General features: G+C 66.3%; 59 protein-coding genes and 3 tRNA genes (2 of these 62 cut by a window edge). 37 read left to right on the top strand and 25 right to left on the bottom strand.

Going from position 1 to position 55,500, the window contains the following annotated elements; translation table 11 throughout:
* The 3 genes in view from ACQVDU_RS07675 to ACQVDU_RS07665 are tightly spaced (at most 39 nt apart) and all read right to left on the bottom strand, a layout consistent with a single transcriptional unit that may run on beyond the window.
* A protein-coding gene (locus ACQVDU_RS07675) for an ECF transporter S component (RefSeq protein WP_443476748.1) crosses the window boundary here: on the bottom strand, window positions 1-256 show its beginning. It extends 290 nt beyond the left edge of the window; the window shows 256 of its 546 coding nt (coding positions 1-256); it begins with the start codon at window positions 254-256; the stop codon falls past the left edge of the window.
* A gap of 39 nt (window positions 257-295) precedes the next feature.
* Window positions 296-1,291, bottom strand: a complete 996-nt coding sequence (locus ACQVDU_RS07670) for a pirin family protein (RefSeq protein ID WP_443476747.1) — start codon at window positions 1,289-1,291, stop codon at window positions 296-298.
* Window positions 1,288-1,611 carry a GNAT family N-acetyltransferase gene (locus tag ACQVDU_RS07665; RefSeq protein WP_300595047.1) on the bottom strand — a complete coding sequence of 108 codons (324 nt, stop codon included), beginning with the start codon at window positions 1,609-1,611 and terminating at the stop codon, window positions 1,288-1,290. The genes ACQVDU_RS07670 and ACQVDU_RS07665 overlap by 4 nt, the downstream gene beginning before the upstream one ends.
* Before the next feature lie 106 nt (window positions 1,612-1,717).
* On the opposite strand from ACQVDU_RS07665, the gene ACQVDU_RS07660 reads away from it, so the two are divergent.
* The 3 genes from ACQVDU_RS07660 to ACQVDU_RS07650 are packed head-to-tail and all read left to right on the top strand — an operon-like array spanning window position 1,718 to window position 6,688.
* Window positions 1,718-4,321 carry a DEAD/DEAH box helicase gene (locus ACQVDU_RS07660; protein ID WP_443476746.1) on the top strand — a complete coding sequence of 868 codons (2,604 nt, stop codon included), beginning with the start codon at window positions 1,718-1,720 and terminating at the stop codon, window positions 4,319-4,321.
* Between the two features lie 53 nt (window positions 4,322-4,374).
* Window positions 4,375-6,330 (top strand): DNA helicase RecQ, encoded by a 1,956-nt coding sequence (gene recQ / locus ACQVDU_RS07655; RefSeq protein ID WP_443476745.1) that lies wholly within the window; start codon window positions 4,375-4,377, stop codon window positions 6,328-6,330.
* On the top strand, window positions 6,323-6,688 hold the full coding sequence (locus ACQVDU_RS07650; protein WP_300595041.1) for a hypothetical protein: 366 nt from the start codon (window positions 6,323-6,325) through the stop codon (window positions 6,686-6,688). Before recQ ends, ACQVDU_RS07650 begins: the two co-directional genes overlap by 8 nt.
* A gap of 282 nt (window positions 6,689-6,970) precedes the next feature.
* Here ACQVDU_RS07650 and ACQVDU_RS07645 read toward each other — a convergent pair whose 3' ends face one another.
* From ACQVDU_RS07645 to ACQVDU_RS07630, 4 genes are all read right to left on the bottom strand, one after another.
* On the bottom strand, window positions 6,971-7,540 hold the full coding sequence (locus tag ACQVDU_RS07645) for a hypothetical protein (protein ID WP_443476744.1): 570 nt from the start codon (window positions 7,538-7,540) through the stop codon (window positions 6,971-6,973).
* A gap of 125 nt (window positions 7,541-7,665) precedes the next feature.
* Window positions 7,666-8,145, bottom strand: a complete 480-nt coding sequence (locus ACQVDU_RS07640; protein ID WP_300595037.1) for a hypothetical protein — start codon at window positions 8,143-8,145, stop codon at window positions 7,666-7,668.
* A gap of 9 nt (window positions 8,146-8,154) precedes the next feature.
* Window positions 8,155-8,751: a hypothetical protein gene (locus ACQVDU_RS07635; RefSeq protein WP_300595035.1), complete on the bottom strand. Its 597-nt coding sequence runs from the start codon at window positions 8,749-8,751 to the stop codon at window positions 8,155-8,157.
* A 3-nt stretch (window positions 8,752-8,754) separates the two neighbouring features.
* Window positions 8,755-9,540, bottom strand: coding sequence for a hypothetical protein (locus ACQVDU_RS07630; protein WP_300595033.1), 786 nt, complete (start codon window positions 9,538-9,540; stop codon window positions 8,755-8,757).
* A gap of 418 nt (window positions 9,541-9,958) precedes the next feature.
* On the opposite strand from ACQVDU_RS07630, the gene ACQVDU_RS07625 reads away from it, so the two are divergent.
* The 3 genes from ACQVDU_RS07625 (at window position 9,959) to ACQVDU_RS07615 (ending at window position 13,378) form a co-directional block, all read left to right on the top strand.
* The gene (locus tag ACQVDU_RS07625; RefSeq protein WP_300595031.1) at window positions 9,959-10,510 is read left to right on the top strand and encodes a gluconokinase; all 552 of its coding nucleotides are present in this window, start codon (window positions 9,959-9,961) and stop codon (window positions 10,508-10,510) included.
* A gap of 168 nt (window positions 10,511-10,678) precedes the next feature.
* Window positions 10,679-12,730 carry an acyl-CoA dehydrogenase family protein gene (locus tag ACQVDU_RS07620; RefSeq protein ID WP_443476743.1) on the top strand — a complete coding sequence of 684 codons (2,052 nt, stop codon included), beginning with the start codon at window positions 10,679-10,681 and terminating at the stop codon, window positions 12,728-12,730.
* Between the two features lie 54 nt (window positions 12,731-12,784).
* Window positions 12,785-13,378, top strand: coding sequence for a DNA-3-methyladenine glycosylase I (locus ACQVDU_RS07615; protein WP_443476742.1), 594 nt, complete (start codon window positions 12,785-12,787; stop codon window positions 13,376-13,378).
* A 30-nt stretch (window positions 13,379-13,408) separates the two neighbouring features.
* Here the strand turns inward: ACQVDU_RS07615 and ACQVDU_RS07610 are convergent, their stop codons facing one another.
* The 6 genes from ACQVDU_RS07610 to ACQVDU_RS07585 form a co-directional block, all read right to left on the bottom strand.
* On the bottom strand, window positions 13,409-13,885 hold the full coding sequence (locus ACQVDU_RS07610) for a recombinase family protein (RefSeq protein ID WP_292712975.1): 477 nt from the start codon (window positions 13,883-13,885) through the stop codon (window positions 13,409-13,411).
* Window positions 13,886-13,935: 50 nt separating this feature from the next.
* Window positions 13,936-15,690 (bottom strand): cation:proton antiporter, encoded by a 1,755-nt coding sequence (locus tag ACQVDU_RS07605; RefSeq protein WP_443476741.1) that lies wholly within the window; start codon window positions 15,688-15,690, stop codon window positions 13,936-13,938.
* Window positions 15,687-16,697 (bottom strand): malate dehydrogenase, encoded by a 1,011-nt coding sequence (locus tag ACQVDU_RS07600; protein WP_443476740.1) that lies wholly within the window; start codon window positions 16,695-16,697, stop codon window positions 15,687-15,689. The genes ACQVDU_RS07605 and ACQVDU_RS07600 overlap by 4 nt, the downstream gene beginning before the upstream one ends.
* Window positions 16,698-16,749: 52 nt before the next feature.
* A complete protein-coding gene (locus ACQVDU_RS07595) occupies window positions 16,750-18,435 on the bottom strand; it encodes a GMC family oxidoreductase (RefSeq protein ID WP_443476739.1) in 1,686 nt (561 codons plus the stop codon).
* On the bottom strand, window positions 18,432-20,177 hold the full coding sequence (locus tag ACQVDU_RS07590) for an aldehyde dehydrogenase family protein (protein WP_443476738.1): 1,746 nt from the start codon (window positions 20,175-20,177) through the stop codon (window positions 18,432-18,434). Before ACQVDU_RS07590 ends, ACQVDU_RS07595 begins: the two co-directional genes overlap by 4 nt.
* A 90-nt stretch (window positions 20,178-20,267) precedes the next feature.
* The gene (locus tag ACQVDU_RS07585; protein WP_443476737.1) at window positions 20,268-20,534 is read right to left on the bottom strand and encodes a glutaredoxin family protein; all 267 of its coding nucleotides are present in this window, start codon (window positions 20,532-20,534) and stop codon (window positions 20,268-20,270) included.
* Between the two features lie 110 nt (window positions 20,535-20,644).
* On the opposite strand from ACQVDU_RS07585, the gene ACQVDU_RS07580 reads away from it, so the two are divergent.
* Window positions 20,645-21,796, top strand: a complete 1,152-nt coding sequence (locus ACQVDU_RS07580) for a glycosyltransferase (RefSeq protein WP_443476736.1) — start codon at window positions 20,645-20,647, stop codon at window positions 21,794-21,796.
* Between the two features lie 29 nt (window positions 21,797-21,825).
* On the opposite strand, the gene ACQVDU_RS07575 is transcribed toward ACQVDU_RS07580, so the two are convergent.
* Window positions 21,826-22,890, bottom strand: coding sequence for a polysaccharide deacetylase family protein (locus ACQVDU_RS07575; RefSeq protein WP_443476735.1), 1,065 nt, complete (start codon window positions 22,888-22,890; stop codon window positions 21,826-21,828).
* Between the two features lie 183 nt (window positions 22,891-23,073).
* Here ACQVDU_RS07575 and ACQVDU_RS07570 point away from each other — a divergent pair, with 183 nt between their 5' ends.
* Window positions 23,074-23,472, top strand: coding sequence for a (deoxy)nucleoside triphosphate pyrophosphohydrolase (locus tag ACQVDU_RS07570; protein WP_300595017.1), 399 nt, complete (start codon window positions 23,074-23,076; stop codon window positions 23,470-23,472).
* Between the two features lie 9 nt (window positions 23,473-23,481).
* Window positions 23,482-23,994 carry a glycine cleavage system protein R gene (locus tag ACQVDU_RS07565; protein ID WP_300595015.1) on the top strand — a complete coding sequence of 171 codons (513 nt, stop codon included), beginning with the start codon at window positions 23,482-23,484 and terminating at the stop codon, window positions 23,992-23,994.
* A 20-nt stretch (window positions 23,995-24,014) separates the two neighbouring features.
* On the opposite strand, the gene ACQVDU_RS07560 is transcribed toward ACQVDU_RS07565, so the two are convergent.
* From ACQVDU_RS07560 to nrdI, 3 genes are all read right to left on the bottom strand, one after another.
* Window positions 24,015-24,323: a hypothetical protein gene (locus ACQVDU_RS07560; RefSeq protein WP_300595013.1), complete on the bottom strand. Its 309-nt coding sequence runs from the start codon at window positions 24,321-24,323 to the stop codon at window positions 24,015-24,017.
* A 48-nt stretch (window positions 24,324-24,371) separates the two neighbouring features.
* Complete coding sequence (locus tag ACQVDU_RS07555) at window positions 24,372-25,223, bottom strand: oxygenase MpaB family protein (protein WP_443476759.1); 852 nt, start codon at window positions 25,221-25,223, stop codon at window positions 24,372-24,374.
* 102 nt (window positions 25,224-25,325) lie between these two features.
* Window positions 25,326-25,766 (bottom strand): class Ib ribonucleoside-diphosphate reductase assembly flavoprotein NrdI, encoded by a 441-nt coding sequence (gene nrdI / locus ACQVDU_RS07550; protein ID WP_443476734.1) that lies wholly within the window; start codon window positions 25,764-25,766, stop codon window positions 25,326-25,328.
* Between the two features lie 130 nt (window positions 25,767-25,896).
* Between nrdI and ACQVDU_RS07545 the strand changes: the two genes are divergently transcribed.
* Window positions 25,897-26,679, top strand: a complete 783-nt coding sequence (locus tag ACQVDU_RS07545; protein ID WP_443476733.1) for an alpha/beta fold hydrolase — start codon at window positions 25,897-25,899, stop codon at window positions 26,677-26,679.
* 7 nt (window positions 26,680-26,686) lie between these two features.
* On the opposite strand, the gene ACQVDU_RS07540 is transcribed toward ACQVDU_RS07545, so the two are convergent.
* The gene (locus ACQVDU_RS07540; protein WP_443476732.1) at window positions 26,687-27,226 is read right to left on the bottom strand and encodes a YaeQ family protein; all 540 of its coding nucleotides are present in this window, start codon (window positions 27,224-27,226) and stop codon (window positions 26,687-26,689) included.
* A 114-nt stretch (window positions 27,227-27,340) separates the two neighbouring features.
* Between ACQVDU_RS07540 and ACQVDU_RS07535 the strand changes: the two genes are divergently transcribed.
* Window positions 27,341-27,868, top strand: coding sequence for a helix-turn-helix domain-containing protein (locus ACQVDU_RS07535; RefSeq protein WP_443476731.1), 528 nt, complete (start codon window positions 27,341-27,343; stop codon window positions 27,866-27,868).
* Window positions 27,865-28,416 carry a PIN domain-containing protein gene (locus ACQVDU_RS07530; RefSeq protein ID WP_443476730.1) on the top strand — a complete coding sequence of 184 codons (552 nt, stop codon included), beginning with the start codon at window positions 27,865-27,867 and terminating at the stop codon, window positions 28,414-28,416. Before ACQVDU_RS07535 ends, ACQVDU_RS07530 begins: the two co-directional genes overlap by 4 nt.
* 251 nt (window positions 28,417-28,667) lie before the next feature.
* On the opposite strand, the gene ACQVDU_RS07525 is transcribed toward ACQVDU_RS07530, so the two are convergent.
* The 3 genes from ACQVDU_RS07525 to ACQVDU_RS07515 form a co-directional block, all read right to left on the bottom strand.
* Window positions 28,668-29,582, bottom strand: coding sequence for a DUF3800 domain-containing protein (locus tag ACQVDU_RS07525; protein ID WP_443476729.1), 915 nt, complete (start codon window positions 29,580-29,582; stop codon window positions 28,668-28,670).
* A gap of 271 nt (window positions 29,583-29,853) precedes the next feature.
* Window positions 29,854-30,729 carry a DNA adenine methylase gene (locus ACQVDU_RS07520; RefSeq protein ID WP_443476728.1) on the bottom strand — a complete coding sequence of 292 codons (876 nt, stop codon included), beginning with the start codon at window positions 30,727-30,729 and terminating at the stop codon, window positions 29,854-29,856.
* On the bottom strand, window positions 30,726-32,189 hold the full coding sequence (locus ACQVDU_RS07515) for a ParB/Srx family N-terminal domain-containing protein (protein ID WP_443476727.1): 1,464 nt from the start codon (window positions 32,187-32,189) through the stop codon (window positions 30,726-30,728). Before ACQVDU_RS07515 ends, ACQVDU_RS07520 begins: the two co-directional genes overlap by 4 nt.
* A 208-nt stretch (window positions 32,190-32,397) precedes the next feature.
* On the opposite strand from ACQVDU_RS07515, the gene ACQVDU_RS07510 reads away from it, so the two are divergent.
* The 14 genes from ACQVDU_RS07510 (at window position 32,398) to ACQVDU_RS07445 (ending at window position 43,728) form a co-directional block, all read left to right on the top strand.
* Window positions 32,398-33,084, top strand: coding sequence for a GntR family transcriptional regulator (locus tag ACQVDU_RS07510; RefSeq protein WP_443476726.1), 687 nt, complete (start codon window positions 32,398-32,400; stop codon window positions 33,082-33,084).
* Between the two features lie 97 nt (window positions 33,085-33,181).
* The gene (locus ACQVDU_RS07505) at window positions 33,182-33,580 is read left to right on the top strand and encodes a plasmid replication, integration and excision activator (protein ID WP_228361259.1); all 399 of its coding nucleotides are present in this window, start codon (window positions 33,182-33,184) and stop codon (window positions 33,578-33,580) included.
* Entirely contained in the window at window positions 33,580-34,989 is a 1,410-nt protein-coding gene (locus ACQVDU_RS07500; protein ID WP_443476725.1) for an FtsK/SpoIIIE domain-containing protein, read from the top strand. The genes ACQVDU_RS07505 and ACQVDU_RS07500 overlap by 1 nt, the downstream gene beginning before the upstream one ends.
* A complete protein-coding gene (locus ACQVDU_RS07495; protein ID WP_443476724.1) occupies window positions 34,986-35,402 on the top strand; it encodes a hypothetical protein in 417 nt (138 codons plus the stop codon). Before ACQVDU_RS07500 ends, ACQVDU_RS07495 begins: the two co-directional genes overlap by 4 nt.
* Complete coding sequence (locus tag ACQVDU_RS07490; protein ID WP_443476723.1) at window positions 35,389-36,792, top strand: replication initiator; 1,404 nt, start codon at window positions 35,389-35,391, stop codon at window positions 36,790-36,792. The genes ACQVDU_RS07495 and ACQVDU_RS07490 overlap by 14 nt, the downstream gene beginning before the upstream one ends.
* Window positions 36,789-37,031, top strand: a complete 243-nt coding sequence (locus ACQVDU_RS07485; RefSeq protein WP_443476722.1) for a helix-turn-helix transcriptional regulator — start codon at window positions 36,789-36,791, stop codon at window positions 37,029-37,031. The genes ACQVDU_RS07490 and ACQVDU_RS07485 overlap by 4 nt, the downstream gene beginning before the upstream one ends.
* Window positions 37,021-38,145, top strand: coding sequence for a tyrosine-type recombinase/integrase (locus tag ACQVDU_RS07480; RefSeq protein ID WP_443476721.1), 1,125 nt, complete (start codon window positions 37,021-37,023; stop codon window positions 38,143-38,145). Before ACQVDU_RS07485 ends, ACQVDU_RS07480 begins: the two co-directional genes overlap by 11 nt.
* Before the next feature lie 37 nt (window positions 38,146-38,182).
* Complete coding sequence (locus tag ACQVDU_RS07475) at window positions 38,183-38,935, top strand: hypothetical protein (protein WP_443476720.1); 753 nt, start codon at window positions 38,183-38,185, stop codon at window positions 38,933-38,935.
* Window positions 38,932-39,294 carry a hypothetical protein gene (locus tag ACQVDU_RS07470; RefSeq protein ID WP_443476719.1) on the top strand — a complete coding sequence of 121 codons (363 nt, stop codon included), beginning with the start codon at window positions 38,932-38,934 and terminating at the stop codon, window positions 39,292-39,294. The genes ACQVDU_RS07475 and ACQVDU_RS07470 overlap by 4 nt, the downstream gene beginning before the upstream one ends.
* On the top strand, window positions 39,291-39,572 hold the full coding sequence (locus ACQVDU_RS07465; protein WP_443476718.1) for a hypothetical protein: 282 nt from the start codon (window positions 39,291-39,293) through the stop codon (window positions 39,570-39,572). Before ACQVDU_RS07470 ends, ACQVDU_RS07465 begins: the two co-directional genes overlap by 4 nt.
* A 115-nt stretch (window positions 39,573-39,687) precedes the next feature.
* Window positions 39,688-40,077: an ArsR/SmtB family transcription factor gene (locus ACQVDU_RS07460; RefSeq protein ID WP_443476717.1), complete on the top strand. Its 390-nt coding sequence runs from the start codon at window positions 39,688-39,690 to the stop codon at window positions 40,075-40,077.
* The gene (locus ACQVDU_RS07455; RefSeq protein ID WP_443476716.1) at window positions 40,074-41,972 is read left to right on the top strand and encodes a heavy metal translocating P-type ATPase; all 1,899 of its coding nucleotides are present in this window, start codon (window positions 40,074-40,076) and stop codon (window positions 41,970-41,972) included. Before ACQVDU_RS07460 ends, ACQVDU_RS07455 begins: the two co-directional genes overlap by 4 nt.
* Entirely contained in the window at window positions 41,969-42,469 is a 501-nt protein-coding gene (locus ACQVDU_RS07450) for a hypothetical protein (protein WP_443476715.1), read from the top strand. Before ACQVDU_RS07455 ends, ACQVDU_RS07450 begins: the two co-directional genes overlap by 4 nt.
* Entirely contained in the window at window positions 42,469-43,728 is a 1,260-nt protein-coding gene (locus ACQVDU_RS07445; RefSeq protein ID WP_443476714.1) for an MFS transporter, read from the top strand. The genes ACQVDU_RS07450 and ACQVDU_RS07445 overlap by 1 nt, the downstream gene beginning before the upstream one ends.
* 566 nt (window positions 43,729-44,294) lie before the next feature.
* On the opposite strand, the gene ACQVDU_RS07440 is transcribed toward ACQVDU_RS07445, so the two are convergent.
* From ACQVDU_RS07440 to ACQVDU_RS07430, 3 genes are all read right to left on the bottom strand, one after another.
* Window positions 44,295-44,367: transfer RNA gene (locus tag ACQVDU_RS07440), tRNA-Phe, on the bottom strand.
* 69 nt (window positions 44,368-44,436) lie between these two features.
* A tRNA-Asp gene (locus ACQVDU_RS07435) sits at window positions 44,437-44,510 on the bottom strand.
* A 20-nt stretch (window positions 44,511-44,530) separates the two neighbouring features.
* Window positions 44,531-44,603 (bottom strand) — tRNA-Glu (locus ACQVDU_RS07430).
* Between the two features lie 175 nt (window positions 44,604-44,778).
* Between ACQVDU_RS07430 and ACQVDU_RS07425 the strand changes: the two genes are divergently transcribed.
* Window positions 44,779-46,530: a CocE/NonD family hydrolase gene (locus tag ACQVDU_RS07425; protein WP_443476713.1), complete on the top strand. Its 1,752-nt coding sequence runs from the start codon at window positions 44,779-44,781 to the stop codon at window positions 46,528-46,530.
* A gap of 93 nt (window positions 46,531-46,623) precedes the next feature.
* Window positions 46,624-47,958, top strand: a complete 1,335-nt coding sequence (locus ACQVDU_RS07420; protein ID WP_443476712.1) for a peptidoglycan DD-metalloendopeptidase family protein — start codon at window positions 46,624-46,626, stop codon at window positions 47,956-47,958.
* A gap of 76 nt (window positions 47,959-48,034) precedes the next feature.
* Here ACQVDU_RS07420 and ppa read toward each other — a convergent pair whose 3' ends face one another.
* The gene (gene ppa / locus ACQVDU_RS07415) at window positions 48,035-48,589 is read right to left on the bottom strand and encodes an inorganic diphosphatase (protein WP_363497162.1); all 555 of its coding nucleotides are present in this window, start codon (window positions 48,587-48,589) and stop codon (window positions 48,035-48,037) included.
* Between the two features lie 169 nt (window positions 48,590-48,758).
* Between ppa and tilS the strand changes: the two genes are divergently transcribed.
* The 9 genes from tilS to ACQVDU_RS07370 form a co-directional block, all read left to right on the top strand.
* A complete protein-coding gene (gene tilS / locus ACQVDU_RS07410; protein ID WP_443476711.1) occupies window positions 48,759-49,754 on the top strand; it encodes a tRNA lysidine(34) synthetase TilS in 996 nt (331 codons plus the stop codon).
* A gap of 22 nt (window positions 49,755-49,776) precedes the next feature.
* A complete protein-coding gene (hpt, locus tag ACQVDU_RS07405) occupies window positions 49,777-50,328 on the top strand; it encodes a hypoxanthine phosphoribosyltransferase (RefSeq protein WP_443476710.1) in 552 nt (183 codons plus the stop codon).
* A gap of 133 nt (window positions 50,329-50,461) precedes the next feature.
* On the top strand, window positions 50,462-52,468 hold the full coding sequence (gene ftsH, locus ACQVDU_RS07400; RefSeq protein WP_363497109.1) for an ATP-dependent zinc metalloprotease FtsH: 2,007 nt from the start codon (window positions 50,462-50,464) through the stop codon (window positions 52,466-52,468).
* A 9-nt stretch (window positions 52,469-52,477) separates the two neighbouring features.
* The gene (folE, locus tag ACQVDU_RS07395; RefSeq protein WP_363497112.1) at window positions 52,478-53,062 is read left to right on the top strand and encodes a GTP cyclohydrolase I; all 585 of its coding nucleotides are present in this window, start codon (window positions 52,478-52,480) and stop codon (window positions 53,060-53,062) included.
* Between the two features lies 1 nt (window position 53,063).
* Window positions 53,064-53,969 (top strand): dihydropteroate synthase, encoded by a 906-nt coding sequence (folP, locus tag ACQVDU_RS07390; RefSeq protein WP_443476709.1) that lies wholly within the window; start codon window positions 53,064-53,066, stop codon window positions 53,967-53,969.
* Window positions 53,953-54,333 (top strand): dihydroneopterin aldolase, encoded by a 381-nt coding sequence (folB, locus tag ACQVDU_RS07385; RefSeq protein WP_443476708.1) that lies wholly within the window; start codon window positions 53,953-53,955, stop codon window positions 54,331-54,333. The genes folP and folB overlap by 17 nt, the downstream gene beginning before the upstream one ends.
* Window positions 54,330-54,863, top strand: coding sequence for a 2-amino-4-hydroxy-6-hydroxymethyldihydropteridine diphosphokinase (gene folK, locus ACQVDU_RS07380; RefSeq protein WP_292713032.1), 534 nt, complete (start codon window positions 54,330-54,332; stop codon window positions 54,861-54,863). Before folB ends, folK begins: the two co-directional genes overlap by 4 nt.
* Entirely contained in the window at window positions 54,860-55,351 is a 492-nt protein-coding gene (locus ACQVDU_RS07375) for a DUF3180 domain-containing protein (RefSeq protein ID WP_292713034.1), read from the top strand. Before folK ends, ACQVDU_RS07375 begins: the two co-directional genes overlap by 4 nt.
* Window positions 55,299-55,500, top strand: the start of a protein-coding gene (locus ACQVDU_RS07370) for a PH domain-containing protein (protein WP_443476707.1). It continues 410 nt past the right edge of the window; 202 of the gene's 612 nt are visible here — the first part of the coding sequence; it begins with the start codon at window positions 55,299-55,301; the stop codon falls past the right edge of the window. Before ACQVDU_RS07375 ends, ACQVDU_RS07370 begins: the two co-directional genes overlap by 53 nt.

Here is a 55,500-nt window from a genome sequence, read left to right as displayed (position 1 = left end):
ACTGGGGAGCCATGGCGCTGGCTACCAGCGCTGCGAACACGTGGCTGAGCAGCGCCACCCACGGGAGGCGAATGACCTCCTGCGCGATGATGCCCGGCAGCACATGGGCTCCGAGGACGAAGCCGTACAGAATCGGTGCAGCTCCGAGGACGAGCGGCGTGACCCATCCCGCGATGCCCGCGAGCAGCCCCGTCGCGACGCCGATGGCGGCGGTCGTCAGGAGCACACGCGTCGTCAGGACGGAGGTTCGGGCCACCGTATCAGCGTACTGCCGCGTTCGGGACCAAAGTCGGTCTCAGAGGCGTCTGCGTCGCCGCGTCAGTCGCACTCCCGGAAGCGGCGGGGCGGGGATGCGCTCCGAGCCGTGGTCGATGACGTGACCGAACCGGGCTGTGGAGTTCTCCCAGTCTTCACGGGCGGCGACGATCTCATCGTGCGAGCGTCCGACGAAGTTCCACCACATCACGATCTCGTCGGGGAATGGCTCGCCGCCGAGCAGGAAGATGCGCGCACCCGCGCTCGACCGCACGGTGATCGCGTCGCGGTGTGTACCGAGGTACAGCAGGCTGTTGGCGTCCAGGTCGGCGGTGTCGTGCGCTTCCGTTCCCGGCGCCCCGCTAACGCTCGCGTCGCCGTCGATCAGAAGCAGCGCGTGCTCCCACGCCGTATCGAGCGGGACGAGCACATCAGCTCCGGGCGTCAGGTCCAGCTCGGCGCCAACGATCGGGGTGTGCGCTGTTGCGGGGGAGGATGCCTCGCCGAGCGTCCCGAGCACAACGGTAGCCTGCGCGCTTCCCGCGGCAGCGGGCAGGTCGAGCACCGGAAGATCCGCGTGCTGTTCGAAGGATGCCGCCCCGAACCGGGTCGCCTCAGGGAGGGCTACCCACAACTGCAGGGCGTCGAGCTCGACATCCGTCTCGCCCACCGAGTACTCGGAGTGAGAGATGCCGGCGCCCGCGGTCATGAGGTTGAGCACGCCGCGGCGCACGATCACGTCGCTGCCGACGGAATCGCGGTGACGCACCTCGCCGCTGATCGGCCAGGTCACGGTCTGCAAGCCGATGTGCGGATGCGGTTCGACGCGCATCATGGTGCGCTGCGGCCCGAACCGGTCGAGGAAGCACCACGCTCCGACGAGCGGGAGGTCGCGCTGCGGGAGCGCGCGAGAGACCTGCATGGCCCGTATCCCGCCGAGCGGGACATCCCTCATTTCGAGGTTCAGCAGGCGGGGTCCGTCGCAGTCGGCTGCGCCTTCTTCGGCCACCGCTGCGTCCGAGTCGAGTCGGGTCATCCCTGCGGCGCCGACCCGTGGGGCCACGCGATGTCGAGGCCGTTCACCTCATGCTTCTGCAGGTAGCGCACGACGAACGAGCACTCCGGCACGACAGTCTCGCCGCGGGACGCGACATCCGTCATTGCCTGTCCGATGAGTTCGGTGCCGAGGCCTCGGCCCGAGAAGGCCCGATCGATCTCGGTGTGGGGGAAGACCAGGCGACCCTGATCGTCGGCGACGAATTCGGTGAAGCCGGCGAGGGCTCCGTCGAGGCTGATCTCGTATCGTCCCTTGTCGTCGTTGCGCACGACCTCGGGGGTCACGTCAGTATCGGTCATCACCTGTCCTTTCGTTGCTTCCTCCCAACGTAGGCGGGGGCTGTCGTGTTCCGCGAGGGTCAGTGCGAGTGGGGGCCGATTCGCTCGCGTCAGGCAGACTCGGGGGGTGACTTCCCCGCCCACGCTCACGGACGCCGTGACAGGCGCCGCACCGGATGCCGTCTATGACGCTTTCGTGTCGTGGGCGCAGGGCCGCGGCATCCGTCTCTACCCCGCGCAGGACGAAGCTGCCATCGAACTCGTGTCGGGTTCGCACGTGGTGCTCTCGACGCCGACCGGAACGGGCAAGTCGCTCGTCGCGATCGCTGCTCACACCGCGTCGCTTGCCCGCGGCGGGCGCTCGTACTACACCGCGCCGATCAAGGCGCTCGTGGCCGAAAAGTTCTTCGCGCTGGTCGAGATCTTCGGCGCCGAGAACGTCGGAATGGTCACCGGTGACTCGTCGGTCAACGCCGACGCACCGATCGTGTGCTGCACTGCCGAGATCCTCGCGAACATCGCCCTGAGGCAGGGCGCGGATGCCGACATCGACGCCGTCGTGATGGACGAGTTCCACTACTACGGCGATCCCGACCGCGGCTGGGCGTGGCAGGTGCCGCTGCTGCTGCTTCCGCGTGTGCAGTTTCTGCTCATGTCGGCGACCCTGGGCGATGTCACCCCGATCGTGGCTGACCTCGAGCGCCGCACCGGACGCGAGGTGGCGCAGATCACGGGCGTCGAGCGTCCCGTGCCGCTGCACTTCTCGTATGAGCGGCGCCCTGTTCATGACGTCGTCGAGCGACTGCTGGAGGAGTCTGAAACCCCGATCTACATCGTCCACTTCTCGCAGGCCGCAGCCCTCGAGCGCGCTCAGGCGCTCATCAACACCAAGATCGCCTCGCGCGCGCAGCGCGATCAGATCGCCGCCGAGATCGGCGGGTTCCGGTTCACGACCGGGTTCGGCAAGACGCTCTCGCGGCTCGTGCGCGCTGGGATCGGCATCCATCACGCCGGCATGCTGCCGCGTTACCGGCGCCTGGTCGAAACCCTCGCGCAGCGCGGACTGCTCAAGGTCATCTGCGGCACCGACACCCTCGGCGTTGGCATCAACGTGCCGATCCGCACGGTGCTGATCACGGCGCTGACGAAGTTCGACGGCACGCGGATGCGGCAGCTCACCGCCCGCGAGTTCCACCAGGTTGCGGGCCGCGCGGGCCGGGCCGGGTTCGATCCCTACGGCAATGTCGTCGTCATGGCTCCCGAGTGGGAGATCGAGAACGCCATGGCGCTCGCCAAGGCGGGGGATGATGCGGCCAAGCGCAAGAAGATCGTGCGCAAGAAGGCCCCGACCGGACAGGTGAACTGGGGTGAGGGGTCGTTCGAGCGACTCGTCGACGCCGAACCCGAGCCACTCACCCCGCACCTGCAGCTGACCGCGGCGATGCTCATCAACGTCATCGGTCGCGGCGGAGACGTCTTCGGGAACGTCCGCTCCCTTGTGTTCGACAACCACGAGCCGCGTGCACGGCAGTACGAGCTGGCGCGTCGCGCGCTGGCGATCTTCCGCACGCTCGTGACGGCAGGGATCGTGGATGCCGCGGCTGACGGCATCCGTCTCACCGTCGATCTGCAGCCGAACTTCGCCCTCAACCAGCCGCTCTCGCCCTTTGCGCTCGCCGCCATCTCCCTGCTCGACCCGGCCGCCCCGGCACCCGCTCCCTCGCCCGCGAACCCCGCAGAATCGCACGAACTCCGCAGTCCTGAGCCAGAATCCTCCGAACCTGGCGCGAATCTGCGAACGTCGGGTGCCACGACCACGGCTGGCACTGGCCACTACGCGCTGGATGTCGTGAGCGTGATCGAGGCGACGCTGGATGACCCCCGCGCGATCCTTTCGCAGCAGGAGTTCCGCGCGCGGGGTGAAGCGGTGGCGGCGATGAAGCGCGACGGGCTCGAGTACGACGAACGGATGGCGCTGCTCGAAGACATCACCTACCCGAAGCCGCTCGCAGACCTCCTCGCTCAGTCCTTCGCGGTGTTCGCGTCGAGTCAGCCGTGGGTGCTCGATTTCGAGCTGTCGCCCAAGTCGGTCGTTCGCGACATGTATGAGCGGGCGATGTCGTTCGGTGAGTTCGTCTCGTTCTACCAGCTCGCCCGCAGCGAGGGTCTCGTGCTGCGCTATCTCTCGGATGCCTACCGTGCCGTCCGCCAGACCGTGCCGGCCGAGGCGCAGACCGACGAGGTGCTCGACCTCATCGAGTGGCTCGGCGAACTGGTCAGGCAGGTCGACTCGTCGCTGGTCGACGAGTGGGCATCCCTCACGAACCCGGTCGCCGACCCCGAGGCCCCGGTCGTGCCGCCGGCACCGCCGTCGGTCCTGACAAACCGCCGCGCCTTCACGGTGCTCGTGCGCAACGAACTGTTCCGCCGTATCCAGCTGGCGGCGCTGCAAGACGACGACGGGCTGGCCGAGCTCGATCCGGGCGTCGACTGGTCGGCGGCGATGGATCGGTACTACGACGAGCACGACGAGATCCTCACCGGCGGTCCCGCGCGCTCGCCGCAGCTGTGTGTCATCGACACGACGGATGCCGACACCTGGCGCGTCGAGCAGATCATCGACGACCCGGCCGGAGACCATGACTGGCGCATCCGTGCCGAGGTGGACCTTGCGGCATCCGTCGAGGAGGGAACCGCGGTCGTTCGCGTCACTGAGGTCGTGCGGTTGTGAGCGGCGACGGTGCTGGCCGTGGCAGCGTCAGCGGCGCCGGATACGGTGGAGCGGTGAACACGCCCGAAGACCCCTACGCCGATCTGGTGTGGGATCCGGACGATCTCGCGCCACCTCCCGACGGCGAGGAGCCGCCCGAGGACTGGGCGCCGGCCGCCGCCGGCATCCAGGCCGCACCTGCGGCTCCCGCCCGCTCGTTCGCAGGTGCAGATCCGCTCGCCGTGCTGGGCGAGGTGTACGGATACGACTCGTTTCGCGCCGACCAGGCCGACATCGTCGCCCACGTCGTGGGAGGGGGCGACGCCGTCGTCCTCATGCCGACCGGCGGCGGCAAGAGCATCACGTACCAGGTTCCCGCGCTCGTGCGGGAAGGTACGGGCCTCGTGATCTCGCCGCTCATCGCCCTCATGCACGACCAGGTAGAGGCGCTGCGGGCCAACGGTGTGCGCGCCGCGGCGCTGAACTCGACACAGACCGCATCAGAGCGCGCCGAGACCGAGCGCGCATACCTGAGCGGTGAGCTCGATCTGCTTTATGTCGCACCGGAACGCCTGTCGGGCGCCGCGACCACAGCGCTCCTGCAGCGGGGGCGGCTCAGCGTCATCGCGATCGACGAAGCCCACTGTGTGTCGCAGTGGGGTCACGACTTCCGCCCCGACTACCTCGCGCTCGGCGATCTCGCCGAGCGCTTCCCCGGGGTCCCGCGCATGGCGCTGACCGCGACCGCCACCCGCGAGACCCACCGGGAGATCAGCGACCGGCTGCGCCTGCCCGATGCCCGCCATTTCGTCGCGAGCTTCGACCGACCCAACATCCAGTACCGGATCGAACCCAAGACCGACGTGCGGCGCCAGCTCACCGCGTTCGTCCGCGCCCAGCCTGCCGGCGCGTCGGGGATCGTGTACGCGCTGAGTCGCAAGAGTGTCGAGCAGACAGCCGCCTACCTCCACGGGCAGGGCATCGACGCGCTGCCGTACCACGCGGGTCTGGATGCCGGCATCCGTGCCGCGAACCAGCAGCGGTTCCTCCGCGAAGACGGAGTCGTGATGGTCGCGACTATCGCGTTCGGGATGGGGATCGACAAGCCCGACGTCCGCTACGTCGCCCACATCGACCTTCCGAAATCCGTCGAGGGCTACTACCAGGAGACCGGTCGCGCCGGCCGCGACGGTGAGCCGTCGGTCGCCTGGATGGCTTACGGCCTGGCGGATGTCGTGCAGCAGCGGCGTCTGATCGACGGGGGCGAGGGTGATCTTGCCCGCAAGCGTCGCCAGCACCAGCACCTGGATGCCATGCTCGCCCTCTGCGAGACCGTCGAGTGTCGACGGGTCAATCTGCTCGGGTACTTCGGTCAGCCGGCCGAACCCTGCGGGAACTGCGACACGTGCCTCGAGCCCCCCGAGACCTGGGACGGTCTCATCCCGGCCCAGAAGCTCCTGTCGACGATCGTGCGCCTCCAGCGCGAGCGCGGGCAGGCGTACGGGGCGGGGCAGCTCATCGACATCCTGCGCGGCGCCGACACCGAACGGATCCGCCAGCTCGGTCACCAGAGCCTCGCGACCTACGGCATCGGGTCCGACCTGTCAGACCAGGACTGGCGCAGCGTCGTGCGCCAGCTCCTTGCCCGCGGCATCCTCGTCGCCCGCGGCGAGTACGGCACTCTCGCTCTCGGCGAGGCGGCCGGCCCCGTGCTCAAGGGTGAACAGGCAGTGCCCCTGCGTCGCGATGTCGCCGGACGCGCGGGATCGGCCCGCGTGCGCAAGACCGCCGCGACTGATGTCGCCCCGGCCGACCGTGACCTCTTCGAGGCGCTCCGGGCGTGGCGGGCCGAGACCGCGCGCGAGCAGGGAGTGCCCGCCTACGTCGTCTTCGGCGACGCGACCCTGCGCGCGCTCGCCCAAGCCCGTCCGACCTCGCCCGCGGGCCTCGAGGGGATCACCGGAATCGGGGCGAAGAAGAAGTACGCCTACGGCGAGGCGGTTCTGGCCGTCGTCGCCGCGCATGCCTGAGACCATCGGTTGCCGCCCTGTGACCGGCAACGCTCAGGTGCCCCAGAACCCCACCATCGCGGGGGAACTGGGGCACCCTCATGTCGGCGCCTGGATCAGCTGGGAGATCCCCAACCCCAACCTGCTCCTCCCCGTCCGCATCCCACCCCGCGAAATCGCGTGGCTCGCCTTCGACGGCCACAAGATCGAAATCGGCCTCTGGCCCGCCGACAACGAAGACGGCGACACGTTCGACGAGTTCTACCTCGAACCCGACCACCCCATCCAACTCACCGACGCCCCACGATCAACCGACCGGATAGCGACAGACCTGCGATCTGTCGCGCTGCCGAGAACGTTGCTGTCGCTGCGGGGCTGACGGGCGCGCCGGCGATCGCTGCCTTCTGCGTTGTGCAGCTCGTCGCATCGCGACGGCGGCGCCGCACCACGAGAGAACAGATCAGCCGGTCCTACTCGAGCGCGCGAGCCTACAGCCGGACCTCGCGCCACCGCGGTCCTCCGCCGAGCGCGGCGGGTATCCGCTAACGTTGGCCAACCCGGCCGTGGCGATGTATCCTTGGGAGTGCCCACCGTTACGACGGAGAGGGAAGAAGACCTTAGAACCCCAGCCGGACGACTGGATCTAGGGTCTTTCGCCTTTTCAGTCCAGCCCCTGCGAATCCGGTGTCATCTCCTCGAACGCCAGCGTCCCTACCAGAGCGTCGTAGTGTTCGGGGATGCCGAGGTGACGCGAGTTGATCGCTCCCAGCACCGCATCCGCGATCCACAGCAACGGCTCCTCACCGCCCTTCGGGTGACTGATCCGCAGACTGTGGTCCAGGCTCTGCGCCTGCAGTGCGACGATGTGGGCGCGATCCGCGGCGTCCTGTGAGTGGGACCGGTGCTCGAGCGCGGCATCCGTGACCCCCATGCCCGCCAGCTCGCGGTAGACGACCTCGAGGCACTTCCGGCGATACCGCTCGACCTTCTTGCGGTACTCATCCAGGTGGCTGACGACCACGTTCATCGGCCCCAAGCTCGTGATCGTCTCCACGATCCGTCGACGGCGCGCCTCGCTCTCAGCCGTCCAGTGCACCTTCACCTGGCCAGGAAGCAGCAGCGACCGCATCACATCGCGCGCCGCCTCACACGCATCCACCTCGACCAACGCCGCGCAGATCAGATACTCCTGACGATTGCCCCGCAGCCGACGACTCGTCGATGAACGCACGGAACTGGTCCACTCCCCACACGTTAGCTACCCCGTGCCTCCTCTGGGAACGACGGGGTAGCCCGTGAGTTCAGAGGGCGTGACTGTCCGTCGTGTACAAGCGAAATACGCTGACGGTTCGCGGATCAGGGCGACGAGTTGAACACTCCGAGGGGATCGTCAGTTGAGACGGAATCTTCTTTGGGGGCGTCCGCCTGTGGCACAAAGAACATCGCAATAGCTGCGACGATCCCGGCAAGGGTCCCCGAAACCACCGCGATCAGCGGGAATCCGAAGAAGAAGAGCCAGCTGACCACTAGTCCGTTCAGAACGCCAAGGAGGAGCCAGCCGACAACTGGGCTCACGACGCTGAAGATAACGAAGAGTGCCTTGCCACTTCTGGTTCGTAGCTTCCGCGCAAGGGCGATGGTCCCGAGCACCACCAACGCGGATGTCGTGAGCGCCAGGGCCGTACCCCACTTGGCGGCATCAACGAAAGTCTGCAGCGTGTATTCCGTCGCGAAGATGAGGTAGTACACATTGAGCGTTCCGATGGAAAGTGCGACACCGACGACGGAACCGTACGCGATCACTCGCCAGTACGGTCCCATCGTCGGTTTTGTCATGCTTTCATCCTACGAAGGAGTATGCGTCTTGGAGATCGTCTGCGTGGGGCAGAGACCTGACACGCAGATGAAGTCCCCTTGGGCGCCTTGGTACATCGTCTGCCAATACTCCGAGCCGCTGGAGTTCATGAACAAGCCATACGCCTCGTGGGCGGGGACGGGGTGCCGGTATCCATCGACTTGCATCACACCGCTCGCCCACGTCTTCACGTATACGACGTACCGAATCGCGCCGGACGAGCAAAACGGGTTCCCAACCTCATGGCTGACCTTCACCTTGTAGAGGCTTGAGCTGACGCTGCGCTCGCTGAAGACGATGCCGCTCGTCGATGCCGTACGGGTCTCCTTGAGTCCACCCGAGCTGTTGTACAGACGGGTCTGTCCGACATGCTTTTCCTCGATGACGTAGTTCGGTCCGAAGTCGATCTTCATTCGAACACCGGTCCGATGAGAGTTGTACCACCACGGGTCCTCGTACAAAGTCGGGGTCACGTACCCGCGATTGTCTCCACCGAACTTATCGCCGAAGATGCCGACGCACCCGCCGAAAGCGCCCTGGATGATGTCCCAGTCGACGCGATTATTCGTGATAAACGTGTTGTACAAGAATCATGACGCGACTGGCTGAAGAGACAGTGACGAGATCGGATCGTCTACCGTCTCCAAAAGTTCGGCGGCGTTGGCGGCAAGCGTGTGGACCTGGAACGTCAGTTCATCGCCGCCGATCTCTCGTGCTGCAGGTTGGACCGTGTAGGTGTAGTCCGTTCCTGGCTGCAGGCCACTTTCGCTGAATGACGCATCGTCTGCAGTGTCTACGAAGACTCCGTCGCGATACACGTCGTAGAGGACTTTCTCGTCGCCAACCCACGCGGCTGAAAAGGATGTTGAGGAGGTCGCTGTGGAGAATGCGAGCTCCAGGGAGGCGGGGTCGATCTGAGGTAGATCGCTGAACGAGATCTTTTCCTCTGAAGTCTGCGGTTCCCCATCGGTGAAGTAGTTGACGCCCTCAACCCAACCCTCGAGCCCGGGTTCGGTGGCGTCAGAGGTTGGCTCCTGTTCCTTCGGTGCATACAGTGATCGGAGCAGCACGGGGTCACCGCCGGACGTCAGAGCCACAGCAGTTTTCTCGTCGGCCTTAGCCTCGTCGATATCGATAATTTCGAGCCGCTGTCCCCTTGCATCGGGGACAGCCTTGAGATCCTCGACCGGAGCCTCAAGCGAAACCTGTACTTCATCATCTCCTGGTGCTGGGGCCGCGATAGCAGAAGGTGCGAACGCTCCGACGGCCAGCACCGCGCAGCCGAGGCCGCCGAGAATGGCCCGCCTCGCCGTACCCGCGACGGTCTTCTTGCTCCGCCGAAGCGAAGGGTCTTGGTTCCTGAGTAGTGGGCTCATCCCGATCCGACCTCTCTGTTGGAAACGCGTGGATCTCTAACTTCCAACCCAGGCTCACACAGGACCACGGACGTGTATGTAGGTATTTCGGGGGACAAATGAGAGCTTTGCTCCCAATACCCGTGTACGAAAGACGATCGTTCTACGGACTTCCCAAACGGTCGAAGCGCGCTTTCGGAACCGTGCGCCTCTGCGGCGCAACAGGGCGAGTGTGCAAGTGTCCGTACCCCAGCGTTCGAGCGGACGCCCGCGGCGACGCTGCCGGCTCTCTTTGAGATTGCCGTCCTGGTCGTCGTGGACGCCCACGCGAGTTGAAGACAAACAGCGCTCGGTTCTCACGGACTCACACTCTGGCCGGCAGGCAGGGCGCGCGCGGTCCTGCAACGGGCCCGAGCGCGGCTCCCCATAGGCTTGCAGCATGACCCGACCCGACACCGCGATCGTCGTCATGGGAGTCAGTGCGAGCGGCAAGTCGGTGGTCGGGATCGAGATCGCCCGCCGCCTCCACCTCCCCTTCGTCGACGCGGACGACCTCCATCCGGCCGAGAACGTCGCGAAGATGTCGCAGGGGATTGCGCTGACGGACGCCGACCGGGCGCCCTGGCTCGACCTCGTGGGGGAGCGGTTGGCGCTGCGCGCCGCTGGTGGTCAGGTGCCCGAGCGCGCCGCAGCGGAGTCATCCGGGGTCGTGGTGGCGTGCTCCGCGTTGAAGCGCGCGTATCGGGATCGCCTGCGCGCACGCGCGCCGCACACGGTGTTCGTCCACCTCACCGGCGATCCGGAACTCCTCAGCAACCGGGCGCTCGCCCGCACCGGACACTTCATGCCCCCGGCGCTGCTGGCCTCGCAGCTGGCGACGCTCGAACCGCTCGGCGACGACGAGTCTGGCGTGGTGGTCGATGTCGCGGCCGATGTGGCAACGGTCGCCGAGCGTGCCGTCGAGTGGGTGCAGCGCAACGGCAGCGAGTGAGGCGGCATCCGGCTGGAGGCTTCCTGAGCGCCCTGTCGCAACACCACAACCATCCGGTCCGACGTCGTCGACCCTTGTTGTAGGCATCGTGAAGCGATTTGAGCCGTCTTTGTGGGATGCCTACCGTGGGTCCTGACGTTCCCTTCCCCCTCATCGAGAGGTGATCCCATGGTCGACGCTGCCGTCCGTCCGTCCGAAACGCCCACCGCCGAACCGCACATCGACACCGAACTGGTCACCCGAATGCTGCTCGGTACATGGGCAGATACTCGCCGCGAAGCCCGCGAGATGATCAAGGACCCCGCGTTCTGGCAGATCAACGGACTGCCCATGGATGAGCACCGCGAGCGTGTCCTCAGCCAGCTGCATCTGCTGGTCGACGCCGGGGGCTCCCGCCGCGCGTTCCCGAAGAAGTATGGCGGCCTCGAAGACAACGGCGCGAACCTCGCCGGCTTCGAGGAGATCGTGCTCGCCGACCCGAGCCTGCAGATCAAGTCGGGCGTCCAGTGGGGACTGTTCGGCTCGGCGATCTACCAGCTCGGCACCGAGAAGCACCACGACCGCTGGCTTCCCGACGTGATCTCCCTCGCCCTGCCGGGCGCCTTCGCGATGACCGAAACGGGGCACGGGTCGGACGTCTCGGCGATCGGGACGACGGCGACCTACGACCCCGACACCGAAGAGTTCGTCATCCACACGCCCTTCCGGGGAGCGTGGAAGGACTACCTCGGCAACGCCGCGCTGCACGGCAAGGCCGCGACGGTGTTCGCTCAGCTCATCACCGGGGGCGTGAACTACGGCGTGCACTGCTTCTTCGTGCCGATCCGCGATGACGAGGGCGCCTTCTTGCCCGGAGTCGGCGGTGAGGATGACGGCGTCAAGGGCGGCCTCAACGGCATCGACAACGGTCGCCTGCACTTCGACCAGGTTCGCATTCCGCGTGAGAATCTGCTGAACCGCTACGGCGATGTCGCGCCCGACGGCACCTACTCGAGTCCGATCGACAGCCCAGGTCGGCGCTTCTTCACGATGCTCGGCGCTCTCGTGCAGGGCCGCGTCTCGCTCGACGGCGCCTCGACGTGGGCATCCGCGCTCGCCCTCACGATCGCGGTGACCTACGGCAACCAGCGCCGCCAGTTCGACAGCGGTGCAGGAACCCCCGAGGTGACCCTGCTCGACTACGGCAAGCACCAGCGTCGGCTGCTTCCCCGGCTCGCACAGGTCTACGCGCAGGCCTTCGCGCACGACGAGCTGCTGCAGATGTTCGACGGTGTCTTCAGTGGTCGCACCGACACCCCCGAGGAGCGCGAGGACCTCGAGACCCTCGCTGCCGCGCTGAAGGCGCTGTCGACGTGGAACGCGCTCGACACGATCCAGGAGGCCCGCGAAGCGTGCGGCGGTCAGGGCTTCCTCGCCGAGAATCGCCTCACGGCCTTGCGCGCCGACCTCGACATCTACGTCACCTTCGAGGGTGACAACAACGTCTTGCTGCAGCTGGTGGGCAAGCGGCTGCTCTCCGACTACGCCAAGCAGTTCAAGGGCAAGGATGCAGCATCCCTCGCCCGGTTCGCCGTGGGCCAGACTGCCGGCAACGTGCTGCACGGCGCGGGGCTTCGCCAGTTCGGACAGGTCGTCACCGACTTCGGCTCCACCGCCCGCGCCGTCGAGCGCGGACTTCGCGGTGACCAGCAGCATGAGTTGCTCGGCGACCGCGTGCAGCAGATGGTGGCCGACATCGCCGGGCGGCTGCGCCCGGCATCCAAGATGTCGAAGGCGGCTGCCGCGGCCCTGTTCAACGAAAACCAGGCAGAGCTCATCGAGGCCGGTCGTGCCCACGGCGAGCTGCTGCAATGGGAGGCATTCACGGATGCCGTGAACCGCATCGAGGATGCCGACACCAAGCAGGTCCTGACCTGGTTGCGTGACCTGTTCGGCCTGACCCTCATCGAGAAGCACCTCTCGTGGTACCTCATCAACGGGCGTCTCTCGACCCAGCGGGCCGCTGCGGTAACGCGCTACATCGACCGGCTGCTGCGCAGACTGCGCCCGCACGCACAGGACCTCGTCGACGCGTTCGGCTACGAGCCCGAGCACGTGCGTGCCCCCATCGCTTCCGGCGCAGAGCAGGCCCGTCAGGAGGAGGCCGCCGACTACTACGCGGGCCAGGCGGCCGACGGTTCCGCGCCGATTCCCGAGAAGGTAGCCAAGTCCGGTCGGTGAGGCCGCTCACACCGGCGCACTGTCGATGTCAGCGGCGGGGCCTAGCGTGTGAGCATGAGTCCTGAGGTAGTTCGCTCCGATCTGGTCGTCGAGGCTGACGGTCTCGCCCGCTGCGGCTGGGTCGGCGCCGATCCGGAGTACATCCGCTATCACGACGAGGAGTGGGGACAGCCGCTGCACGGTGACCGTGCCCTGTTCGAGAAGATGAGTCTCGAAGGGTTTCAGGCTGGGTTGTCGTGGATCACGATTCTGCGCAAGCGTCCGCGCTTCCGCGAGGTGTTCGAGGGCTTCGAGCCCGAGGTCGTCGCAACGTTCGGCGGCGACGATATCGAGCGCCTCATGGCGGATGCCGGAATCGTGCGCAACCGGGCCAAGATCGAGGCGACGATCTCCAACGCGAGGCTCGTGGCCGACATGGCAGCCGGGGATCTCGACGCGCTGCTGTGGTCTTTCGCCGTCCCGCCCGGTGATCGGCCGCGCCCCACCGTGCTGAGCGAGGTCCCGGCCACGACCGCGGCATCCGATGCCCTGAGCCGGGATCTGCGCCGCCGCGGGTTCCGTTTCGTTGGGCCGACGACGATGTACGCCCTCATGCAATCGGCCGGGATGGTCGACGATCACCTCGACGGGTGCTGGCGAGCCGTCTGATTCGGGGGGTCGCGGTGCCCACCGCGGGGTTTATGCGCCGGGATCGGTCAGCTCTGGAGTGGCAAGTGTGACGCCGGTCTCGACCAGGTGGGGGGCGTCGTGGTCGACGACCTTCACGATCACACCCCGGCGCCGCAGTTCGGCCACCGTGCGGATCTCTTCCCCGACGTCTCGCCCCAAAGCGTGCACTGTTGCGACAACGACGACATCGCCTCGGCGCAGGCGCCCGAACAGGCGCGCCAGTCGGTCTTCCCAGGACTCAAGGGTCTCGGGTGATGGATGCCGAAAGCCGTCGATCGGCACACCGAATCGCGTCAGCGCTTCGCGCTGGCTCACGACGGGCGGCATCCCCTCGCGGGAGACCACAATTCCCACCAGGCGCGCATCCGAGGGGCGCGCCCGCCACCACGCGCTGTCGGCGCGTTGTGGCGCGAAGCACGTCGGACACTCCGCCGCCTGGTGCGCGCCGGGGGATGCTGCGACGGGCCCGCCCTGATCGTCAGTCATGGAGGCCTCCACGGCTATTGTGCCTGACGGCGTGGACAACCGGCGTCGCGTCAGTCCGCGCTCTCGAGGCGCAGCTCGAGGTTTATCTGCGAGGCATCGAGTTCGGCGAGGGCACGCCGCAGTGCCGCGCTGCCGAACTCTCCGCCGCTGCTGAGCTCGATGAGCCGCTCCCGGCGCACGCGGATGAGGGCGAGCCGCAGCTCGAGGATGTCGCGGGCTTCGTCATCCTCTGCCTCGCCTGCCTGGAGGAACATCGGCCCGACCCGCTCGGTGAACTCCGCCGCGAACGGCGAGCCGTCGCGTCGCGTGAGCGATCCCTCGTCGGCTGCCATCAGTGCAGCCTGGTGCATCTCGCGCACGAGCCGTTGCTGCTCGGATCGCACCAGGTTCTCGTCGTCCTCGTTGGAGACGCGGAGAAGGCGAACCAGCCCCGGGAGAGTGAAGCCCTGCAGCATGAGGCTCGTCAGGGCGACGGTGAAGGCGACGAAGATGAGGAAGTGTCGGGAGGGGGCATCGGCCGGCAGGGTTTGGGCTGCGGCCAGGGTCACGACACCACGCATCCCCGACCAGACGATGATCGTGCCGTGCTTCCAGCCGAGGGGTGCGGCCCGGTAGTAGTTGAGATCCGACATAGCGCGGGTGATGCGGCGGCGGAACATCGCCAGCCGACGGTTCCAGCCGGCCTCGGTGATGCGTCGGCCTCGGTCACCGTACTGTTCAGGACCGCCGGCTTCGATCTCATCGATCCGGTCGGAGATGGCATTCAACCGCTCGGTGCGCCTCGGATGCAGCCTGCGCCCCTGCCCCCAGACCAGCAACGCCACGTATCCGGTCCGGACAAGGAGCAGGATGCCCAAGGCTGCTCCCGCGATCCACAGGCCGTGGCCGATGCCGTGGATGCCGTTGGCGGTGCCCGTCACGATCTCGCTCATTTCGAGGCCCATGACGAGGAAGACGCCCCCTTCGAGGAGGAGCTCGACGGTGTGCCAGGTGACGCGGTCGGACATGCGCTGTTCGGGTGTGAACCACCGGGCGGCGCCCTGGCCGGTGACGATTCCGGCGACCACGGCGGCGACGAGCCCCGACCCGCCCAGCTCTTCGGTGGGGAGGTAGGCGACGAAGGGAACGATGAACCCGGCCGCCGTCGTCGCCGCCGAGCTACGCAGCCATGATCGCAATCGGAGGTTCGCGTAGCCGACGATCGCGCCGATCACGATCGCGATGAACACCGCCCAGAAGAACCCGCCGACCGCGTCGATGGCGGGCGGAGCCTGACCGGTCGAGGCGATCATGACGAATGCCGCCACCGCCGAGTTGAGGATCACCAGTGCGCTCGCGTCGTTGAGCAGGCTTTCACCTTCCAGCATCGTCACGACGCGACGAGACACCCCGAGCCGCTTGGCGACAGCTGTAGCGACGGCATCCGTGGGGCTGAGGATCGCGCCGAGGGCGAGCGCGAGAGGGTACCCGAGGTCGGGGATCACGACGTAGAAGAATGTGCCCAGTACGAACGAACTCACGAACACGAGCACCACCGCGAGACCCGCGATGGGAAGAAGATCGCGGCGGAACTCAACGGCGGGCAGCGACACTGCCGCCGAGTACAGCAGCGGGGGCAGCACTCCGACCAGGATCCACTCCGGGTTGACGCTGATGTCGGGCAGGAACGGAAGGTAGCTCGCAATGATGCCGATGACGACGAGCAGAAGCGGACCCGCGACTCTGATGCGCGGAGCAACCCTTGCCGTCATCGCGACGACGAGCACACCGCCGATGACGAAGAGGAAGGCTTCGGTTGTGGTCACAGCAATCCCCGCGCGGCCACGGCGGCGCGCTCTGCGACGAGTTCCGCCACGGAGGCATCGATGCGCGCCCGGGCCCGGGCGTCCACCGCGAGCCCCTCGATCACGCGGTATCCGGTGCCGTCCGACGTGACGGGGAACGAGCAGATGAGGCCCTCGGGCACGCCGTACTCGCCGTGCGAGACGACCGCCGCCGAGGTCCACCCGACTCCCGCGGTCTCATCTCGGACGTGGTCGATGGCCGCGGCGGCAGCTGAGCCCACCGACGAGGATCCGCGAACCTCGATGATCTCGGCGCCCCGCTTCGCGACACGGGGGATGAAGGTCTCATCGAGCCACGTCAGCGCCGCATCCTCGCCGCCGAACCGCTCCGCAAGCGCCGCGCGTGCCGAGATCCCATCGACGAGGGCGTGGTCGACGTCAGGGAACTGCGTCGCCGAGTGATTGCCCCAGATCGTCATCTGTTCGAGGCTCGCGGCCGGCCGCTCCACGGCGGTGGCAAGCTGGGCGAGCGCGCGGTTGTGGTCCAGGCGGGTGAGCGCGGCAAAGCGTTCGGCCGGCACGTCGGGCGCGGATGCCGAGGCGATGAGCGCGTTCGTGTTCGCGGGGTTTCCGACCACGAGCACGCGCACATCGTCGGCTGCGACGGCGCCGATTGCGGCCCCCTGCGGCCCGAAGATTCCGGCGTTCGCTTCGAGCAGGTCGGCGCGCTCCATACCTGCGGTTCGCGGGCGCGCGCCGACGAGGAGCGCGATGTTGCATCCGTCGAAACCGGTGTGGGCGTTGTCGGTGACTTCAACGTCGGAGAGCAGGGGGAATGCACCGTCCATGAGTTCGAGGGCTGCGCCCTCTGCCGATCTCATCCCCTGCGGAATCTCCAGCAGCCTCAGCCGCACCGGCCGGTCGGGTCCGAGCATGTCGCCTGCCGCGATGCGAAACAGCAGCGCGTAGCCGATCTGTCCGCCTGCGCCGGTGATGGTGACTGTCGTGGGCGTCGCGTCGGGAGCCATGACCCAGAGCGTAGTCGTCGGCCGCGTCCCGGGTTGGCCCGATGGTCCCGCCTCAGCGAACGCTGGAGGTACTCGCGGCACTGTCTCCGCGCACAAGATCGGCCGCTATCTCGCCGATCACGATCGACGGAGCGTGGGTGTGACCGCGGATGATCGTCGGCATCACCGAGGCATCGGCCACGCGCAGGCCCGAGACGCCGCGCACGCGCAGCTCCGGGTCGACCACAGACGCGGCATCCGTGCCCATCCGCGCGGTGCCGACGGGGTGGTAGAGCGTGTGCGAGTAGCGGCGCAGCGACTGCTCGATACGCTCGGCGCTGGTCATCTGCTCCCCGCCCTGCGGCTGTACCCAACCGCCGGTCGTCACGGCGCCCAGGGACGATGTCGCGATGAGCCTCTCGCACACCTCGAGACCGGCGCGCAGCGTCGCGGCATCCGTGCCCTCGGGGTCGCTGAGATAGGCGGGGTCGATGAGCGGGTGGACGTGGGGATCGGTCGAGGCAAGACGGATGCTGCCGCGACTGCGCGGGCGCAAGAGGATCGCGCCGACCGTGATTCCCTCGCCCGGGAGGGGAACGAGGCCCTCGCCGACGTAGGGTGCTGCAGCGAAGATGATCTCGATATCGGGAAGGCCGCCCGGCATACCGACACGGTCGGCGAGCGCGGTGCGGACGAAACCGTGGGCCTCGGCGACATTCGAGGTGAGCATTCCGCGCCGAGTTGTGAGGTAGCGCAGCAGCTCGGCCGGGCGCTCGGCACCGTACAGCGTGCCGCCAGCGGCGGCCGGGGCAAGCCCCGCGACGAGGTGGTCCTGCAGGTTCTTACCGACCTCGGGGGAGTCCACGAGCTGACGGATGCCGACCTCGGCGAGCTCGTCGGCCAGCCCGATTCCCGAGAGCATCAGGATCTGGGGCGTGTTGATCGCGCCGCCGCACAGGATCACCTCGCGCCGGGCGCGGGCGTGGCGGGTCGTGCCGGCGATGTCGACGTAGACCCCGGTGGCCCGCGGTCCGTTGTCGCCGTCGGTGGTGACCGTCACGCGACGCACCTGGGCGTTGGTCACGATGCGGAGGTTCGGCCGCGACGCTGCGGGTCGCAGGTACGTGTCGGCGGTCGACGCGCGGGCGCCGCGCCGCTGCGTCACCATCGTCTGCGAGAAGCCCTGACCGGTAGGGAGGTTCGCTTCGGTGACGGCGTATCCGAGCTCGCGCGCTGCTGCGAGGAACGCGGCGGTGTGAGGCCGCGGGTCGCGCTGCCGCTCGATATTCTGCGGGCCGGACCGACCGAGTGATGGGTCGAGGGCATCCTGCACGTTCTCGATGCGGCGCAGCACGGGCAGTACAGCATCCCACGACCAGCGCTCGGTCGCCGCCGCGCCCCACTCGTCATAGTCTGCGGCGAACCCGCGCACCCACATCATGGCGTTCAGCGATGACGAGCCACCGAGCGTCTTGCCCCGCGGCCAGTAGATCTGGCGATCCTCGAGCGCGGGCTGGGGCACGGTGTCATATCCCCAGTCGTACGGGCCGCGGAACAGCTTCTTGAAGGCGGCCGGGACGTGCAGTTCCAGGGCGCGGTCGGGGCCTCCCGCTTCCAGCAGCAGCACCGTGACGCTCGGATCCTCGCTCAATCGTGCGGCCAGCGTTGCACCGGACGATCCCGCACCGACGATGACGTAGTCGGCCTCGAGCTCCCCGCGACGTCGCCGCGTGCTTCGGGGGCGTCCGCTGTTGGTCACGACCGGAACGCCGATTCGAGAATGCCGAGCAGCGTCGTCAGGCGCGGGCGAATGCGGAACCGTGTGAGCAGTCGCCCGCCGTCGGCGGCGCCGGGACTGGTGACGAACCAGGGTGGGCGCGGAAGGGCCGAGAACGTGCCCGCGCCGACCAGAGAGCCGGCCGAGCGGGGGAAGGGACGGAAGGGTCCGCGCATGACCCCCCGCTCGATGTCGTCGAGCAGCAGTGCGTTGTGGACGACGCCGATGCCGCTCTGGACGTCATCGAGCGTCCCGCCGGGGTAGGCACCCCACGGCATCGTGGGGATGCCGAACGCGACCCCGGTCCAGGTGTTGATCGCCACGGTGCCGTAGCGCAGCTCCGCGATCGCGTTCTCGAATCCGTCGCCGAGTGCTGCCTCAGTGACGGGATCGATGAGGAGGTTGGCGCCGAGGGTTCCGGTGAGTCGGTCGTTCGCGTACTCGACGGCGGCGTCGAGGAACTCCTGGCCATTGCCGGGGAGCGTCACCACGCCCAGCGCCGGCGCGAAATACTCCGTGGTCTCGATCGGCGTCGGGTCGGCATCCGTGCCAACCTCGATGACCGCGCGGGTGTGGCCGGACGACCAGTGCGCGGCGGGGTAGGTGTCGGCAACCTCGGCCAGACGCGCCTGCGCCCCCGGGTACCAGACCGGCCGCTGTGGTGCGCGGGCCATCGCCGATTCCACCTCCGCGAGGAACTGCTCGCGCTGGGCCCACTCGGCACTCAGGATCACGACCTGTCCGGCTACGCAGTTGTGGCCGCTGTTGTGCAGGCGCATCGTCGCGACGTGTTCGGCCTGGAAGCGCAGGTCGGCATCGGACCATGGACCCGGAACGACGATGATCGGGGACACGCCACCGAGTTCGGCGGTGATCGGCACCGACAGCCGCGGCCGTGCGCGGCGCTTGCCCGTCGCGGTGCGGCCGAACACGATCGTGTCGAACGTGCGGGCGGCTCCCGTGATGTGGACATGGTCGATGCCTGCGTGTTCGGTGAGGGCGGCGCCGACCTCACCGCCGCCCTGCACGATGCGCAGCAGGCCGAGTGAAATCAGGGGCGCCAGGGCGCGGCCGAACACCGGAGCAAGCGGGTCCTGCGTCGGATTGATCTTGAGGATGCTGACCCGGTTGTGCGCAATGAGTTCGTACAGCACGTCGAGGACGGGGATCGAGGTGATGTTGCCCGCGCCCAGAACGAGTCCGACCCCGCCGGACTCTCCGGCCGAGAGCTGACCAAGGCCCGCCCGCCGCTGAGCGTCGGCGAGCGTGACGCCGGGGCGCAACCAGACCTCGCCCTCGAACCCGGAGACGAGGAGGCGATCGACACTGCTGGTGGGAAACGCATGCACGCGGATGCGATCGCCTGGAGCCTCACCCACCCGAACGTGATCGAGCGGGCTGGCGCCGACCCGCAGGCTCGAGAGAGTCTCAATGTACGCGTCGATCGCGACAACCGTCGCGTACGGTCCCGTGAGCCACTCCTCGCCGACGAGGGGGCTCCCCGGTTCAAGACCCTTCGATCGGGCTGCGGTGAGCGCCCATTCCTCGGCTTCGCTGGCCACGGTGGCGCGGATGCTGCGAAGCAGACGGATCCGCTGCGTGAGGGTCAGTGCGCTCCAGGTGCGAGTCCCCGCACGCAGCTCTTCGATCGCTGCGTCGAGCGAGTCGGAGACAGAGGTCTCGTCGGTGACCGTGTTTGCGGCGGGACGAACGGATGACGGCATGGGCGCGCTCCTTCGGACGTGCTCCAGCATATGTCCGCGGCACGGCGTCTCACTCGCTGTGATGCGCCGTCTCACTGCCCTGTCAGAGAGCTAGGAGATCAGTGCGAGCTCGCGCAGCTTCGCCTCGACGTCGGCGTTGCTCGGCTCCACATGGTGCGTCGCATCGGGATAGACCACGACAGGAATGTTGGTGCGGCCAGAGATGTCGCGCGCGACATCCGCCGCCGCCGGGTCGGCCTCGAGATCGACGTACTCGTACGCAACCCCCAGCTCATCGAGCTGCGCCTTGGTGCGCCGGCAGTCGCGGCACCAGTCAGCGCCGAACATCGTCAGGGTGCCAGAAGTTTCCGAAGTCATGCATCCAGCGTACGACCGCCGCGCACTCATCGGCCGGTCAGCCTGTGGATGCGCTATGGATCAGTGGACAGCGTTACGGCGAACTCGCCGAGGCATGCCAGCATTGAGCCATGGATCTTTCCATCGTGGTGCCGACATACAACGAGGCACCCAATATCGCGGAACTCGTGACTCGGGTTGCATCGGCGACGAGCGGCATCCGGGCAGAGATCGTCTTCGTCGATGACAGCACCGACACTACCGCTGATGAGATCCGCAGGGTAGCTACCGACGCGCCGATTCCCGTACGTCTGATTCACCGCGACATTCCCACGGGCGGTCTCGGCGGAGCGGTGATGGTGGGGTTCGATGCGGCGACCTCCGACGTTTGCGTTGTCATGGATGGCGACCTCCAGCATCCGCCCGAGGACATCCCGCGCCTGTGGCGTCGCTACGGAGTTGGCGATGTCGATGTCGTCGTCGCCTCGCGATACAGCGGCGAGGGGACCAATGACGGACTGGCCGGAGCATCCCGTGTTGCCGTATCCAAGTCGGCGACGCTTCTGACCAAGGCGATGTTCCCGGGCCGCCTCAAGGGCGTCACCGATCCGATGACGGGCTTCTTTCTCATCGATCGTCGCCGCCTCGACCTGCGTACGCTCAAGCCGCGCGGGTTCAAGATTCTTCTCGAGATCCTCGCCCGCACCAACCTGCGGGTCGCCGAGGTGCCGTTCGATTTCGCCGACCGCAACGCCGGCGAGTCCAAGGCCTCGTTCCGACAGGGCGTGCACTTCCTCGCACAGCTGACGATGCTGCGCTTTGGCAAGATGTCGATGTTCGCCGTCATCGGCGGCCTGGGTGCCGTCGCCAACATCGCGATCGTCTGGCTCCTCGCGCGATGGGGGGTCCACGACATTCCCGCGATGATCGTCGCCGCCGAGATCACCATCATCGCGAACTTCCTGCTGCAGGAGCGATTCGTCTTCCAGGACATGAAGGCAGAGGCATCCGGGGTCTGGGAGCGCTTTGCGAAGTCGTTCGGCTTCAACAATGCCGAGGCGATCGTGCGGATCCCGCTGACGGCGCTCCTGGTCTCGTCGTGGCATATCTCGGTGGTCATCGCGACCGCGATCACGCTCGCGCTCGCCTTCGTCGCGCGGTTCCTGTTCCACGCGCTCGTGGTCTACGCACCCTCGCGCAGCCGGCGCACGGGCGCCAAGACCCGCACCCGCGAGGTCCTCGAAGAACTCGACGAGCAGGTGATGGCTCCCGGCGAGCTCTGAGCCGCCGATGCCGATCCGGTAACGCGGGGTCAGCCGATCTGCCGCGCGAGGTCTCCGACCGACATCCCGTAGTTCATGCGGATGACCGGAAGCGCGAGCTTGTCGGTGCCGATGTGCACGTAGCCGTAGTCGATCGTTCGCGCCATCTCGAACCCGGCGGCAGCGACGCCCGCCTTCGCAGTGTCGTTGTAGTGGCCGAACGGATACGCGATGACTTCCTTCGCGCCGATGTATGCCGCGGAGGACTCAAGATCGGCGGCGATCACGTCGGCTGACTCATTGACCATCCGCCCCTTACCATTCGCGCCGGCTCGGTGCATGTCCTCGGTGTGCGAGCGGACGATGACGTAGGGCGATGGATGCAGTTCCCGCCGGTCTATCGTGATCATGAACGAGGTGGCCAGCACGTGGTGCGCATCGACCACGGGGACTGCCAGCTGGTACCAGGTGGCGTCGGCATCGTCATCCGTCACGATCACCGAGTGGTTCGGCAGGAACAGCCGACCGTCGATGAAGGCGCTCAGCTCGTCCCATGTGGGCTGGTAGAAGCCCTGATCGGCGATGTAGGCCATCTGCTGCTCGAAGTCCCCGATGTAGGCGTAGTTCAGCCGCAGCCAGCCTGACTCGCCAGCCGGGTTCGACGTGAATTGGTGGTACATGAGGATCGGGATTTGCGCGTCTTCGGCGGCGTTAGCGTCGGGAGTCGTCCACGCACCATAGAGAGTGCGCTCCCGCTCGTCGCACGTGACGAGCTCCGACCCGTTGACACGGTCGGCGATGCTGAGACTCTCGGCGCCGGTGGGCGTGGCGTACCATCCCGCGAACACCGCCCCCTCGCGGGACGGGATCGGCAGGCCCGCATAGAGCTGACCCTCGTGCTGCAGCATCGGCGGCACGTCGAGGTCGGCGCCCTCGAACGAGACCGCGCAGGTCGTCGTATCGCCGCTGTCGACGAGCATCTGCTGCGTTGCGCTCAAGGGCGGAGGAGTAGCGGGCCGCGTGGGTGTTGTAACGGGTGCTGCCGATGCCCCCGGATCTGTCAGGCTGATGGTTGCGACCGCGCCGACGATCAGTGCCACCAGTACCACGGCCACCAGGGCAGCCCACAGGATCACGCCATGGCGCGGGCGCGCATGTGCTGGTGCACGATGCACCGGATCCGCATTCCCCTGCCCGCTCATTGGCCACCCCAGTCAGACACCGCGGCCCCGAGCCGCGCACCGCGTACGGCGCGGCGTCCGACGCGCACCATCACGCGCGATAGGAGGATTGTATTCGTGAAAGATGTCCCAACAATCGATGTCGTGGCCGCTGTCGTCACAGACGGTGACGAGATACTCGTGTGCCGTCGGGGGGCTCACATCGGGCAGTCGGGCCGCTGGGAGTTCCCCGGAGGCAAGGTCGAACCGGGGGAAGACCCGATCGATGCGCTCGTACGTGAAGTGCAGGAGGAGCTTGGCGTCGGCATCCGTGTCACGGGACATCTGTCGACCGACGACACCCACGTCGGCGACCGCATCATTCGCCTCGCCTGCTATCGCGCGGAACTGGAGGGCGAGCGGCCGACGCAAAGCACTGATCACGACGAGCTGAGGTGGGTCGGCACCCGTGACCTCGACGGGTTCTGGTGGGCTGAGCCCGACCTGCCCGCTGTGCGAATCTTGACCGCGGAGTAGCATGCGAGCGTGCCTCGCTACGTGATCACGCTCGTCGGAGAGGACCGGTCCGGACTCGTCTCGGCGGTCGCGGATGCCGTGAGCGCCCACGGAGGCAACTGGGAGGGAAGCCAGCTCGCCGAACGCGCCGGCGTGTTCGCCGGAGTGATCGAGATCTCGGTTCCCGAGGAGTCGGCGACGGTGCTGCTGGATGCGCTGCTGGCGCTCGATGAGACTCTCACCGTCACGGCGCTCTCGGGGGCGGATGCCTCAGCGGCGAACCGCACGGCTAGTTCCCTCGTGATCTCGCTCATCGCTAACGACCGCCCAGGAATCGTCCGCGATGTCTCCGCTGTGCTCGCCGCGCACGGGCTCAGCATCGACGATCTGTCGACCGAGGTGCGCGACGCGGCAATGGCCGGAGGGCGCATCTTCGAGGCATCCGTTCTCGCCCATGCTGCAGCCGGCACCGATCTGTCCCGCGTGAAGGAAGACCTCGAGAAGTTGGCTGCGGAGCTGCAAGTCGAGATTGCGATCGGCTGACGCCGGGCGCGATGTTCAGGTCACTGACGCGCGAGGGCGTCCCAGTTGATCTCGATGTGGGTCGGGTCGCTCGGTGAGATCAGTGCCGGGAGCGTCGAGCCGACGCGCGGCCAATACTTCGCGCTCGTCACGACCTCGGTGCTGACCCGTGTCTCCGGGATGCCTGCGGTGGTTGTGACGACCTCGAGCTGACACGCCTGGTAGCGCGCGCGGCCCTCGCGGTCGGATGCCGAGACCACCCGCACCGTGCCGCGCACCGCATCGGCCAGCGGGTCGCCGGTGTACTTCTCGAGCATGTGCGCGGCCTCTTCGACCCAGGGCTCCTCCATGCCCGCAGCCTACGGGACGTGTCGTTACGGGCGTGTCACCGTGTGGGCTCAGCTCGCCCGGGTGGGCTCGGTGCCGGATGCCTCGAGCCGCCGCAGTCGCCGCCGCGCCATGTCATGCGCTCGCGGACCGCTACCGAGGCTCTTGCCGGCGACGAACAGCGCGAACCGCGTCATCGTGACCACCGGCAGCCATGAGCGGCGTAGTCCCAGCATCCGTCGATACTCGCGCGGGATCGTCGCCACGGCGCCGGCGAACAGCAGACGGTAGGCCCACCGGAGCGACCCGTCGAGCGGGACCCGGCGGAGGAACCGCACGACATCCTGCACGCGTTCGTCGCCGCGCAGGATGCCGCGGTCGAGGTACCCGTGCATGCGGGCGCGCAGTTCCGCGGCGGTCTCGGGCGGATCCGTCACGCCCATGAGTCGGCCCGCAGTAGCCCAGTCGCTGACGTATGCGTCAGGCCCGCCGGGAATCGGACCGCCCCAGGTTTCGTGGCAGGTGAGGAAGGCATCTGTGAAAGCGAGATGGACCCACTCGACGAGGTCGGCGTCGGCGGCGGAATACGTGCGGGTCTCGCCGGTGCTGTCGCGGTATTCGCCCGCGACCTCGCTGTGGAATCGCGCCACACGGCCGAGCTCGGCATCCACCTGCTCCTGCGAGCCGAACGTGACGCAGATCACCCAGCGCACCGTTCCGGCGAGGCGCCCGAGGGGGTCCTCGCGGTAGCGCGACCAGTCGTGCACCCCCGCCATCGCACCCGGATGCAGAGCCTGAATCAGCAGGGCACGGATGCCGGCAACGAGAGTTGGCATACCAGCGTGCACCGTCCACGCTGCGCCGTCTTCGGCAAACAGGCCGGGATCGTCGCCGCGCTCGAGTCGCTGCACCCATGGCGGCATCCCGTTCGGATCGCCCGGCAGCGGCACGAGCAAGCGCGCGCGAAGTCCGGGTCGGCGGGTCACACCTTCAGGATGCCATCGCCGCGCAGCGGTGGCTCCGGATCACGATTCCGAATGGGATGCAGCGAGCGCGGCATCCAGGTCGTCGAGGATCTGCGCGCAGTGGCTGACGTCTTCGGGGGTCCCCGCCAGTTCGAACTCGAACAGCACGGGCCTGCCCGACTGAGTCGCGAGTTCGCGGGCCGCGGCCTGGTAGTAGACGCCGAAGTTGCGGTTGCCCGAGCCGATGATCCCGACCATCCGGCGCCGGTTCGCGGGGGAGCGAAGGAAGCTGCGGACGCCTGCGGGAAGGGTCACCTCGTCGGCGTTCCCCGCCTTGTAGGACGGGGTCAGCAGAACCCAGGGGCCGGATGCTTCGGTGCGTCGGACGCTCGCGTCGGCGAGGTTGTGCACGGCCCGGCCGGTCTCCTCGGCCAGGTGCTGCGCGAAGCGCCCCGTGAGGTTCGAGGTCGACGAGTAGAAGTAGACAGGCGTCTTGTCCACGCTCCCAGTGTCTCGCTGTTGCGGCTGGCGAGGCGTGGAGGGGACCGGGGATAAGGGTCCGCGGTGCGAGCAATCGCCATCTCCTTCTGAGGCCTGTTCGGTGTCGGCGGCGAGGTCTACGCTCAGCCGCATGGAGACAGCCATCTCGGCCGACGGCACGCGCATCGCCTACGAGACGTTCGGGTCGGGCCGACCCGTTGTCATCCTCGGCGGTGCCTTCTCAACCGCGAGCGACGGAGTACCGCTTGCAGAGGCTCTCGCCGCTCTCGGTCTTCACGGGGTGACTGTCGACCGTCGTGCCCGCGGTGGCAGTGGAGATACCGCTCCGTACGCGCCTGAGCGCGAAGCGGAGGATGTGGCAGCGGTCGTGGATGCCGTCGGCGGCCGCGCGGCACTTCTCGGCCATTCGTCGGGAGCGGTGCTCGCACTGCTGGCGGCATCCCGTGGCGCTCAGGTGTCGCACCTCTTCCTGTCGGAGCCACCGGTGGGCTTCGGGCAGTCTCACGTTCCCCTCGACTTGCCGGAGAGACTGCAGGGCCTGCTTGACGAAGGTCGGCCCGAACAGGTGGTCACGATCTTCCAGCGAGAAGCGGTCGGATTGCCTGACGCGATGATCGCGCAGATCCGCGAGAGCCCGATGTTCCCGCATCTGGTTGGCCTTGCCCAGTCGGTCGTCTACGACGCGGCCCTCGCGCGTGCGTGCGATTCTCCGGATGAGCGGATGCTTGGCCTGGACGTTCCGACCGCGGTGCTCTGCGGCGCCGAGACGTTCCCCTTCCTTGAGGTTTCATCTCGCGCGCTCGCCGAAGCGATGCCAGCGGCCGAGCTCGTCATCGTGCCCGAGTCCCGCGGGCATCGCCCCGATCCTGCCGCGACGGCTCGAGTGGTCGCGGAGTGGCTCGGCGTGGTCTGAGATCGACTCAGGCGGCGAACACGGAGTGGATGTCTGACGAGAACGTCTGTCCGTTGATCTCGAGGTACAGATGCTTCTCGGTGACCGAGACGGTCAGCGCCGTTCGGCGCTCGATACCCGACGCCGCCGTCTCTAGGAACCCGCGGTCGAAGCTGATGACGGCAATGTCTTCGCCACGGTGGATGCGTTTGCCCGCCCAGCTCGCGACGAGCTTGGCCGGATCCCGGTGTGTGTACACAGCCACGCGGTCGGCCTTCATGCTGCCCTCGTGAAGTCGCGCGGCATCCGGCGCACCGACCTCGATCCAGGCCGTCAGGGCGCCGGTAGCGTCGCGGACCACAATCGCCGGCTCATCCGTCGAGGCGAGACCTTCGGTGAAAGTGATGCCCTCCTCGTACTCCAGTGCGTAGGCGAGCACGCGCGTGAGCATGAACACGTCGGTCTCAGACGGATGCCGCGCCACCCGCAGCGACAGATCCTCGTAGACGCCACGGTCGACGTCCGCCAGCGTCACCGTGAACGTATAGATCGTCGCGCCCGCAGCCATCTCGCCAGCCTATGGTTCGATCACTCGTCGGTGTAGTTCATCGAGCGAAGGGAGCGGTCCAGCGACTCAGAGCAGGTGTTCGTTTTTTTCGTTTTGCCGGGTAGCATGGAGGCTATGAGCACCTCGACCCACATGCCCCGCGGTGCCCGCAAGGCACAGACCTACCTACCCGAAGCTGACGCTCGCGAAGAGCTCCTCGACTTCGCTGAGTTGATGCGAGAGCTCGAAGTCTTCCTCTCGCAGAACTCGTCCAAGGCGGCTCTCGTGGACCCTCACGGAAACGCTCGCCCCATCCCCGATGAGATCTTCCGAATCCTCGAACAGGTGACGAACGCGCTCGCCGCAGGTGACGGCATCACGATCGTGCCGCAGGGGATGACAATGACGACGCAGCAGGCCGCGGACTTCCTCGGCATCAGCCGACCGACGTTGGTCCGTCTCCTCGAGGCTGGCGCCATTGCCTTCGACAAGCCGGGTCGTCACCGTCGCGTCCGTCTGGAGGATCTCGTCGCATACCAGTCAAGCTTCCGCGCCGAGCGTCGCTCTGCCCTGCGCGAGCTGCAGCGCGCCAGCCTCGGGGCGAAGGTCCAGGTTGGCGACCCGGTCGAGGTGAAGCGCCGTGCGGAGCTGGACCCTGAGTGAGCTTTCCCGCCTTCTTCGACACCAACGTTCTCTACGGCGCGCTGCTCAACGACTTTGTCCTAGAACTCGCTGACCGCGGATTGTTCCGGCCTCTGTGGTCGCAGGATGTTCTGTTCGAACTGGCGAAGAACCTTGTGAAGAACGGTGAGGACCCGGCGCTCGTCCGCAAGCGCGTCAGCACGATGGAACACTACTTCGCCGACGCAATGGTCACTGGCTACGAGGATCTGGTGCCGACGATGACGAACGACGCGAAGGATCGGCACATTCTCGCTGCCGCCATACGCGGCGGAGCCGAGGTGCTGGTGACTTTCAACACCAGGGACTTCCCGGTGCAGGCCGTCGAACGCTTCGACCTCGAAGTCGTCCACCCCGACGACTTCCTTCTCGATCAGCTCGACCTGTACCACGCGCCGACGCTTCGTGCACTGGTAGAACTCGTCGCGGGGTACGAATCTCCGACGATGACCGTCGATGACTTCCTGCTCGCGCTTACCCGTGCCGGCGTGCCGAAGTTCGTAGATGCGACTCGGTCGAAGCTCTACTGAGACCGCAAGGCAAAACCCCCGCCATGTAGAAGCCAGGCGAGGGTTTCTGGGGTGATTGTAACGATCACCCTTGTGGCTCCGACGGGCGTCGATCCCGTGACCTCACGATTTTCAGTTGTGTGACACGGGTTTGTGGGCATCAGTTGATGCTCGATTGCCGCATGATTCCGTGGAAGTCGTGCTCGTTGGTGATGGCTGGTTCTCGATGGTTTCAACCGAGTTCCCGGCCCGGGACCGGCCCGGGATCACAGTCACTTCCTGCGTCGGTCCTCTTCGGCACGGACTGCTGCGGCATGAATCTTCCTAAGCGTCGCGTTCGGCAGTCCATCGCCAACGCGGTGACCAGCGGCGATCGGGTAGAGGGGCCGCTCCTTAAAGAACAGCGCAGAGTGGTGAATATCGTCGAGACCGCGGTGCCACAGGTGCAGCTTCGATTCGTGCGTGAAGTTGCCGGACATTGTGTGGCTCCATGAGCCTGGTACCCAGTGGTAGGGCGAGTCGCGAATTAGTTGGTTGTCGATCGCTCGTGTCGTGGCGGCGGCGACCCAATCGGCGAACTGGATGTTCGCACTCAGAACGCTGTCGACGTGCATCGGGGGCTCGACGATTCGCTTCATCTCGGGGCGGTCAGCGGATCGACGGAAGATGTGGCCGTACATCTGTGGCAAGCGTTCAGCGCGAGTCTTTTCGTTGATCTGGTCGATCATGACCAGTAGGTTCCGCTCGCGCCGCTCTGCATAGGTGCAGAGGCGGTTGAGGGTCTCTTGCATCGCGGCAGTTTCGCGAGCCGCAGGGTCCAGGTTTGTCTGCTTCGGTGTGCCGAGGGGCTTCTCATCGGCGTAATAGAAGAGCATTCCGCGCATCGATCTCAGAGTCTTCACCAGGCCGGCGAAGACTCTGAGATGCTGCGGATGGGTGGCGGCAGTGGTCGGGCGGAACATAGATGCGCCCTTCTTCTCCCACTGTCCCGGGTTCGGGTTATCGATCAACTCGGAGGCGAAGAGTGTTCGCTTCTCGTGAGTAAATCTTTGACCGAAGCCTCGAGCGCACTCCGCTTCGATTACGAAGCCTGCGTACCCGAAGGAAGGGCTGGTGTGGAAGCGTTCGTGATCCCGCGAGATGAAGGCTCCGGGCTCACCGATCTCGTCGATGTAGGCCAGGAGCATGCCTCCAGTATCGAGGAAACACCGCACAACGCAGAAGCCCACGCACGCGGCGTGGGCTTCTCGAGTCGGCGCGCGGGGCACTGTTTCAGCCCTCGCTACCGGTCTTTACAGTACTTGAAGCCGGTTGCGAGTGCAACGAGTCATCGATGACCCGCCCGATAGGCTCCAAACGAACCTTCGGCGCGGTACCCGCGGTTTGGAGCCTATCGGGCGGGTCCGGTGGCCGGTGCAGGCCACGCTGCCGTTTACGCCAGACGCGGCAAACTCACAGCTAGGCGACCCAACGGGCGGTGTTGCCGCGAATAATCTGAAGATCTGGGACGGTAATCCCCGCAGCGAAAACTGCGTACTCGGACCCGATGTGTTGTGTCGCGGCCGTATGGGCGATATCGAACGACGCGCATCGAAGCCCTACATAAAGCTCGTTGGGAATCCGCTCGTCCGCGTCGTACGTCATGAACCAGGGCAGGTTGACAGCGCGAAGCTGGGCGGCGAGTTGCTTGTGATCGTCGTACGACAATCCATCAAGGTAGAGGCGTTCTCCCTGCACGAGGTAGGGAGGATCGACATATACGAGGACGTCGGTGGCGTCACGCTCCATCTTGACCAGGAAGTCACGAGCGTCGAGCTCAGAGACGGTGACGCGGTTTCTATACTCGCCGACGTAGCGGACCTTGTCTGCAAGATCGTCGCGATTGAATCGCGCGTCGATCTTCCAGTTTCCCGTCTGCTCAAGCCCTCCGATGGGGCGCGCCCTGAGGATGCCCGAACGATTCGTGCGATTCAGGTAAAACGTCGCGAACCCGAGCTCCAGATCGTCGTACTGCGTCGGATTCGCATAGATATCGCGCATCCGATGCCACTCGTCCACATTCAGGTTGGCGCCCAAGATGAGTTGAGAGAAATCCTCCGTGGACGCAAAGAGAGCGCGCCAAAAGGCGGCAATCCCTGGGTCTAGATCGTTGATGTGAGCGTGGCGGACTTCTTCATTCGCCAACAGTCGCAAAGCAGCACCCGCTCCTCCGGCGAACGGCTCTGCATACTCACGCGGACGGGGGCTCTGCGCTCTGACGAGGCGTGCCAAGTAGTCGGCCAAGCGACTCTTGCCGCCCGGGTAACGAAGTGGGCTGAGGGACCGAAATCTCATACCGGGTTGGCTCCTGCAAAGTCGTCCAGTCGTTGTAACAGCGGCCGAAAAGTCGTGGTCAGCGCGCGGACAGCGTCGGGTGTTGGAACAGCCATAAAGTTGTGAACGTACGCGTTCATCTCGTCGACCGCGAGGCCGTCGCCGTCGCCAGACTGAGTCTTGATCCAGGACATGTCCAGAGCCTTATCGCGCTTTTGGGAGTTCTCGGCATCTGGATCTAGGGCGAGCAGTGACTTGCGAAATTTGGTCCGAAGCTTCGCATTCTCCGCGAACCAACCGCGCGAAGCGCCGATATCCGTCATTGCCATCTCGAGGATCACTCGAACCATGACTGCCGTGACTCCTGCAGCATCGTCGATCTTCAGCTTCTGCGCTTCTCTGAGGAGCTTGCTCGTGCGTAGGTCGACATTTTTCAGCACAAGTCCGTAGAAGATTCGGGCTTCGCCCTTGGGCGCGTTCTTCCGCCTACGAATCGGCTCATCTTGGTTCCCTCGGTCACCGGGACCCGAGCCGCTCGTTTGCCCGGGGTCATCCCCGATCCCGCCTCTGCCGGCTCCGCCTGGTGCCCCGCCCTGTGTTGTCGTCCGCGCGTACTCGCCCTCAGACTCCGTATTAGCCCCATCATCAGGGCTGTCTTCGCGGTGATTGTCTGACACGGCCGCTACGACCTCATCGATGTAGTCGTCTTGCTGGTCTCCGGTCTTGATCGAATCAACCTTGATTGTCGTGAGATCGTGGAATACGACGCAGAGAATGTCTTTGGCCAGGTCGTTCTCCGGATCGAGCGTCACTACATCGTTCTTGATGTCGACCATCATCTGCGAGCGAACGTAAGGTCGGCTCAGGAGGCGAGCAAGGTTCGTGAACTTTCCACCGTCGCGAACACTTCGGACGTCGTTGACCAGTTCCGTGTCGTCCGCGAACGTAGTCAGGACTTTGCGAACGAAGAGCACTGCGCGGTATTCGGCAGTTGGGCGGGGTCGAAATGCGGCGCTTTGGTAGGAGTTCCAGGGGTCGGTGCCTACGCCGTCGTTTTGGCCAGTGTGCCGGAGCTCGATCCATCGCTGAGCAGCATCGCGGTCGTCGACGACGTAACAGTCGACCTGACCGGGCCCCTCTCCAGTTTGCCCGAGGTCGATTGCCTTCTTCCGGATGCGGGCCAGCGCTTTCTGAGTAGCCGGCGCGATGGCGATGTCTGGATTGCGAAGGAGTTTCAACGCTGCGAACCGGCGGTTCCCCTCGAGCACGACTACACGGCTACCCTCTCGCATGACAATTGGCGGGTTGATGGGATCCAGCTGCCCGAGCACTGCTATGTCTTCAGCGAGGTTCAGGAGCTTTCCCGGTCCTTGGGAGAGAAGCGCATTGATCGCTTCTCTCTGTCCTAGAACGGGCTCGGCGAATCGAGGATTGTGCTCGTCGACCTCTACGTCAACGATCGAGAACGGTTCATACCCCATTGAGCCATCATGGCATCAGCGCTTATGGCTGCCATGTTGGATGTGGGATCGCGTTGCGGCACACTGCCGAGGAGCGCCCGGACCGCAGCGGAGCGAGGACCGGACGCACCGCAGTGCAGCGTGGCGGAACGCGCCGGCCGGAGGCCGGGCTTGAATGAGTAAAGAAAGTTCTCACAGCTAGTCGGTGGACGGACGATATCCTGTCTAGATGAGTGACTTCCCGGTAGGTGAGCTGAGCGGCTTGAAGGGTGCGCTGGTGCCCGCATACCGCCAGATCGCGAACGAGCTACGGCGCGTGATCATCGACCATCAGTTGCAGCCTGGCACCAAGCTCCCGTCGGAAACGGAACTCGTCGCGAGATTCGACGTCGCGCGCATGACTGCGCGTGAAGCGCTTCGGGTCTTGAAAGCCGAGGGTGTTGTTCGGTCAGAGCAAGGTAGGGGAGTCTTTGTCCAACGTGAACTCTCTCCGGCACCGGTTCAAATGGGCCAGTCCACTTCTTCAAACGAGGGCGAATGGCGTGAGCGAGTTCACGGTGTTCTAGTCAATGGTCGAGGCTCCGCCGAACTGTCTGAAGACGTGTGGGCGCGATCGGCTCTTCGCCACGCTGCCGGGCCTATCGCGGGCATCGCGATACGCCTCGAGCCAATTCCCTCACGCAGCGACGACGGGACAGTCTTCATCCCGGGGGAGTTGGAGGGGGCTCACGCTCGCGCCGCAGATGCGGTGTCTCGCGCGTGTCAGTGGGTGGTGTCGGTTCGAGTGCCGCGCGACGGAGAAATGAACAGCCTGATCGTGACTCGTATCGGCCTGGACGCGTCGGACCAGCCCCTGGTTGCGAGCTTCGGTTTGCGGTCTGGCTCGTGGCCGGTGACAACAACCGAGACCATCTAGTCTTGACAACCTATCTAGACAAGTGAAAGGCTCTAGCCATCCACATCTGACGGTTGCGACTAGCGCAACTTGTCTAGATAACTAGATAGGAGACAGAATGGCACTTCAGTCCGCAATCCCGGTCAACTTCGAGGCGTTCTTCCCGCGTGGCGCGTTTGTCGTCGGCGAGGTCGAACCTGTCGTCAAGTGGTCGGACGACGGCCAGCGTCAGGGGCAGGACCTCGACAAGGTCACGGGCCATCCGCTCTGGCAGGTCCGAGTGATCGACGCCGACCCTGACGCGAAGAAGGGGCAGGGCGAGGTCACGGTCAAGATCGTCAGCATCTCAGAGCCGCCGTTGCCGCCCGAGTCGAACGGCTTGCCGTTCCGACCGGCCTACTTCGACGGGCTCACCGTCACCCCATACGTGAAGGAGGGCCAGGGGCGTCCTCGCGTCGCGTACTCCCTCCGGGCGCGCGAGATGAAAGCGGCACCGAAGGCTCGCGGGGGAGAGTGATGGGCAACACCGTGCCGCGCGAGCTGCGCACCTGGGGTGACGAGGTCGGGATTGTAGCTCGTCGCTGGTGGTGGATACTCGCGGTCATCGTCGCCATGACGTGGCTCCCTCCCGCTCCGGCTGTGCAGGTTGCGTTCAACTGGGCGATCCTCGCTCTGGTCGTGCTCGTCGCGACGTGGGCGATCGTCACCGCTCGTCGGATGCCGCGTCAGCCCGATGAGAAGTGGAAGCGGGACGTCGGTCGGAGCATCCACGGGAGTTGGGCAGCCGTCGCGATACGCCTCGGCCTCGGAGTGCCCGACCACGCGACGCGCGGCACGGTGCCACCAGCGATCAGCTATCCCGTGTGGGACACATGGACATGCATCCTGCGCGTCTCACTCCCTCAAGGTCTCGGACGTGAGCACCTTCAAGCTCAGACAGGACTGCTGGCGCAGGCGTTCGGCGCTCGGCGTGCGGTCGTCGAGGGATCTCACATCGGATCGTTGGTGCTGCGATTAGAGTACGCCGACGCGCTGGAGGAGCCTTTCCGGCTTGAGAACGACCTGCCCTGGGATGGCAAGACCGTCCCGATGGGCATCTTCGCCTCGGGGGAGATCTGGCGCCTGCGGCTCGGGCCGCACACCCTCGTAGCTGGATCCTCGGGCAGCGGCAAAGCCTCGCTCGTGTGGGGGCTTCTGCTCGGACTTGCCGAGCCGATCCACAGTGGTCTCGTCGAAGTGTGGGGCGTTGATCGCAAGGGCGGTATGGAACTCGCGCTCGGTCGCCTGTTGCTGACGCGGTTCGCTGACGACGCACAGCATTCGGTGATTCTGCTCGAAGAAGCGGTCGACGCGATGCAGGCCCGCGCACGACTGCTCGCTGGCAAGACGCGGCAGCACGTCCCGACGAAAGACAGCCCGACTGTCGTCATCCTCATCGACGAACTCGCGGCGCTTACGGCCTACGAGACCGATCGGGATCTTCTTCGCCGCGCGAACGCAGCCATCGCGACTCTCGCCTCGCAGGGGAGAGCGGTCGGCTTCGTGGTGTTCGCCTGTTTGCAGGATCCCCGCAAGGAAACCTTGCCCGCGCGCGGCCTCTTCACTCAGACAGTCGGTTTACGCCTCCGCGACCGGATGGAGACCTCGATGGTCCTCGGCGACGGTGCAGTCGTAGCAGGCGCGCTCTGTCACGAGATTCTGCCCGACACCCCAGGCGTCGCCTACGTGCTGCCCGAGGACGGCAGGCCACCCGAGCGCGTAAGGGCTGGCCTCGTCACCGACGACATGATCCGCGACACGGCATCCAGATTCGCCGCACCGCGGCAGATCCCGATCGTCACCCCCGAATCTCCGCCAGACGTCCCGCGCCAGCCGCGCCCACGACGTGAACCCCGCACGACCACACGAAAGGGAACCGCATCATGAAGAACTCGAATGGCGCCGCAGTCGCAGGCATCCTCCTCGTTGCCGCCGCGCTTGCGGGTTGTGCGGCAGCCCCCGCTCCCGCGGAGACATCCTCCAGCGAGACGCGTCCGGTTCGAGCATTCGAGGTTGCTCCTTGCAACCTCGGAGAGCAGTTCGACCACGACGCGATGGTCAAGCGCGCCCGCTACGACACCCCGGCCGCCGGCAAATACGAGCTTGAGCACTACGGCCCGATGATCGCCAACAACTCGTGCTCCGATGCTCAGATCATCAAGTGGCAGGAGCTTCGGCGCGAGCTTGGCGAAAGCGACACGATCTGCCGTGTCGTCTACTACGACGACTACTTCTCCGCGACGACGTATCCGATCGGCTGTGCCGTGCCCGTGATGGTGGTGACCGATGCGTCTCGATGAATCGGTCGCTCGACGGCTCCGTAGCCCTGACTTCGACCGCTGGATGCGTGGGGTCTCCGCCACGGGCTACTGCCACAACCCCGTGCGTCTCGTGGGCTCGTCGACAACGCTCCACGAGACGTCGGGCGAGGTTCTCTCCGAGTACGCCTCAGCGAACGAATCTGACGGAGTCACCTTCACGCGGTGCGGCAACCGGCGGTCCAGGCGGTGCGAGTCGTGCAGCCACGAGTACAAGGGCGACACATGGCACATGATCATGGCGGGCGCCGCCGGTGGGATGAAGGACGTCCCGGAGCAGGTCGCGGAGCATCCGATGGTCTTTCTTACTCTCACCGCGCCATCTTTCGGAGCGGTGCACACAACCGCCTCGGATCGTCGCGTGGGCCTTTGCGAACACGGCAGGCCGACCGGTTGCCGGTGCCATCACGACATCGATGACACTCAACGCGGCGATGCCGTCTGTGAAGACTGCTACGACTACGTCGGACACGTGGTGTGGCAGTACCACGCGCCGGAACTTTGGCGCCGGTTCACAATCCGGCTTCGGCGCGAGCTTGCCCGCAGTCTCGGCCTCACTCAGCGGGCGGCATCCCGAATCGTTCGATTGCAGTTCGCGAAGGTCGCCGAGTTCCAGCGTCGCGGGGTCGTGCACTTTCACGCGATCATCCGCATTGACGGAGTGCACCCGGAGCATCCGTTTCCGGCACCCCCCACGGCTGTCACGACAGCGCATCTGTTGAGCGCAATTGGTGCCGCCGTTCGCAGCACTCGCACCGTAGCTGCTCCGTTGCCGGGGGAGGAGCGGGGTCGCACTCTGGTCTGGGGCAAGCAGTTCGATGCACGGGCCATCGTTCGTCGCGACGATAGCTACCGAAATCTAGGGGAGTCTAGTGAATCACTAGACTCTGGGCCGCTATCCGATCGGGCTGTGGCGGCGTACATCGCGAAGTACGCGACAAAAGCGACCGAGGACCTCGAGCCGACAGGCGCCGGCCGCGCGCACATCAAGCGCATTAAGTCGACCGTGCGCGAGCTCGCCGCGACCATCGATGTCGAAGGGCCGTACGGTCAGCTCCAACGCTGGGACGGGATGCTCGGCTTCCGCGGTCACTTCTCGACCAAGTCGCGCCGATACTCCGTCACGCTCGGTTCCTTGCGCGGAGCCCGTCGCACCTGGCGCCTGCAGCGCCTTCTTGAGGCTGCGAGGCCCAGCGACGACATCACGGCCGATGAGGTGCTGGTGCTGGGTTCGTGGGCCTACGCAGGCATGGGCTGGCTCACCGACGGCGACAAAGCGCTGGCGACCAATGCCGCGGATGCGGCACGGCAGTGGCGAGATCAACGAGCCCGTGACCGCAGAAACCCATCCACCCAAAGGAGCACACGATGAGCACCCCAACGCTGACCGTTGCCGAGCAGCCGGCGATCGTCGAAACCGAGCAGCACAGCGACTACCTCACTCGGCGCGAAGCCGCCGCCCTCTGCCGAGTGCCGCTGTCGACCTTCGACTCGCTGCGGCGTCAGAACCGGTTCCCGTTCCCCGACGCGCATATGGGCAAGCACATGCTCTGGCGGGCCTCTACCGTGACGGCATTCCTCGACGCAGGCGGTACCCGCGGTGGCGACTGAACGGGGTGGGCGGATCGATCCGAAGACTCGGCGACAGCTGCCTGATGGTATCCGATTCCGCACGGACCGCGGCAAGTACCAAGTCCGCGTCTGGGCGATCGGGCTGAACGGCGAGCAGCGAGAGCGGAGCTTCTACGTCGAGACGCTGGCAGAGGCCAAGAAGCTTCGCGCCGAGACGCTCACGAAGCGGTTCCCCGACGGAGACATGACCTTGACGCAGTGGCATGCACGGCACTGGCCTGTGATTCAGCAGAGCGTGCGCGCGTCGACCTCGAGAGCGTACGAGCGGGGATGGCGGCTGCGCGTGAAGCCGTGGCTCGGGCACATCAAGCTCGAGAAGCTGACGGCAGGCGTCATCGAGGAGGCGATCTCGGGGTGGACCGGCACAACCTCGACGCGCATTGACGCGCTATCAGTGCTCAGCCGGTTGCTGGATGGCGCTGTTCGAGCGCATCTCGTACCGCTCAATCAGGCGCGGCTCGCTCGCCGACCGAAGTCCGACGTTGGGAACAGCCTGCGGTCACGCGCCCTCACCGCGGCGGAAGTGCAACGCCTGCTCGAGTCGATCGATGATGCGCACTACCGGCGCTATATCGCTGGCCTGGTCTACACAGGTATGCGCGCCAATGAGGCGACAGCATTGCGCATAGAGGACGTAGACCTTGCGCATCGCACCATTCACGTCCGTCGCGCGTTCAGCATCGGAGCCGACGGGCGGGGGATCGAGCTGACGCCGAAGAGTCACAAAGAGAGAGACGTCCCAATCCCGACGCCGCTCGTCGGGCCGCTGACCGAGGCGATGGCAGGCAAGCAGCGTGGCGATCTCGTCTTTACTGGTCCTCGTGGCGGCCGGATCAACGCATCGAACGTCCGGCGCGCGATCGACTGGAAGACGGTCCGGGCGCAGCTTCAGCGCGATGACCTCCGCATTCACGACCTGCGGCACACGCTCGCGACACTGCTATTCGACGCAGGAGCCTCTGCCAACGACGTTCAAGCTGTCCTCGGCCACTCGAGCATGCAGATGACCGAGCGCTACAGCCGTTCTCGATCCGACGTCGCCAAGCGCGCGGCAGTCGCCATCGACTCGCTGTTCGATGACCCCAAAAACTGAGGGAGACATCCGCCCCCGAGACCCGAGAGGAAGAATGATGGCTTCACCAACAGAAGCGTCGCTGTCGCGGCTCGAGCAGGTCTACACGCCCCTAGGGGATTACCTGCGGTCGGTGAGCCACGACGAGGATGCCGTGCTCGCATTCGCCGACGTCGAAGCGCTCATTGGCAGGCCGCTTCCGCCACAGGCTCGTTCGAAGCACACGTGGTGGGGAGCAATACCGCGACAGCCGCAAAGTCGGGCATGGCTCCGCGCCGATCGCCGTGCCGAGCCTGACCTGATGGCCGAGACCGTCACCTTCGTGTTCGAGGTGTTCACGCGGGACAACCCGCTCGAACGGATTCAGGGCATCCGTGCCGCCTGGCTCGGCTATGCCCGCACGAGCTTGTCGATCCCGCCCCGCAACGCCGATGGACCGCACGTTGATCTCGGCTGGTGGGAGCCTCACGAGGTTTACTTGCTGCACCTCCCGGAGAAAAGTCAGTTCAAAGTGGGACTGACCCGGGTCGGTAGCAAGCGTCTCGTGTCGGTCGGTGGAGCGCGGGCGCGAACAATGGATCGAATCACAATGGCGAACCGCTGGGCCGCACTCGTCGTAGAACATCACGTGCTCGAGCTCGCCTGGGATGCCTGGGAGCGACCCGATCGATTCGCTTCTGGAGACAAAGGAGAGACCGAGCGCTGGAACGATTGGCTGGTCCCGCCGCCGCTGTCGGTTGTGTGTGATTCGCTCAAGGAGGACCGGCAAGCACCGGGATGGGACGTCAGCGTCTACAGGAAGGAATCGTGATGCGCGTCGAGTACGACGAGGTCGTTCAGACAGAGCGGCTCAAAAGCCCTATCAGCGCGCCGCACCTCGAGCGCGCCAACGGGTTCGCCGTTCGCCTCGAGGATCAGTGGTTTTGGTTCTCCGGACTTGAAGCCGCGTACACGTTCGGTCGTGCCGGAAGGATGTCGATCCAGGTCAGAAGCTGGGATCTCGTGGAGGCCGCCACCGAGGCACGCTTCGACAACACCCTCGGTAGGGACGTCTTCACCCTGTATGTGGTTGACGAGGAGGGCATTCATCGTGATGCCGACACCGACCGCAAGCTCATCCGGCGATTCGCAGACGGCGTGAATCTGCGAAGCTCGCACTGGAACCCATGAATCTCGACGACAGCAGAGATCTCATTGACGCAAAGACCGCGATGGACATCGTCCGTAGCGCGGAGCGTGGAGAGATCTCGCGGGACCAACTCGTTGGCGCACTTCAATCCTGGAAGTTCGATCCGAAGTACCGCACGCGTGGTCTGGCAGACGATTGGGAATCCCGGCCCAATAGTTTCGAGGCTGTCGAATACGCGCACATGGTCGACCTAATCGATGAGGATGCATACCGGCGCATCGAGGAGCGAGTCGAGCGCGACCGGTCCCTGGACCTGTAGAAGCTTTCGGCGCTATCGAACAACGTCCCGAACACGAACGCGGCGCCCACCACGCACCCTTCCGCGTTTGCGTCGTTGGGGTTCTAGTCCGACGCAAGACTGTTATTATCTATGCATGAATGCAGATAAGCGGATTTGCGGTCGGCTGCCGGGGAGTGATTTCGTTGAGTTGGCGGTTGAGATCTTCGGGATGCTCGCGGATGCCACGCGGGTGCGGATGATTCTCGCGCTCCGTGAGGCGGGCGAGCTGTCTGTGAATGATCTTGCTGAGATTGTGGAGAAGCCGGCGGCGTCGGTGTCGCAGCATCTTGCGAAGCTGCGGTTGGCGCGGATCGTGTCGACTCGGCAGGAGGGGACGCGGGTGTTCTACAAGCTCGCGAATGAGCACGCTTCGCAGCTGGTGCGGGATGCGATCTTCCAGGCGGAGCACAGTCTTGGTGGCACGCCTCCTCACCACCACGCCGACGCTGTCAAGTTGCAGGAAAGCTTGAGCGCGGACGCATGACCGTCGTGACAGATCTCGGGCTGCGGCCCGGGGGCCGCGCGCTGCCCAAACCGCCTTCGATCTTCGTCACCGGATCACGACTTCCCGAGGTCAGGTGGGCGGCACTCTCGCTGCTGCTGTTCCTGATCGCGTGGCCGTTACAGCTGGCCGGTGCTCCGGAGCCGGTGTGGTGGACCTTGTATCTCGCCGGGTACGTCGCGGGTGGCTGGGAGCCGGCGTGGGCCGGGTTGACCGCGTTGCGGAGCAAGACACTCGACGTGGACTTGCTGATGATCGTCGCGGCGATCGCGGCAGCTTCTATCGGGCAGGTGTTCGACGGCGCCTTGCTGATCGTGATCTTCGCTACCAGCGGCGCGCTCGAGGCCCTTGTCACGCAGCGCACCGCTGACTCGGTCAGCAGCCTCCTCACGCTTGCCCCTGAGCAGGCCACCCGGCTCACCTACGCGGGGGAGCGGGAGGAGCTCGAGGATGTACCGACTTCTGAGCTGCAGGTGGGGGATCTGATCCTGGTTCGCCCTGGTGAGCGGATCGGCGCGGATGGTGCCGTGATCGATGGTGTCAGCGAGGTCGATCAGGCCGCGATGACGGGCGAGTCGATGCCAGTTCGCCGGGAGGTCGGTCAGGAGGTGCTCTCTGGAACGGTGAATGGCACCGGGTCGTTGACTGTCCGGGTGACGCGCCCTGCGAGTGAGTCGGTCATCGCCCGGGTAGTGACGATGGTCTCCGAGGCGTCCGAGACCAAGTCGCAGCGGCAGATGTTCATCGAGAAGGTCGAGCAGCGGTACTCGCTTGGGGTGGTCGCAGCAACCCTGCTGGTGTTCTTCATCCCGCTACTTCTGGGCAACGACTTCCGTGAGGCACTGCTGCGGGCGATCACTTTCATGATCGTCGCGTCCCCCTGCGCTGTGGTCCTCTCGACGATGCCTCCACTGCTTGCGTCGATCGCGAACGCGGGTCGCCACGGTGTGCTGGTGAAATCGGCGACGGTGATGGAACGTCTCGGCCGGACGTCGCTGGTCGCGTTCGACAAGACCGGCACCCTCACCCACGGCGCCCCCGTCGTACGGGATGTGACCGCACGACCCGGGCACACCGCTGATTTCGTGTTTGCGTTGGCTGCGGCTGTCGAGCAACACAGCGAGCACCCGATCGGGCGCGCCATCGTCCGCGCCGCACCGCAGCGGGTGAACCCCGCCACGAACTTCCGGGCGCTCCCTGGCCATGGTGTCGAGGGAACGGTCGACGGCCGCCTGGTGAGGGTGGTGCAGACCGCTGATGAAACCCAGACGGTCGGCACTGTCGTTGACGTCCTGGTCGATGGTGAGTTGGTCGGCACCTTGACGTTGGATGATGCGCTCCGTGCGGACGCGCCCGAATCGGTGGCCCGCACCGAGGCGTTGACCTCATCGCCGGTGCATCTGCTGACGGGCGACAACGACCGCACCGCAGCTGACATCGCGGCTCGCACCGGGATCAGCGTTGTTCATGCCCGACTACTGCCGGCAGACAAGGCGACGACGGTGAAACGGCTCGAGGATGACGGTGCCACGGTGATGGTCGTCGGTGACGGGGTGAACGATGCTCCCGCCCTGGCAGCCGCGAGCATCGGTGTGGCAATGGGCCGGCACGGCTCTGACCTCGCTTTAGACACGGCTGACGCGGTGATCATCCGCGACGAGCTCACCGCGGTCCCCTCGGTCATCAACCTGTCTCGCAAAGCGCACCGATACGTCGTCGCGAACCTGATCATCGCTGCCACGTTCATCACGGTGCTGGTGACGTGGGATCTGGTCGGCAGTCTGCCGCTGCCCCTGGCCGTGGCAGGCCATGAGGGGTCCACCGTCATCGTCGCCCTCAACGGGCTCAGGCTCCTCCGCAAGAGCGCCTGGACATGACCACGCACAAGACGACGCCCCGGATCGGTGCGGACGATGGCGCTAAACGACCCGCACAGGCCCGGTCGGCGCTGGACTCCGACGGCGCTGTGGTGATCGTGTGCCGGGGTGGGGACTGCGGCAGTCGTCGCAAGCACCCGACTGTGGACCACGCGACCCAACTCGCGTTCATCCGCATCGCCGTGGGAGACGCTGCGGACGTTCTGGTCAGCAAGTGTCTGGATGCGTGCGAGCACTCCAACGTCATCGTCGTCGTCCCGAACGCGCACGACCGTGATCGGGGAGTCGAACCGGTCTGGGTGGGTGAAGTCAACGACCCCGATGACACGGACGATCTGACGGGGTGGGTGAAGTCCCCGACCCTGTGGTCCACGCCTCCGCCGACGCTCGTCGACATTCACACGTTCATCCCGACGCGACGCAGCCGCCATGAACTCGCGGACCCCGACACCGTTCCCGCGGCACGCGGCACGCGCCATTCACGGAAGCGCCGCTGATGATCGGGGTGCTGCGTAACCCGACCTATCGGTCGCTGTTCTTCGCGCAGGTGATTGCCCTGCTTGGCACGGGGCTGCTTACCGTGGCGCTGGGGCTCCTCGCTTTCGACATCGCCGGCGACGCTGCGGGGTCCGTGCTCGGCACCGCACTGACGATCAAAATGGTCGCCTATGTGGGCGTCGCCCCTCTCGTTGCTGCCCTCGTGGACCGGCTGCCGAAGAAAGCCGTCCTGATCGGCGCCGACGCCATCCGGTTCGCGATCGCCCTGATGCTGCCCTTCGTGAACGAGACCTGGCAGATCTACGTCCTCGTTTTCGTGCTGCAGTCCGCCTCGGCCACCTTCACTCCCGCGTTTCAGTCCCTGATCCCAGGCATCCTCCCCGACGCGCGCGACTACACCCGTGCACTCTCACTGTCCCGTCTCGCCTACGACCTGGAAGCACTCCTCAGCCCCACCATCGCCGCGGTGTTGCTGCTGGCCATCAGTTACACGGGTCTGTTCATGGGCACCGCGGTCGGGTTTGCTGGATCGGCGCTCCTCGTCCTGATCGCTCGTATCCCCGCACATGCAAGCGACCCGGCTGCGGGCGGATTCTGGCGCCGTCTCCCGATGGGTGCGAAGGTTTTCGCCCGATCCCCGTCGCTCCGCTTCCTGATGCTCACCAACGTTGTCGTCGCAGCGGGCACCGCGATTGTCCTCGTGAACTCCGTCGTCTATGCCCGCGGCGTCTTCGATCTGGACGCGGCCGGGCTCGCGTTCGCGCTCGGCGCATACGGTCTCGGATCCCTCGTCGTCGCCATCAGCACGCCTCCCATCGTCGACCGATTCGGTGTCGTGCGGACCATGATCGCGGGCGCAGTCACGATCGTTGCTGGCCTCGTCGCAGCCATCTTGGTGACCGCGGTCGCGCAATCCACCACCAGCGGATGGTTCCTGCTGCTGGGAACCTGGGCGCTCCTCGGCATGGGCACCGCGATGGTCAACACGCCGTCCTCGCGCCTACTCGCCGACGCCTCCACACCCGCGAACCGCAACCTGGTCTACACCGCCCAGTTCGCGCTCTCCCACGCCTGCTTCCTAATCACATACCCCATCGCGGGCTGGCTCGGAAGCCAAAGCCTCATCCTCGCCGCCATCGCGCTGGCAGTGATCGCCGTGGCGGGCTTCGCTGCCGCGGTACGGCTCAGCGGTTCTATCCCGACTCGCGACCGGGAGCCGGTCCCCCCCGTCTCAGCGCGAGGCATCGAGGGTCCTTGAACTCCTCGAGCTCACCCAGCTTTCCGACCTCACGGACGCGCTGGACGACGCCACGGGTCGCTGACCACTATCAGGTCTCCTCCTCGGCGGAATCACGCGTCGAGTTGAATCTTGACTGGTCGTGGTCGTGAGCACCGCCTAAACTGGCGGGTTATGAAAAATGAGGATTCGGGCCGGGTGGTGGTCCTTGGCGGGATCGAGTATGACGTTGTCTTCGCATCCGAGGTCAGCGACAATCAGCGCATCGAACTGGGCTTACCGGCCCGCGGTACTGGCTGCTCATGCGAGTGCGCCTGCGACAACCAAGCCGACGCTGGGACCATCGAACGCCCGATGTGCGGATGCTGCCTCGCGGACTGCCCAGATGTTCACCCGGAAGGCGAAACTGACGGTCCACACGAGCCTCAACCGGCCCCAGACCGGCCCATCGGTCCGGCGAGAGTGACGATTCGGCATTCGCGTGAGGCAGTTCGTATCGCTCCGCTCGCGCAACGACAGAACAAAAACCGCCGCTGACCGGGCAAAATAAAAGACCCTCCTCCAGTAGAAGCCTGAAGAAGGGCCAGTGGCTCCGACGGGCGTCGATCCCGTGACCTCACGATTTTCAGTCGTGCGCTCTACCAACTGAGCTACAGAGCCGCACGGCAGCCTAAGTTGCCGCGTCCTATACGAAGAGCCCTTCCGAAAAAGGGCCCGTCGCTTTCGGAGCGACCCTGACGGGACTTGAACCCGCGACCTCCGCCGTGACAGGGCGGCACGCTAACCAACTGCGCTACAGGGCCATGCTTATTCAATTGTAGGGTGACCCCAACGGGATTCGAACCCGTGCTACCGCCGTGAAAGGGCGGCGTCCTAGGCCGCTAAACGATGGGGCCGGATGAACTCCAGCATCCTTCGAAAAGGACCCCGGGGGCTCACGCTTACCGACGGTCAAGCATACGCAATACCTGAGGGATCCGCCAATCGACGGTGCGACACACGGATGCCGACCTGCAGCCTCTCACGCGGTTCTACCCACGAGCCACCCGACCCGGCGGTAGCGTCGGGCCCGTGCCGGTGCCGCCCCCGCAGAGATTTCGCCACTCGCCCGCGTGGCTGCTCGGTCGCGTCGCGCGCCGCATCCGTCTGTTCGTGAAGCCCCGTGTGGATGTCGCTACCGACGAGCCGGACTGGATTCTCGAACGTGACATCCCGGTCACGATGCGCGACGGAACTCTGCTGCGCGTGAATGTGTTCCGGCCCCGTGGTGATGAGCCGGTGCCGGTCATCATGTCGGCGCACCCGTACGGGAAGGATGCCGTGCCGGCGCGCTCGCGCAGCCGCCGCGCACTGAATCCGCAGTACCGGATCATGCCGCAGCCCGACCGGGTCGGGATCTCGGCGTGGACCGGGTGGGAGGCGCCGGACCCTGCGTTCTGGGTGCCGCGCGGCTACGCCGTCGTGAACGCGGATGCCCGCGGCGGCGGTACGTCGGAAGGACAGGCCCATCTGTTCGAGGCACAGGAGGCCGACGACTACGAAGACCTCATCGCGTGGGCGGGGACCCAGCCGTGGTCGACCGGCAAGGTCGGCCTCGACGGGGTCTCGTACCTCGCGCTCTCGCAGTACGCGGTAGCGGCCCGGGCGCCCGAGCACCTTGCTGCGATCTGTCCGTGGGAGGGATTCAGCGACCTCTACCGCGACTTCGTCTGGCCCGGCGGCATCCGTGAGAACGGGTTCTCGGTGCTGTGGTCAACCCTGACCTCGCGCGCTGCTCGGGTCGCGCCCCCGCCGCTGCGGCGGGAGCTCGCGAGGCACACCACGCGCGACCAGTGGTACCGCGATCGCACCCCCGACATCGATCGCATCGGCGTCCCGATGCTGGTGTGCGCCAGCTTCTCAGATCACAACCTCCACACCCGCGGCTCGTTTGAGGTCTTCTGTCGCGCTGGCCGGGCGCTATCCGAGCGCCCCCGCCGCTGGCTCTACACCCACCGCGGCGGCAAATGGGCCACGTACTACAGCACGGATGCCGCCGGCATCCGTGCCCGCTTCTTCGACCACACCCTGCGGGAGCTCGACAACGGCTGGGACGCACTTCCCCCGGTGCGGCTGGCCGTCTACGAGCGCGGGCCCACGCCGGTCGCGGTCACCGCGGAGTCCGAGTGGCCACCGGCTGGTCTTCGGATTCAGCGACTGCACCTCGACGGGATGGACGGTTCACTCCACGATGATCTGCCCCCTGCATCAGTGCAGACCGGATTCGCGATGAACGGTCCGGGTCTCGAATGGGCGTGGCGCATCTCCGAAGACCTGGACGTCATCGGCCCGATGTCGGTGCGGCTGCACGTATCGGCGCGGGCCGCCGACGACCTGACCCTGTTCGTCGGCGTGCGCAAGGTAGCGGACGGTGCCGTCGTGCCGTTCGAGGGGTCGTACGGATTCGACCGGGCGTGGATGTCGTACGGATGGCAGCGGGTGAGTTACCGCGACCTCGATCCAGACCTCACAACTGACCTGCAGCCCGTCCACACCTTCGAGCAGCGAACACCGATTCGCCCCGGCGAGATCATCCCGGTCGACATCGAGGTGCGTGAGCACGCGACCCGGTTCCGGGCGGGCGAGGAGCTGAGACTCGTCATCCGCGGCCGCTGGGTCCACAGCCGCAACCCCGTCACGGGGAGTTTCCCGGCCGGATACGCGCGCCGTCGAGGCGGCACCGCGATCATCCACACCGGACCGGAGCATCCGTCATCGCTGCTGCTGGGACACCGGCCGCCGGCCGGATCGCCCGGGGAGCCATGGCTCTATGAGGCCTCGTGACCGGATGCCGACCCCCGACTTCCCTCGCGAAACCTGTTGTTTGTGTGACTGATGTTGTTAGTGTGAATACGTTCTGTGTGACAGGAGGAACCGGTGGAGCTCGAATCGAGCGCTGAGGAGTGCGGCTGCGCGCCGACACCCCGCGAGCGTCGCGCGCTCTCGCGCCGCTCCGCCCTGGGGATCGGAATCACCGGCGGACTTCTGCTGTTTGGCGGCGCCTCGGCCTTCAGCCTCGCACCGGCCTTCGCAGAGTCGTACCCCAGCTGGGATGACGTGCAGAACGCCAAGGCGAATGAGGCTGCCAAGTCCCGCGAGGTGACCCGGATCGAGGGCCTGATTCAGAGCCTGACCGCCGAGGTCGAGCGCACGCAAGCCGAAGCGCAGCGCCTCTCGGATGAGTTCTACGTCGCGCAGCAGGCCTACTTCGACGCCGCTAAGCGCGCCGATGACCTGCAGGCGCAGGCTGACGAGCAGGCAGCAGCAGCTGACGAGGCTGCGCAGAAGGCCGGGCGCGTCGCGGCACAGCTCTACCGGGATGGCGGCGATGACACCGCCATGCAGTTGTTCTTCTCGGGATCCGCGGTCGGGGCAGACGAACTGCTCGCGCGCCTCGGGACGATGGACAAGCTTCTCGAACGGAACCAGACGGTCTACGACGACGCGGTCAGGGCGCGGGATGCTGCGCAAAGCTACAGCGACCAGGCAGTTCAGGCCCGCAACGAGCGTGACAGGCTGCAGCAAGAGGCCGAGCAGAAGATGATCGCAGCCCAAGAGGCTGCCGCTGCAGCGCAGGTCGCTCTCGACAACCAGACCACTCACCTCGGCGATCTTCAGGCGCAGCTGGCCGCACTGAAGGACGAAACGGCGAAGACCGTCGCCGGCTACCAGGCCGGCGTGGAAGCCGAGCGCAAGGCTCGCGAGGAGCGGGAGCGCAAAGCCCGGGAAGAGGCTGAACGCATCGCGCGCGAGCAGGCGGCCAACGGCGGCGGCAACGGCGGGGCAGTAACGGGCGGCGGATGGGCACGCCCGTCATCCGGGTATGTGTCTTCGGGCTACGGATCACGCTCCAGCGTGTGCAACGCGAACTACTGCTCATCGAGCTTCCACTACGGCTATGACTTCGCTCCCGGATGCGGCGCTGCGATCTACGCCGCAGGTGCTGGCCGGGTCGTGTACGTCGGACGCAACGGTGGCTACGGCAACTACATCAAGATCGACCACGGCGGCGGCATCGGAACCGGCTACGCGCACATCGTGGACGGCGGATTCTGGGTGAGCTACGGGCAGTGGGTCGGCGCGGGCCAGGCGATTGCCGCCACGGGAAACACGGGCAACTCCTTCGGCTGCCACCTGCACTTCGAGACCTACGTGAACGGCGCCGCCGTCAACCCCTCCGGGTTCATGGCAGCCCGCGGCGTCTACTTCTAAGCCGAGTTCGGCGGCAGAAACACGAAGCCGCGGCATCCGTGACGGACACCGCGGCTCGTGTGATGATCTGGAACGCTCAGAGCGTGTTGGGCGCTTCGCCCTCACCCTGCGTGCGGGTCTCGCCCTCGTGCTCGTCGAAACGCACGACGGCCTCGGCGATCAGTCTCTCGGCCTCGGCGGCATCCGCCCAGTCGTCGACCTTGACCCACTTACCGGGCTCGAGGTCCTTGTAGTGCTCGAAGAAGTGCGCGATCTCTTTCTTCGTGTACTCGGGGATGTCGGCGACATCCTGGATGTGGTCCCACCGCGGGTCTTTCGCGAGGACCGCCACGACCTTGTCGTCGCCGCCTGCCTCGTCGCTCATCTTGAGCACGCCGACCGGGCGCACCTTGGCGAGGATGCCGGGGTAGAGGTCGCGGTCAAGCAGGATGAGGACGTCGAGCGGGTCGCCGTCTTCGCCCAGAGTGTTCTCGAAGAAGCCGTAGTTGGCGGGGTAGCCGAAGACGGTGTAGAGGATGCGGTCGAGGAAGACGCGGCCGGTGCCGTGGTCGACCTCGTACTTCACGCGGCTGCCACGCGGAATCTCGATGACGGCGTCGTACGCGCCCATGCTCTGTGCTCCTTTGTCGATGACGGATGCCGCCGACCAGCCTAGTGCGCCGGGTCCGCCTGCCCGAGCCCTCGCACTTGTCGCTAACTCCGCACGATCGGCGCTAAATCACACCTGGCCGGCCCGCCGAGCCGGCCCGGCGGCCGGATTTGCGGAGTTAGCAACGGTGGGCGGCCGGTAGCGTGGCGGCGTGGACGTTCGACCGGGTCTGGATCCGGCCGTCGCAGAGGTGCGGCGGCCGGTGCGGAGTGCCCTCGCGGGCCTCCCCGAGGGCTCGACGGTGATCGTGGCCCTGTCGGGTGGACCGGATTCCCTGGCCCTCGCGGCGGCAACGGCCTTTGAGGCGCCCAAGCGCGAGATTATCGGCGTCGCCGTCACCGTCGACCACGGTCTGCAGGACGGTTCGGCCGAGGTCGCCGCGACCGCGGCCGCGAAGGCCGAGGCTCTCGGACTCGCCGCCCGCGTCATCCGGGTCGACGTGCACCGGGGTGGCGGACCGGAGGCCGCAGCGCGCGAGGCGCGGTACGAGGCACTCGATGCCGTCGCGCGCGAGGTGGGCGCGGTAGCCATCCTCGTCGGCCACACCCTCGACGATCAGGCAGAGACCGTGCTGCTTGGGCTTGCCCGTGGGTCCGGCGCGACGAGCCTGCAGGGGATGGCCCCGGTAGCCGAGCGGGGCGACGGATGCCGCATCCTGCGCCCCCTGCTCGAGGTGAGGCGCGAAACGACGCGGGCTGCGTGCGCCGCTCAGGGCCTGGAGCCGTGGCTCGATCCCCACAACACCGACCCCCGCTTCACCCGCGTACGTGTGCGTGAGACCGCCTTGCCGACACTCGAGCGCGAGCTCGGCCCGGGCGTTGCGGAGGCGCTTGCGCGCACGGCGGCGCAACTGCGCGAGGACGCTGAAGCCTTCGACGAGATGATCGACGAGATCATCGAGGATGTCGTCGAGCACGCCGAAGCCGGCATCTCGCTCTCGGTCGGGGCGCTGGCCGCCAACCCGGCGGCGCTGCGGCATCGGCTCATCCGTCACGTTGTCGCCGCCGAGTTCGGGCAGAGCCTCACGCGCTCGCAGACCCTCGATGTCGCCCGGCTCGTGACCGACTGGCGCGGGCAGGGGCCGATCGATCTGCCCGGATGCCGCGCGGCCCGCATCAACGGCCGAATCGAGTTCACGGCGCGCTAGCGGTCCGCCTATGCTCAAAGGCATGCGTGCCGAGGAGGTCCAGTCCGACATCACCCGAGTGCTCGTGACGGAGGAGCAGATCCGCGCGAAGCTCGACGAGATCGCGGCGCAGGTGACAGCTGACTACGAGGGCAAAGAGCTCCTGCTCGTGGGGGTACTCAAGGGCGCTGTCATGGTCATGGCCGACTTCGCTCGTGCGCTGCCGACGCACGTGACGATGGACTGGATGGCCGTTTCCTCCTATGGCACCGGCACGCGCTCGAGCGGGGTCGTGCAGATCCGTAAGGACCTCGACACCGATCTGCACGACAAGCACGTGCTGATCGTCGAAGACATCATCGACTCCGGCCTCACCCTCAGCTGGCTGCTGACCAACTTCGCGTCGCGTGGCGCGGCATCCGTCGAGGTCTTCGCCCTGTTCCGCAAGCCGGATGCCGCCAAGGTCGAGGTGGATTGCCGGTACATCGGATTCGACATCCCGAACGAGTTCATCGTCGGCTACGGGCTCGACTACGCGGAGAAGTACCGGAACCTGCGCGACGTCGCGGTCCTGGCCCCTCACGTCTACAGCTGAGCGATTTCGGGGTACGCCGTGGGCGAATGCTCAGACGTGGCATAGCAAGCCCGCGATAGCCTGTCTGCACCGTTTCCGCGTTCCCGCGCGGATCGGCGCCTGATCGACGGAGGGACCGGGTTCGCCCCGAACCATGGATTTCAAGAAGCTCACACGCAACCCGCTGCTGTACGTCGCGCTCATCGCGGTGTTCCTCATCATCGGATTCACGCTCATGTCGAGCTTGGGCGGCGCCAAGCAGATCACGACCCAGCAGGGTCTTGACCTCCTGGCCGGCAACACGGTCACCGAGGTCGTGAACACAGACGGCGATCAGCGGGTCGACATGACGCTGTCGACGCCGTTTGAGGGTTCCACTGACGTCCAGTTCTATTACGTGACGGCGCGGGCTGAAGAGGTCGTGAACGCGATCGATGCGGCAAACCCGGCCGACGGCTACAACGACGTCGTGCCCCGGGCTACCTGGTTCGACGGCTTCCTCTCGCTCTTCCTCCCGATCCTGTTGCTGGGTGTGCTGTTCTGGTTCCTGCTCTCCTCTGCCCAGGGTGGTGGAAGCAAGGTCATGCAGTTCGGTCGCTCCCGCGCAAAGCTCGTCACGAAAGAGAGCCCGACCGTCACCTTCGACGATGTCGCCGGGTCAGATGAAGCGATCGAAGAACTGCAGGAGATCAAGGACTTCCTCAAGGAGCCCGCGAAGTTCCAGGCCGTCGGCGCGCGCATTCCCAAGGGCGTGCTGCTGTATGGCCCTCCTGGAACTGGCAAGACTCTCCTTGCGCGCGCTGTCGCGGGCGAGGCTGGCGTGCCCTTCTACTCGATCTCGGGTTCGGACTTCGTGGAGATGTTCGTCGGCGTCGGAGCGAGCCGTGTGCGCGACCTGTTCAACCAGGCAAAGGAAAATGCCCCCGCGATCATCTTCATTGACGAGATCGACGCTGTCGGCCGTCACCGTGGTGCCGGTATGGGTGGCGGACACGATGAGCGCGAGCAGACGCTGAACCAGATGCTTGTCGAGATGGACGGGTTCGACCCGAAGGCCAACGTCATTGTCATCGCGGCGACGAACCGCCCCGACATCCTGGACCCGGCGCTGCTGCGCCCCGGCCGTTTCGACCGTCAGATCGGTGTGGACGCCCCCGACCTCCAGGGCCGTAAGCGCATCCTCGAGGTGCATGGCCGTGGCAAGCCGCTCGCCGACGGCGTCGACCTCGAGGTCGTCGCCCGCAAGACCCCCGGTTTCACGGGCGCCGACCTCGCGAACGTTCTCAACGAGGCAGCCCTGCTGACGGCGCGCTCCAACGCGCAGCTGATCGACAACCGCGCCCTCGATGAGGCGATCGACCGTGTGCTCGCGGGTCCCCAGCGCCGCACGCGCATCATGAAGGACAAGGAGAAGCTCATCACGGCTTACCACGAGGGTGGGCACGCCCTTGCTGCGGCAGCGATGAACTACACCGACCCGGTCACCAAGATCACGATCCTGCCGCGAGGCCGCGCTCTCGGGTACACGATGGTCATGCCGCTGGATGACAAGTACTCGGTGACCCGCAACGAGCTGCAGGATCAGCTGACCTACTCGATGGGCGGCCGCGTCGCGGAAGAGATCGTGTTCCACGACCCGACGACTGGTGCATCCAACGACATCGAGAAGGCGACGAACATCGCCCGCAAGATGGTCACCGAGTACGGCATGACAACGGATGTCGGACCGGTCAAGCTCGGTCAGGGCTCGGGCGAGGTTTTCATGGGTCGCGACATGGGTCACGGTCGGGACTACTCCGAGCGCATCGCTGAACGGGTGGATGCCGAGGTGCGGGCCCTCATCGAGCAAGCCCACAACGAGGCCTACCAGGTCATCAACGACAACCGCGACATCCTCGACAAGCTCGCTCTTGAGCTCCTCGAGAAGGAGACGCTCGACCACCTCGAGATCGAGGAGATCTTCAAGGATGTCAAGAAGCTGCCCGAGCGCCCGCAGTGGCTCTCGAGTGAGCAGCGTCCGGTGTCGGTGCTGCCTCCGGTCGAGGTTCCGCGCCGCCCCGCGCCGGCGAGCGTTGCGGCCTCGACGGAGGCCGACTCGGGCTCTGCCGAGAAGGCGCCGCGTCGTCGGCCGACCGGGCAGGCGCGTCCCGCAACCGCGTAGGCTCGCCTGGTGGCCGTTGATCGTGAACGCGTCGCCGCACTGGTGCGCGAACTGCTCGAGGCGATCGGGGAAGACCCGGATCGCCCCGGTTTGAAGCTGACCCCCGAGCGGGTGGCGGATGCCTACTCCGAGTTCTTCGGCGGCATCGGCAAAGACCCGGCTGAGCCGCTCGCGCACACGATTTCGATCTCGCGGGGCCCGGCGCCTGAAACCCTGCCCTCCGGTGCGGTGATGCTGCGCGACATCCTGTTCCGCTCCGTGTGCGAGCATCACCTGCTGCCCTTCCGCGGGCACGCCCACATCGCGTACCTGCCGGGCGAAAAGGTGGTGGGCCTGGGCGCACTGCCCAAGGTCGTCGACGTACTCGCCGCGCGGCCGCAGGTGCAGGAGCGCCTTGCCGAACAGATCGCGGACACGATCTCCGACGCGCTCGATGCGCGAGGGGTGCTCGTCGTGCTGGATGCCACACACGAGTGCGTCACGATGCGCGGCGGCCGCCAGACCGACGCATCCACCGTCACGATTGCCGCTCGCGGAGCCTACGAAGAGCCAGTCGCGCGCGCCGAGCTGATCGCGCTCATCGGAGCGAGCTGACATGTCCACGCTCGTCATGGGGGTCGTCAACGTCACGACCGATTCGTTCAGCGACGGCGGCCGCTATCTCGACACGGGAGCGGCGATCTCGCACGGTCTGGCGTTGTGGGCTGCCGGGGCCGACATTCTCGATGTCGGCGGCGAGTCGACCCGCCCCGGTGCCGAACGGGTGGACCCCTCGATCGAACGCGACAGGGTGGTGCCCGTCATCCGTGCCCTCGCCCAGCGCGGCGCCTGGATCAGCATCGACACCATGAACGCGTCGACCGCCGTCGCCGCTGTCGACTCGGGCGCAAGGATCGTCAACGACGTCTCGGGGGGACTCGCGGATGCCGCGATGCTGCCCGCCGTCGCTGAGACTGACGCCGAGATCATCCTCGGGCATTGGCGTGGGCACTCGCGGGAGATGTATGCGCCAGCGCAGTACGCACACGTCGCCGCCGAGGTTGCAGCTGAACTCGCCGAGCGGGTTGCTGCGGCCCGCGCGGCGGGCATCGCTCCCGACCGGATCATCGTCGACCCCGGCATCGGCTTCGGCAAGCGCCCCGAGCAGAACTGGGAAGTCCTGCGGGCGCTTCCCGACCTCGTCGCGGCCGGCCAGCGCGTGCTGCTGGGCACGAGTCGCAAGCGGTTTCTGGCTGAGGCATTGGCCGAGGCATCCATCGACGCCGAGCGTCGGTTCGCGCAGCGTACCGGAGCCGCAGCAGCGCGGGCCGGTGACGAGGACTCGTCAACCGACACGGTCGGCACCGTCACCGAAGCGCGCCGCGATGGCGCGACGGCTGTCACGAGTGCCCTCGCTGCACGCGCCGGCATCTGGGGAGTGCGGGTCCACGACGTCGCGGCTACGCGCGACGCCCTGCGGATCGCGGAGCTGTGGGGAGGTTCGGATGTCGCAGCTCGATGAGATCCGGCTTGATGGGCTTCGCGTCTTCGGCAACCACGGTGTCTTCGACCATGAACGCGAGAACGGTCAGGACTTCGTCATCGACCTCGCCCTGACCGTGCGCGCCGAGCGCGCCGCCCAGACAGATGACGTTGCCGACACCGTCCACTACGGCGAGGTCGCCGACGCTGTCGCGGACATTGTCGCCGGTGACCCGGTCAACCTCATCGAGACGCTCGCTGAGCGGATCGCCGCTCGTGTGCTCGCGTTCCCCGGTGTTCTCGCGGTGCGGGTCACGGTGCACAAGCCGCAGGCTCCCATCCAGCAGCAGTTCACGGATGTCTCGGTGACGATCACGCGCAACCGTGCGGAGGGCGGAGCGTGAGCCGCCGCCTGGCCGAAGGCTTCGACGGGGCCGCCCACCCGGATGCCGCTCCCGCCGTGGACGCGGTCATCGCGCTCGGGGCGAACCTCGGCGATCGGCGCGAGACACTCGCGGCGGCTGCCACGGCGCTGGAGCACCTGCCGCTGGTGTCGGCGGTGCGGATGTCGGAGCCGATGGAGTCGGTCGCGGTCACCCTCGCCGGCCCCGATCCGGACGCACCCGGCTATCTCAACGCCGTCGCCATCGTCACGACGCGCCTGGCCCCGACGGTGCTGCTGAGCTACCTTCACGCCATCGAGGACCAGCACGGACGCGTGCGTCGTGAACGGTGGGGCGATCGCACGCTGGATCTGGATCTCATCGCCTACGGCGACGTGGTCTGCGACACCCCGACGCTGACGCTCCCCCACCCTCGCGCGGCTGAGCGCGACTTCGTGCTCGCGCCGTGGCTGAGCATCGACCCGGATGCCTCCGTTGTCGGCGCCGGGCGGGTTGCCGACCTCCTCAAGCGCCTCGGGGATGCCCCGTGAGGCGCACCGGCCCCGGCATCCTGATCGCGACCGCCGCCGTCGCGCTGGCCGGCGGGTTCCTCGTGAACCAACTGCTCACCGCGACAGGACACGCGACCTTCACGCCACTGATCACGCTTCCGGTTCTGCTCATCGCGCTGGGGGCCATCGTGGTCGTTCTTGCGATCCCGGTGTGGCGCGCATCCCGCGGACACACGCGCGCGCCGATCAACCCGTTCCGGGCCTTGCGCATCGCGATGCTCGCGAAGGCTTCCAGTCTGCTCGGCGCGGCATCCGTGGGCTTCTCCGGTGGATTGGTGGTTTTCCTCCTGACCCGACCCGTCGTCCCGCCGTTAGGCTCGATGGCGACCCAGTTGGCAACGCTCGTCGCCGGGCTTCTGCTGGTGGCGGCTGGGCTCGTGGCCGAGCATCTGTGCACGATCCGGAAGGATGACGATGACGAACAGCCCGGAGGCGTCGACCCCGGCTTCGGAGCCCACAGCCACTGACCCATCCGCGGCGGAGGGCGCCGAGATTTCCGCGCTCGATGAGGGCACCTTCTCACGGATTCTCGAGCCGCGCTCCGCCAACCGGCTTCCGATCGGCGACGGCACCTGGCATCAGCTCGCCCGGCAGTACGTCTGGGTGCAACTCATCT

The sequence above is a fragment of the Microbacterium sp. F2 genome (genome assembly GCF_052274505.1).
Lineage (GTDB): Bacteria > Actinomycetota > Actinomycetes > Actinomycetales > Microbacteriaceae > Microbacterium.
The sequence above is the reverse complement of the archived record's forward strand: the minus strand, read 5'-3'. Positions and strand labels throughout refer to the sequence as shown.

Bases quoted from the DNA above. Each gene is read 5' to 3' on its own strand.
- ACQVDU_RS07670 (WP_443476747.1), bottom strand. From the start codon at position 1,291: ATGACCCGACTCGACTCGGACGCAGCGGTGGCCGAAGAAGGCGCAGCC.
- ACQVDU_RS07665 (WP_300595047.1), bottom strand. From the start codon at position 1,611: ATGACCGATACTGACGTGACCCCCGAGGTCGTGCGCAACGACGACAAG.
- ACQVDU_RS07650 (WP_300595041.1), top strand. From the start codon at position 6,323: ATGCCTGAGACCATCGGTTGCCGCCCTGTGACCGGCAACGCTCAGGTG.
- ACQVDU_RS07640 (WP_300595037.1), bottom strand. From the start codon at position 8,145: ATGACAAAACCGACGATGGGACCGTACTGGCGAGTGATCGCGTACGGT.
- ACQVDU_RS07630 (WP_300595033.1), bottom strand. From the start codon at position 9,540: ATGAGCCCACTACTCAGGAACCAAGACCCTTCGCTTCGGCGGAGCAAG.
- ACQVDU_RS07625 (WP_300595031.1), top strand. From the start codon at position 9,959: ATGACCCGACCCGACACCGCGATCGTCGTCATGGGAGTCAGTGCGAGC.
- ACQVDU_RS07620 (WP_443476743.1), top strand. From the start codon at position 10,679: ATGGTCGACGCTGCCGTCCGTCCGTCCGAAACGCCCACCGCCGAACCG.
- ACQVDU_RS07615 (WP_443476742.1), top strand. From the start codon at position 12,785: ATGAGTCCTGAGGTAGTTCGCTCCGATCTGGTCGTCGAGGCTGACGGT.
- ACQVDU_RS07610 (WP_292712975.1), bottom strand. From the start codon at position 13,885: ATGACTGACGATCAGGGCGGGCCCGTCGCAGCATCCCCCGGCGCGCAC.
- ACQVDU_RS07600 (WP_443476740.1), bottom strand. From the start codon at position 16,697: ATGGCTCCCGACGCGACGCCCACGACAGTCACCATCACCGGCGCAGGC.
- ACQVDU_RS07590 (WP_443476738.1), bottom strand. From the start codon at position 20,177: ATGCCGTCATCCGTTCGTCCCGCCGCAAACACGGTCACCGACGAGACC.
- ACQVDU_RS07585 (WP_443476737.1), bottom strand. From the start codon at position 20,534: ATGACTTCGGAAACTTCTGGCACCCTGACGATGTTCGGCGCTGACTGG.
- ACQVDU_RS07580 (WP_443476736.1), top strand. From the start codon at position 20,645: ATGGATCTTTCCATCGTGGTGCCGACATACAACGAGGCACCCAATATC.
- ACQVDU_RS07560 (WP_300595013.1), bottom strand. From the start codon at position 24,323: ATGGAGGAGCCCTGGGTCGAAGAGGCCGCGCACATGCTCGAGAAGTAC.
- ACQVDU_RS07555 (WP_443476759.1), bottom strand. From the start codon at position 25,223: ATGCCGCCATGGGTGCAGCGACTCGAGCGCGGCGACGATCCCGGCCTG.
- ACQVDU_RS07545 (WP_443476733.1), top strand. From the start codon at position 25,897: ATGGAGACAGCCATCTCGGCCGACGGCACGCGCATCGCCTACGAGACG.
- ACQVDU_RS07540 (WP_443476732.1), bottom strand. From the start codon at position 27,226: ATGGCTGCGGGCGCGACGATCTATACGTTCACGGTGACGCTGGCGGAC.
- ACQVDU_RS07535 (WP_443476731.1), top strand. From the start codon at position 27,341: ATGAGCACCTCGACCCACATGCCCCGCGGTGCCCGCAAGGCACAGACC.
- ACQVDU_RS07525 (WP_443476729.1), bottom strand. From the start codon at position 29,582: ATGCTCCTGGCCTACATCGACGAGATCGGTGAGCCCGGAGCCTTCATC.
- ACQVDU_RS07520 (WP_443476728.1), bottom strand. From the start codon at position 30,729: ATGAGATTTCGGTCCCTCAGCCCACTTCGTTACCCGGGCGGCAAGAGT.
- ACQVDU_RS07515 (WP_443476727.1), bottom strand. From the start codon at position 32,189: ATGGGGTATGAACCGTTCTCGATCGTTGACGTAGAGGTCGACGAGCAC.
- ACQVDU_RS07510 (WP_443476726.1), top strand. From the start codon at position 32,398: ATGAGTGACTTCCCGGTAGGTGAGCTGAGCGGCTTGAAGGGTGCGCTG.
- ACQVDU_RS07505 (WP_228361259.1), top strand. From the start codon at position 33,182: ATGGCACTTCAGTCCGCAATCCCGGTCAACTTCGAGGCGTTCTTCCCG.
- ACQVDU_RS07500 (WP_443476725.1), top strand. From the start codon at position 33,580: ATGGGCAACACCGTGCCGCGCGAGCTGCGCACCTGGGGTGACGAGGTC.
- ACQVDU_RS07495 (WP_443476724.1), top strand. From the start codon at position 34,986: ATGAAGAACTCGAATGGCGCCGCAGTCGCAGGCATCCTCCTCGTTGCC.
- ACQVDU_RS07490 (WP_443476723.1), top strand. From the start codon at position 35,389: ATGCGTCTCGATGAATCGGTCGCTCGACGGCTCCGTAGCCCTGACTTC.
- ACQVDU_RS07485 (WP_443476722.1), top strand. From the start codon at position 36,789: ATGAGCACCCCAACGCTGACCGTTGCCGAGCAGCCGGCGATCGTCGAA.
- ACQVDU_RS07475 (WP_443476720.1), top strand. From the start codon at position 38,183: ATGGCTTCACCAACAGAAGCGTCGCTGTCGCGGCTCGAGCAGGTCTAC.
- ACQVDU_RS07465 (WP_443476718.1), top strand. From the start codon at position 39,291: ATGAATCTCGACGACAGCAGAGATCTCATTGACGCAAAGACCGCGATG.
- ACQVDU_RS07460 (WP_443476717.1), top strand. From the start codon at position 39,688: ATGAATGCAGATAAGCGGATTTGCGGTCGGCTGCCGGGGAGTGATTTC.
- ACQVDU_RS07455 (WP_443476716.1), top strand. From the start codon at position 40,074: ATGACCGTCGTGACAGATCTCGGGCTGCGGCCCGGGGGCCGCGCGCTG.
- ACQVDU_RS07450 (WP_443476715.1), top strand. From the start codon at position 41,969: ATGACCACGCACAAGACGACGCCCCGGATCGGTGCGGACGATGGCGCT.
- ACQVDU_RS07445 (WP_443476714.1), top strand. From the start codon at position 42,469: ATGATCGGGGTGCTGCGTAACCCGACCTATCGGTCGCTGTTCTTCGCG.
- hpt (WP_443476710.1), top strand. From the start codon at position 49,777: ATGCGTGCCGAGGAGGTCCAGTCCGACATCACCCGAGTGCTCGTGACG.
- ftsH (WP_363497109.1), top strand. From the start codon at position 50,462: ATGGATTTCAAGAAGCTCACACGCAACCCGCTGCTGTACGTCGCGCTC.
- folP (WP_443476709.1), top strand. From the start codon at position 53,064: ATGTCCACGCTCGTCATGGGGGTCGTCAACGTCACGACCGATTCGTTC.
- folB (WP_443476708.1), top strand. From the start codon at position 53,953: ATGTCGCAGCTCGATGAGATCCGGCTTGATGGGCTTCGCGTCTTCGGC.